The organism is Zooshikella ganghwensis (assembly GCF_018263875.1).
In the GTDB taxonomy this organism is placed as follows: Bacteria; Pseudomonadota; Gammaproteobacteria; order Pseudomonadales; family Zooshikellaceae; genus Zooshikella; species Zooshikella ganghwensis.
In genome coordinates, this window is the sequence record NZ_JAEVHG010000006.1 from 230687 (window position 1) to 283337 (window position 52651).

General features: G+C 40.5%; 46 protein-coding genes (1 of these 46 only partly in view). 21 read left to right on the forward strand and 25 right to left on the reverse strand.

Translation table 11 applies throughout. The features are described 5' to 3' along the window. A protein-coding gene (gene pyk / locus KHS79_RS11400) for a pyruvate kinase (RefSeq protein WP_212719008.1) crosses the window boundary here: on the forward strand, positions 1-154 show its end. 1289 nt of this gene lie to the left of the window's left edge; 154 of the gene's 1443 nt are visible here — the last part of the coding sequence; its start codon lies off the left edge, out of view; it ends in the stop codon at positions 152-154. A 222-nt stretch (positions 155-376) separates the two neighbouring features. On the opposite strand, the gene KHS79_RS11405 is transcribed toward pyk, so the two are convergent. The 4 genes from KHS79_RS11405 to KHS79_RS11420 all read right to left on the reverse strand — a co-directional run bounded on the left by KHS79_RS11405 (position 377) and on the right by KHS79_RS11420 (position 4725). Further along, the gene (locus tag KHS79_RS11405; protein ID WP_212719011.1) at positions 377-1636 is read right to left on the reverse strand and encodes an ABC transporter substrate-binding protein; all 1260 of its coding nucleotides are present in this window, start codon (positions 1634-1636) and stop codon (positions 377-379) included. A gap of 95 nt (positions 1637-1731) precedes the next feature. After that, positions 1732-3177, reverse strand: a complete 1446-nt coding sequence (locus tag KHS79_RS11410) for an ATP-binding protein (RefSeq protein WP_094785924.1) — start codon at positions 3175-3177, stop codon at positions 1732-1734. Beyond that, positions 3164-3904 (reverse strand): response regulator, encoded by a 741-nt coding sequence (locus tag KHS79_RS11415; RefSeq protein ID WP_094785923.1) that lies wholly within the window; start codon positions 3902-3904, stop codon positions 3164-3166. The genes KHS79_RS11410 and KHS79_RS11415 overlap by 14 nt, the downstream gene beginning before the upstream one ends. 197 nt (positions 3905-4101) lie before the next feature. Further along, complete coding sequence (locus tag KHS79_RS11420; protein ID WP_212719014.1) at positions 4102-4725, reverse strand: DUF2799 domain-containing protein; 624 nt, start codon at positions 4723-4725, stop codon at positions 4102-4104. Between the two features lie 354 nt (positions 4726-5079). Between KHS79_RS11420 and KHS79_RS11425 the strand changes: the two genes are divergently transcribed. Then, positions 5080-5721: a hypothetical protein gene (locus tag KHS79_RS11425; protein ID WP_212719018.1), complete on the forward strand. Its 642-nt coding sequence runs from the start codon at positions 5080-5082 to the stop codon at positions 5719-5721. A gap of 182 nt (positions 5722-5903) precedes the next feature. After that, a complete protein-coding gene (locus tag KHS79_RS11430; RefSeq protein ID WP_094785920.1) occupies positions 5904-6218 on the forward strand; it encodes a DUF6482 family protein in 315 nt (104 codons plus the stop codon). A gap of 44 nt (positions 6219-6262) precedes the next feature. On the opposite strand, the gene KHS79_RS11435 is transcribed toward KHS79_RS11430, so the two are convergent. Beyond that, positions 6263-7021 (reverse strand): substrate-binding periplasmic protein, encoded by a 759-nt coding sequence (locus KHS79_RS11435; RefSeq protein WP_212719022.1) that lies wholly within the window; start codon positions 7019-7021, stop codon positions 6263-6265. Between the two features lie 102 nt (positions 7022-7123). Next, on the reverse strand, positions 7124-7912 hold the full coding sequence (locus KHS79_RS11440) for an alpha/beta fold hydrolase (protein WP_212719025.1): 789 nt from the start codon (positions 7910-7912) through the stop codon (positions 7124-7126). An 823-nt stretch (positions 7913-8735) separates the two neighbouring features. Here KHS79_RS11440 and KHS79_RS11445 point away from each other — a divergent pair. Further along, positions 8736-8972 (forward strand): hypothetical protein, encoded by a 237-nt coding sequence (locus KHS79_RS11445; RefSeq protein WP_038290082.1) that lies wholly within the window; start codon positions 8736-8738, stop codon positions 8970-8972. A 379-nt stretch (positions 8973-9351) separates the two neighbouring features. After that, positions 9352-9666: a DUF413 domain-containing protein gene (gene maoP / locus KHS79_RS11450; RefSeq protein WP_094785917.1), complete on the forward strand. Its 315-nt coding sequence runs from the start codon at positions 9352-9354 to the stop codon at positions 9664-9666. A 191-nt stretch (positions 9667-9857) separates the two neighbouring features. Here the strand turns inward: maoP and KHS79_RS11455 are convergent, their stop codons facing one another. The 6 genes from KHS79_RS11455 to rppH form a co-directional block, all read right to left on the reverse strand. Continuing rightward, positions 9858-10670: a type IV pili methyl-accepting chemotaxis transducer N-terminal domain-containing protein gene (locus KHS79_RS11455; protein ID WP_212719028.1), complete on the reverse strand. Its 813-nt coding sequence runs from the start codon at positions 10668-10670 to the stop codon at positions 9858-9860. 650 nt (positions 10671-11320) lie between these two features. After that, positions 11321-12154: a thymidylate synthase gene (locus KHS79_RS11460; RefSeq protein WP_212719031.1), complete on the reverse strand. Its 834-nt coding sequence runs from the start codon at positions 12152-12154 to the stop codon at positions 11321-11323. Between the two features lie 2 nt (positions 12155-12156). Continuing rightward, positions 12157-13011: a prolipoprotein diacylglyceryl transferase gene (gene lgt, locus KHS79_RS11465; protein WP_212719033.1), complete on the reverse strand. Its 855-nt coding sequence runs from the start codon at positions 13009-13011 to the stop codon at positions 12157-12159. Between the two features lie 81 nt (positions 13012-13092). Further along, positions 13093-13893, reverse strand: coding sequence for a sulfite exporter TauE/SafE family protein (locus KHS79_RS11470; RefSeq protein ID WP_212719035.1), 801 nt, complete (start codon positions 13891-13893; stop codon positions 13093-13095). A gap of 77 nt (positions 13894-13970) precedes the next feature. Beyond that, on the reverse strand, positions 13971-16247 hold the full coding sequence (gene ptsP, locus KHS79_RS11475) for a phosphoenolpyruvate--protein phosphotransferase (protein WP_212719037.1): 2277 nt from the start codon (positions 16245-16247) through the stop codon (positions 13971-13973). Positions 16248-16354: 107 nt separating this feature from the next. After that, entirely contained in the window at positions 16355-16888 is a 534-nt protein-coding gene (gene rppH, locus KHS79_RS11480; protein WP_233468379.1) for an RNA pyrophosphohydrolase, read from the reverse strand. Positions 16889-17818: 930 nt separating this feature from the next. Here rppH and napE point away from each other — a divergent pair. The 5 genes from napE (at position 17819) to KHS79_RS11505 (ending at position 21885) form a co-directional block, all read left to right on the forward strand. Further along, complete coding sequence (gene napE, locus KHS79_RS11485; RefSeq protein WP_212719039.1) at positions 17819-17980, forward strand: periplasmic nitrate reductase, NapE protein; 162 nt, start codon at positions 17819-17821, stop codon at positions 17978-17980. 77 nt (positions 17981-18057) lie between these two features. Next, a complete protein-coding gene (locus tag KHS79_RS11490) occupies positions 18058-18354 on the forward strand; it encodes a chaperone NapD (protein ID WP_212719041.1) in 297 nt (98 codons plus the stop codon). Continuing rightward, positions 18326-20821, forward strand: a complete 2496-nt coding sequence (napA, locus tag KHS79_RS11495) for a nitrate reductase catalytic subunit NapA (RefSeq protein WP_212719043.1) — start codon at positions 18326-18328, stop codon at positions 20819-20821. The genes KHS79_RS11490 and napA overlap by 29 nt, the downstream gene beginning before the upstream one ends. A gap of 17 nt (positions 20822-20838) precedes the next feature. Next, entirely contained in the window at positions 20839-21288 is a 450-nt protein-coding gene (locus tag KHS79_RS11500; RefSeq protein ID WP_094785906.1) for a nitrate reductase cytochrome c-type subunit, read from the forward strand. A gap of 9 nt (positions 21289-21297) precedes the next feature. After that, positions 21298-21885 (forward strand): cytochrome c3 family protein, encoded by a 588-nt coding sequence (locus tag KHS79_RS11505; RefSeq protein ID WP_027707123.1) that lies wholly within the window; start codon positions 21298-21300, stop codon positions 21883-21885. 12 nt (positions 21886-21897) lie between these two features. On the opposite strand, the gene mobA is transcribed toward KHS79_RS11505, so the two are convergent. Then, positions 21898-22461 (reverse strand): molybdenum cofactor guanylyltransferase, encoded by a 564-nt coding sequence (gene mobA, locus KHS79_RS11510; protein WP_212719046.1) that lies wholly within the window; start codon positions 22459-22461, stop codon positions 21898-21900. A 78-nt stretch (positions 22462-22539) separates the two neighbouring features. Between mobA and KHS79_RS11515 the strand changes: the two genes are divergently transcribed. Further along, positions 22540-23205, forward strand: coding sequence for a histidinol-phosphatase (locus tag KHS79_RS11515; protein ID WP_212719049.1), 666 nt, complete (start codon positions 22540-22542; stop codon positions 23203-23205). Positions 23206-23276: 71 nt separating this feature from the next. Here the strand turns inward: KHS79_RS11515 and KHS79_RS11520 are convergent, their stop codons facing one another. Next, positions 23277-24467, reverse strand: a complete 1191-nt coding sequence (locus KHS79_RS11520) for a class I SAM-dependent rRNA methyltransferase (protein WP_027707121.1) — start codon at positions 24465-24467, stop codon at positions 23277-23279. A gap of 376 nt (positions 24468-24843) precedes the next feature. Here KHS79_RS11520 and KHS79_RS11525 point away from each other — a divergent pair, with 376 nt between their 5' ends. Then, on the forward strand, positions 24844-25383 hold the full coding sequence (locus KHS79_RS11525; protein ID WP_027707120.1) for a glycine cleavage system protein R: 540 nt from the start codon (positions 24844-24846) through the stop codon (positions 25381-25383). Between the two features lie 232 nt (positions 25384-25615). On the opposite strand, the gene KHS79_RS11530 is transcribed toward KHS79_RS11525, so the two are convergent. Beyond that, complete coding sequence (locus KHS79_RS11530) at positions 25616-26500, reverse strand: TraB/GumN family protein (protein ID WP_212719052.1); 885 nt, start codon at positions 26498-26500, stop codon at positions 25616-25618. Between the two features lie 67 nt (positions 26501-26567). Then, a complete protein-coding gene (locus KHS79_RS11535) occupies positions 26568-27095 on the reverse strand; it encodes a hypothetical protein (protein WP_212719055.1) in 528 nt (175 codons plus the stop codon). 772 nt (positions 27096-27867) lie between these two features. Here KHS79_RS11535 and KHS79_RS11540 point away from each other — a divergent pair. Together KHS79_RS11540 and KHS79_RS11545 are read left to right on the forward strand one after the other, a co-directional pair. Continuing rightward, the gene (locus KHS79_RS11540) at positions 27868-28119 is read left to right on the forward strand and encodes a hypothetical protein (RefSeq protein ID WP_157365380.1); all 252 of its coding nucleotides are present in this window, start codon (positions 27868-27870) and stop codon (positions 28117-28119) included. A gap of 131 nt (positions 28120-28250) precedes the next feature. Then, a complete protein-coding gene (locus KHS79_RS11545) occupies positions 28251-28991 on the forward strand; it encodes a L,D-transpeptidase family protein (protein WP_206196669.1) in 741 nt (246 codons plus the stop codon). 66 nt (positions 28992-29057) lie between these two features. On the opposite strand, the gene KHS79_RS11550 is transcribed toward KHS79_RS11545, so the two are convergent. After that, complete coding sequence (locus tag KHS79_RS11550) at positions 29058-31424, reverse strand: phosphoketolase family protein (RefSeq protein WP_212719058.1); 2367 nt, start codon at positions 31422-31424, stop codon at positions 29058-29060. A gap of 633 nt (positions 31425-32057) precedes the next feature. On the opposite strand from KHS79_RS11550, the gene KHS79_RS11555 reads away from it, so the two are divergent. From KHS79_RS11555 to KHS79_RS11565, 3 genes are all read left to right on the forward strand, one after another. Next, positions 32058-33659, forward strand: a complete 1602-nt coding sequence (locus KHS79_RS11555; protein WP_212719061.1) for a hypothetical protein — start codon at positions 32058-32060, stop codon at positions 33657-33659. A gap of 14 nt (positions 33660-33673) precedes the next feature. Beyond that, positions 33674-38215: an OmpA family protein gene (locus tag KHS79_RS11560; RefSeq protein ID WP_212719064.1), complete on the forward strand. Its 4542-nt coding sequence runs from the start codon at positions 33674-33676 to the stop codon at positions 38213-38215. A 77-nt stretch (positions 38216-38292) separates the two neighbouring features. Then, complete coding sequence (locus tag KHS79_RS11565) at positions 38293-39096, forward strand: sporulation protein (protein WP_212719066.1); 804 nt, start codon at positions 38293-38295, stop codon at positions 39094-39096. Between the two features lie 164 nt (positions 39097-39260). Here KHS79_RS11565 and KHS79_RS11570 read toward each other — a convergent pair whose 3' ends face one another. Continuing rightward, on the reverse strand, positions 39261-40109 hold the full coding sequence (locus KHS79_RS11570; protein WP_212719069.1) for a glycine zipper 2TM domain-containing protein: 849 nt from the start codon (positions 40107-40109) through the stop codon (positions 39261-39263). A gap of 959 nt (positions 40110-41068) precedes the next feature. Between KHS79_RS11570 and KHS79_RS11575 the strand changes: the two genes are divergently transcribed. Then, entirely contained in the window at positions 41069-41656 is a 588-nt protein-coding gene (locus KHS79_RS11575) for a hypothetical protein (protein WP_027707110.1), read from the forward strand. Between the two features lie 113 nt (positions 41657-41769). On the opposite strand, the gene KHS79_RS11580 is transcribed toward KHS79_RS11575, so the two are convergent. Then, on the reverse strand, positions 41770-42987 hold the full coding sequence (locus tag KHS79_RS11580) for an aminotransferase class I/II-fold pyridoxal phosphate-dependent enzyme (protein WP_212719072.1): 1218 nt from the start codon (positions 42985-42987) through the stop codon (positions 41770-41772). 354 nt (positions 42988-43341) lie between these two features. Next, a complete protein-coding gene (locus tag KHS79_RS11585; protein WP_212719075.1) occupies positions 43342-44094 on the reverse strand; it encodes a hypothetical protein in 753 nt (250 codons plus the stop codon). Positions 44095-44383: 289 nt separating this feature from the next. On the opposite strand from KHS79_RS11585, the gene KHS79_RS11590 reads away from it, so the two are divergent. Continuing rightward, positions 44384-44905 carry an invasion associated locus B family protein gene (locus KHS79_RS11590; protein WP_212719078.1) on the forward strand — a complete coding sequence of 174 codons (522 nt, stop codon included), beginning with the start codon at positions 44384-44386 and terminating at the stop codon, positions 44903-44905. Between the two features lie 115 nt (positions 44906-45020). Here the strand turns inward: KHS79_RS11590 and KHS79_RS11595 are convergent, their stop codons facing one another. Continuing rightward, complete coding sequence (locus KHS79_RS11595) at positions 45021-46292, reverse strand: O-acetylhomoserine aminocarboxypropyltransferase/cysteine synthase family protein (RefSeq protein ID WP_212719081.1); 1272 nt, start codon at positions 46290-46292, stop codon at positions 45021-45023. 306 nt (positions 46293-46598) lie between these two features. On the opposite strand from KHS79_RS11595, the gene KHS79_RS11600 reads away from it, so the two are divergent. Together KHS79_RS11600 and KHS79_RS11605 are read left to right on the forward strand one after the other, a co-directional pair. Further along, entirely contained in the window at positions 46599-47117 is a 519-nt protein-coding gene (locus tag KHS79_RS11600) for a hypothetical protein (RefSeq protein WP_212719084.1), read from the forward strand. A gap of 434 nt (positions 47118-47551) precedes the next feature. Beyond that, a complete protein-coding gene (locus tag KHS79_RS11605; RefSeq protein WP_027708545.1) occupies positions 47552-47797 on the forward strand; it encodes a GlsB/YeaQ/YmgE family stress response membrane protein in 246 nt (81 codons plus the stop codon). A 122-nt stretch (positions 47798-47919) separates the two neighbouring features. On the opposite strand, the gene KHS79_RS11610 is transcribed toward KHS79_RS11605, so the two are convergent. From KHS79_RS11610 to KHS79_RS11625, 4 genes are all read right to left on the reverse strand, one after another. Then, entirely contained in the window at positions 47920-48975 is a 1056-nt protein-coding gene (locus KHS79_RS11610) for a transposase (RefSeq protein WP_212719088.1), read from the reverse strand. A 113-nt stretch (positions 48976-49088) separates the two neighbouring features. Next, entirely contained in the window at positions 49089-49277 is a 189-nt protein-coding gene (locus tag KHS79_RS11615) for a Type I secretion system protein TolC (protein WP_212719091.1), read from the reverse strand. Between the two features lie 118 nt (positions 49278-49395). Beyond that, positions 49396-49842 carry a hypothetical protein gene (locus KHS79_RS11620; RefSeq protein ID WP_212719094.1) on the reverse strand — a complete coding sequence of 149 codons (447 nt, stop codon included), beginning with the start codon at positions 49840-49842 and terminating at the stop codon, positions 49396-49398. Positions 49843-49883: 41 nt separating this feature from the next. Then, positions 49884-52651: polymorphic toxin-type HINT domain-containing protein (locus KHS79_RS11625; protein ID WP_212719097.1), on the reverse strand; the 2768-nt coding region annotated here is incomplete at its 5' end.

The window sequence follows — 52651 nt, forward strand, 5'->3', positions numbered from 1 at the left end:
CACTATCCCAGGTAAAGAAGTTAACCGTCATGCCATTCAGGCACTCAAAAATGCAGGTCATGTAAGCACTGGTGATTTAATTATCATCACTAAAGGTGACCGCGCCCACTCTCAAGGTGGAACCAATACACTTAAAGTATTGTGTGTTGACTAATGTTATTCACAACCTTGTGAATGACGGCATGACACTTATATCCGTGAGGATATAAAACGTAATTGTTTTTTTGAAGTATATGCTTGCCATATTACTTCTGGGATGCTGAGCATCCCATTTCTCCCAAGTGCAAGGCTGTTATTCAGTCCTGTGGACTTTACAGGGACCATTGAGTCCCTGTCCTTTTTAAAAAGCTTCAGATTCGAAAAAGCCTGGACAGTTTTAATTCCCCATAGCGGCTTTTACTACCGCTACCAACCGATGCGCCGCTGTTTCAGGTGTCATACTGGGGTCTTTAAAAAAAGCTGTTATCACTTCGTATATAGCACCCCCTGTGTCTGATGTTGTCGCCATATACTGGGTATAACTTGGTAGTAAATTTCCATTTTTAGCCGCAGCAGTCAGTGACTGATGTGAAAGTTGCGCACACTCATCAAACTGATCGAGTGGAACATCATTACGAACAGGAATAGAGCCTTTACGCAAATTAAACGCTTTCTGAAAGTCAGGAGTCATAATGATTTTTGCTAACTCTATTTGCGCCTTTTGCTTTTCTGCATTTTGAACATCAAACATCACAAAGCTATCGATATTATAGATAAAGCTATCTTGTGTACCTGGAGCTGGAATACACGCAAAATCCACCCCTGCTACTTTTCCTGCAGCCAAAAATTCACCTTTTGTCCAATCCCCCATTATTTGCATTGCTGCACGGCCTTCAATCACCATCTCAGTGGCAGCATCCCAATCCCTGCCTTGCGCCTCATCATCATAATAAACACTCAAGCGCTTGAATTGTTTTAAAACTTGAATCATTTTCTGGCTTTCAAGTGTATCAATGTCATTTTCTACAAATGCTTTACGGTAAAACTCATTACCCCCAATACCCAGCGCAACTATTTCAAAAATAATAGCCTGCTGCCACGCCTGATTACTCAACGCAATGGGTGTAACGCCTTTAGCCTGCAGCTTGGTAGCAACCTCATTCAGCATGGTCCAAGAGGTAGGCACAGGAAGATTATATTTTCGGAACACATCCTTATTTAGCCAAATCCAATTGACTTTGTGAATATTAAAAGGGACTGCTACAAACTTGCCATTATGCTGCATTATTTCAGTGACAAACGCAGGCAGACGCGATGACCAACGTTGTTCCTGGCTTACAGAGGATAAATTAGATAAAAAACCCAGTCTGGCCCATTCTTGAATTTCTTTCCCTTTTATTTGTGCTGCAAGTGGTGGGTTAGCCGCTAACACCCGAGACTTTAAAACGGTCATTGCCGTCTCTCCACCACCTCCTCTCACGCTTGAGTCTATCCACTGATAGCCAACACTTGCCATAGCGGCCTTAAGTTCGTTGACAGCACGTACCTCTCCTGCTGAAGTCCACCAGTGCAAAATTTCAACTTCTGTTGTTGCCCAAATTTTTTGAGCAAATAACATTAATAATGAAACTGTGGTGGACTTTAGCCAATAAGTCATAGCTTACATCTCAGTTAATTTTCTTTTATATATTTCTAGGCTATAAAACGTTAATTAAGAGGGGAAGTGAGCATAACCTAAAAAAATATGGACTTTTATTGTCGAGGTAGCGTTAGTTCAGCAATTAACCCACCTTCAGGGTGATTTTTTAAAATAATTTCCCCACCATGCGCACGTGCAATACTGCGAACAATGCCTAGGCCCAACCCTCTAATGCCAGACTTAGAGACATTTCCCTGACTACGATAATAAGGCTCAAACACCTTTTCTAAATCGCCTTGTTGTAATCCTGGCCCGAAGTCACGGATAGTGATGACTAATTTTTGTGGAGAGTCAATAATTGAAACTTCGGCTCGTTTCCCATAGGCGATAGCATTATCCAATAAATTTGTCAGCGCTCGTTTAATCGCTAAAGGTTTACCGATAAACATCTTACAGTTATTACCGATTAAACTAACCTCATGGCCTGCCATCGAAGCATCATCTTTTAAGCGCCTTAACATCGCCATGATGTCAATAGGTACCTGATTTTCATGGATATCAGTGTCTTTCACACACTGTAAAGCCCCCTTTACCATCAGGTCCAAATCAGCTAAATCCTGACAAAATCGTTCGCGCTGCATATCATCCGCTAACATTTCTGCTCGCAAGCGCATTCGCGTTATCGGTGTTTTTAAATCATGAGAAATAGTTGCAAATAATCGAGCTCGATCATCAATATATCGCTGTAAACGATACTGCATTGCATTAAAAGCTTTTGCCGCCTTCACCATTTCCTGACTACCCTCTTCAGGTAAAGGTGGCTGTTCAAGATCTCGACCAAGCTCTTCTGCAGCTTTCGACAGTCTCTCTAAAGGTTTAGCCAGCCAAGTCACGACCCAAAACGACACCAGAAGCAAAACAACAAGCATCAAGCCTAAAAAAATCAAACGCTCTGTGGATAAAAACTCTCGCTCAGAAATAAATGAAGGATGAGGTATTAAAGCAGCCACATATAGCCATTCATTTTCTGCGACCTGAATTTGCGTCACCAGAATAGGCGGCGATAAAGGTTTCATAAGCAAGCTATGGTGTGTCCAACGGGGTGGTAAATCTGTCAGTAAAACATCATTATTAAACACATGAAGGGTATCTGGATCAGAAAATTTAACGATTATGCGCTGATTTTTACCTAGCTCTTTTCTGAGCACTTTATTGAACTCACTAATCACAATATGATGTATCCGTTTTTCTGGATAATCATTAATTAAAATGAGTTCTTTATTAATACTTACAAAAAAACGGCTTCCTCCCATATTACGCAACTGATCAAGAACGATATGCCGGTATTTGACTGGAAGAGAATTAAAAAACTTTACTGTCGACGCCATGCTCAATGCCATATGCTCAGCCATTCGGCTGACCTCCTGCTCTTCAGCAAAGCGAGCCTGAGTCATCCAAATGACGCTACTAATAAGTTGCACTGCCGCAATGGCCAGCACAAGCACACTGGCTAAACGCCCAACTAACGATTTTGGCCAAAAACGTCTAATCCAACTCATCCGCAACACTGACTTCTACTGCAAGCACATAACCTGCCCCACGAACGGTTTTGATTATTTGAGGATTTTTACCATCGTCACCAAGCCGATGTCTAAGCCGACTGACATGAACATCAATTGATCGATCAAAAGGACTAGACTCTCTACCTCGGGTCAGGTCAGAGATTTCATCGCGCTTAAGAATACGTTGAGGGTGCTCTAGAAACAGCATCAACAAAGCAAAGTCTGCCCCTGTCAATGGGTACTGCTGTTCACCTTCTCGCACTAACTGTCTGCTGGTAGTATCCAAAGTCCACCCTGCAAACTTGTAATAACGAGGGTTAGCAGCAGGCTTTACCTCGACAGGCTGTTGGTGGGTCTCAACCCTGCGCAAGATAGCCTTGATTCGCGCTAAGAGTTCTCTTGGGTTAAATGGCTTGGCCATGTAATCATCAGCCCCCATTTCCAAGCCAACAATCCGATCCGCATCATCAGAACTTGCCGTTAACATAATTATCGGCACCAGTGACTCCTTGCGAATCTTCTGACACAGCGTAAAACCATCATCACCAGGTAACATAACATCTAACAGAACAATATCGATGTCTTCAGCGGGAAATTGCTCGAACAGTGATACGCCATCAGCTGCTTCCAACACAGAAAACCCTGAACGCTCAAGGTATTCTCGTAATAACGTTCTAATTTCGGTATCGTCATCAACAACGAGTATTTTTTTGTTTTTATGCATATTTAGCCAAATAAAACATTACAACCGTTACAAAAGTTCACCCACTCAGGCTATATCTATGGGATAAGTCAATGACAAACCGCGTTAAGGTAAACTTAATTTGTTACTCTCTGCAATTAACTATGATACCCCAGTAAAGGTATGAAACAATCCAGACAGATGTTTTAAATACTATAACAAAATAACCACAGGAACACTTATCTCGTGTTTCGAAGGCGAATAACGTCATATTCCTCCCTCGCCCAACGTTCATCACTCTGCAATCGATACAGCTCATTTTGCAGCTGAAACTCTTTGGCTCGTATGTGGTTAATCGAATTCATAAGCGCTGACCGCTTGTCGATATGATCACCCTGCTCAATAAGTTCTCGTTCTTTAGTAGAAAGCTCAGTTCTTAAAGAGCGTAAGTCCTGCTCTAAGGTTGAAATTTTTTGCGTTATTGACTGCCAGTGCTGCCTGGCTTGATATACTTCATGCCCCCGTTGATAGCCTGATAAAAACCGCGCTTCTAATGCACTGGGGCAAACGCCTTGATAATGTTTTCCTTGTTCACCTTCCGCATAACCTCGGGATGCAGTACAGTAACGCTGAAGGCCTCGTTGATAACCTGCTTGGTATGCTTTGAAATCAGGAACAACTGAGTAGTCAGAACAATCTTTACGATATATACCCACTCTTGAACTTAAATGACCTTGAGAGCCATCTTCAAAACCTACCGTATGCCAGTTAGCGAGTCGACACTCGCTTTCTGTCATGACACTACAGCCATTGACGAAGAGTAACAGCAGGACAAACACAAAAGAATCTAAAGTGTTTCGCATAAAAACATTTACTCAGGTCTTGTTTATAAAATTAATACCATACACAAAAGAAAAATAACTTTCTTTTTATATTATCTAAAAACCGAGTGCCATAAGCCTGTAAAACATAGTTTCATAATATACGAATGCCGTTGAAACAAAATTAAAATATGGAGAATTGATACTTACAATGCATATAAATACCCAAAATGTAGGCTACAAAACTGCTTCCAGGCACTTCTGAGCACAAGTGGTGTCTACTTATATCTACAGCAAGTATTTCTTCTTTAACTATAATTGTTTGCAATCTGTTTTTTTAAATGGGTGAACACTGTGTTTCAGCGTTGTAAAAAATGCTTATACATTTTCTGTTGTATGACACTACTTGCTGGTTGTGGAAGCCAACCTTTTCGCGTCGAAAACCTCGCTAAATCGGATACTGACTTTGTCGCAGACACGGTACGCGCTGAAATGCGAAAACACCTAGCAACACTGATGGAAAAGCTTTATAAGCGCAATCCACGTGAGTTGTATAAGTCTGGAGCAACGATTAAACAACGCCAAGCTCTTCTATTTGATCATTATGGGCCTATACGTTTACCTGAGCTAAAACGAAAAGCCAGTACTGATGCTATCCTTCTCGCGTTTGATGATTCTTTTAATGGTGATCGTGTCATGGCGGTGATGGCAGGTTTAACTGACATGATTCGACAAAGCTATGACTATCATGATGAGTTTTTCATTCTCGATGAACTAAACCAACAAAAGCTTTATAACAGTGCACGTAACCTGGAAATTCTGGCTTGGCGTTTACAGTCTCGTAAAACCCCCTCAGGAAAGCCTTACTTGATTACTAACTCATTACAACAGGATGCGGTCAACCTAAGTTTTGAGCGACTTTTTGGTAAAATGATCATGCTGCAAGATATGATGGCTCAGATTGTTTCCAGTAAAAATGATCGCACAATCAACTTTCTGGTTAGGGGAGTGGCAACAACAACTTTTCTTCCTATCTGACAGCTGCAACCATTTACAGCTTTAATACTGGTGCCGTATAGCCCTTAAGCTATCTTCATCCACTGTGACAACTCAACCTAAAACTATTCATACTCAACTAGTACTTTATAGTTGGTTGAGCGCAGGTTTCTTGACTACAGTTAACATGTATTCCCTTAGCAGGCACCCTATGGGGGCACGCCATGAATCTGAAACGTATTCGCAATCACCACCTGCCTATTCACCGATTATTAATCTTGTCTTTTGAAGGTGATATCTACATGGCTGAAGTTCAAATTCATGATCGAAAATTCTTGGTTTTAAATGACAAAGATAATAAACCGCGAGTTTTCCCAAGCCTAGCCAGCGTAAGAGATGCGTTCGATGGTCTAGCTGTATGTGACACAGAACACGTTCACTACTCAGCTTATGATGAAATGATAGGGCTACGCAGCCATGACAGTGAGAGTATGGGGCAAAAAGACTTTTACCCTATAAACAGTCAAAACCTTCACTGAAGCTTAATTGAAAAGTAATTTACTAAGGGCCTGTTAACACACTACTAGGGTTGATAATCCCAGCGCCATAAAATGCCATGCTTCGCTTTAAGGCGTTCATACGTTCCATCAAGAATAAGCGATCTTAGGCTATCATCAAAATCAGTAACCACGGTTTTCACATGCTCATTATTTTTACTGAATCCGACATAGAGATTATTCTCTGATAAAGGATCAGGTAAAAACGACACCAAGCTTTGAAGTTCTGGTGCTTTGTGTGCAATTTCAAAGCGAGCGACAAACTCATCTTCTAAGGTTAAATCTATTCGATGTTTAACCAGCTTGTATAAATTCACTAAGAACGTTCTTTCTGGAGACTTCTTAAGTACTGGACTCATATCAAATTGGGGTTCATAAGCATAATCACGAACAACACCTATCTCATAATGCCTCAAGTCCGCAAAGTCCGTACTCACAATATTGCTGTCCACACGCTTGATAAACTTAATACGGTTTGTCATATATGGCTTAGAAAAGACCATCTTTTCTGCCCGCTCGTCGCTATACCAAACATCAAGTAACGCATCAAATGTACCATCATAAGTACCTTTCAATGCTCTTGACCAAGGGAGTATAACGACATCTACTTCGTAGCCTTTTCTTGACATAGCTACAGAAAACAGCTCGGGGGAAAAGCCTTTATTGAGTAACTCTGTACCTGAGTAAGGAGCCCACTCTGTAGCTGCAACCACCAGCTGTCCACTCCCACTCCATGCTGGGCCCACAAATAACACGACAAATAACGAAACCCACTTACCCACCATGCGCTAACATCACTTAATGCTATTTTCACTCTTTAGCATAGAACACGAGCAATATACTTCGCGAAAGCTTTTTTCAGAAGGCAGGATCAAATGCTTAGCACCTCATTGCGCAATAAGAATTGATCTCAAAAACTGACTCACAATTCGGTTAAAAAGAGCCGGTTTTTCAGCATGCAGCCAGTGACCTGCATTTTGTATTATTTTTACACCTGCTGCCGGGAACAGAGACAAAATAGCATCCTGATGACGCGGCAAAATATAATCAGAGGAACCACCTTTAATAAACAACACGGGCTTATCATAAGATGACTCGCTACTCTGCCCTGCCATGATATGTTCATAGTGCTTAGCAATGGCAGAAAGGTTCATGCGCCACTGAAAGCCAGAAGCCGAGGTTTTCACTAAGTTTTTTAGCAAAAAACTGCGCACGGAAACTTCATTTATATAGGCCGCTAATTCTTTATCCGCTTGTGCTCGAGAGGTAATAGCAGACAATGCTAGCCCTTGAAGCCCAGCAAAAACCTGATGATGATGAGGAGGGTAACGAACTGGTGCAATATCTGCGACGATTAACCCTGAAACACGGTCAGGTGCCCGTAAAGCAACTTCCATAGCAACCTTTCCACCCATTGAGTGCCCCAAAAGCACGGCTTCAGTCAAGTTAAGTGAGTCCATAAAACAAATGACATCATTTGCCATTAACTCATAGCTCATCATTTCATGATGTGGTGAGCGACCATGGTTACGCAAGTCAACGGAATAAACAGAAAAGTCCTCAGCAAGCACTTTAGCAACAGCACCTAAGTTTTCTAGCGATCCAAATAACCCATGCAGTAAAACTACTGGAGGGTTTCCTTGTATCCCTTGCTGACGATAATACAAATCAAACATGCTACCTCAAAAAGTGTGTGGATATTACTGAAGGTATACCTTATATCTGCGAATACGCTTCAGAGGATAACCCCAAAGCGAATGACATATACCCATAACAAAGGGTATACAACCTTAACATGACATAGTGAGTAATGGGCAGCTTATCTTAGTGATGAAGAAACAGGAAAGCTGCTTGCCAACATCACAAAGATAATATGGGAGCTCACTTTCAACATTACAGAAGTATCTTTCAGGAAATAGTGGAAAATCACATTGACTACGCAAAACTAAGCTGTACTAAGATTTTAACGAGCAAAGCCAATGATTAGAGCACAAAGCATAAAGTAAGTTATCCTTTCTGTTCCAGAAGGCAAGTGCGCATTAAACTGCTAAATTATTCACTAAATAAAAAATTATTGTACCACTCTTGCAACAATACAAAGCTGCGAATGTCAGATCATTATCTCTACAATAATTTTAACTTTTCCTTCAATAAGGGTTTTATAAAATTTAACGATTAAACTAGCTATCATGCTCAAACTACTACATCAAGCCGTTTAGATTCTAGCGCTATACATTGGGCAAAATAGGAGCACTTTCAATGATTACTTATACTTTTTGAAGTAAAGCACTAAAGTTAAAATAAACAGTTTTAAGATCCTGTTTTTTAGCTACGCACCTTCAGACACACATTTCCCTGCTATAACAATTTACTTAGAAAACAAAACAATTATCACTATATTTTAAAATATACGGAAATTACGAACTGAAAAGTACTCATTAATTTGAATAATACAGTACCTTTCATATTGATCATACTTTATACAAAGGATCTGCATTAATGAAGTTATTACTCACAACAGCAGTAAGCATTATTATCTCTTTTTGCATGAACAGTGCTGCCTTGGCTGAAGCGCGCTCAAATCAAAATGCCACAGATGCAGAAATCCGCCAAGAAGCAGCAGAAACCTGTAAGGAATGGGCAAAAGAAGATAAGGTTCCCGCAGAAAAGCATGAAAACTACACACAAAAATGTATCGCCTTTTTAATGGGAGAGACTGACGACTTTAACCCCTAATCAACTTATCCTGACTTGTATCGACTAACGATAAGAGAACATCCTGTTACAAAGTTGATTACACTTTTCTCTCCCTAACTATACGTCGCAGAAAAGCTAAGCAGTATAACTCTTAAACAGCTAAATGACATATCGTCTAGCAACCGCGACGTACTAGTTACTAAAATGAGCGTTTCTTATTAGTGTTTACTTAACACTGAAATGAACGGTTATAAGTACCTAAAAACTAGCCTCTACCGGCTACCTAAAATTAGTTTATTTTGTAATTGACATTGGTTGAGTTTTGGCATATTGATTACCTTGAACCAACTCAGAAATACTGGTGGTTTACTCACTGTAGAAATGCTATAGGTTAGTCACATTCGATAGGATATGGCCAATGAGTACTGCTACACTCAGTCAGAGCTTCAACACCGTCAAGCGCTTCTTTGATGATGTTCATTTCCCTTATGGATTTCAACGGTCTGGTTTTTTCTCAATTAGAGAATCCAATACACTGACATCTATAGGCGATGCCTTAAAAGCACTCAGTGAGGGGTCTCGAGAACCTCAGTCAGATGAAGAAACTAACTTTGTAAGGGTCGTTCGCGGAGAAGCAGCACCTTCAACCTTTGTGGAAAAAACATGGATGAAGTACCTTAATAAAATTAACATGGAAGATGCTTATACCGCTGTTTACTTTGATGAGGATTAAATCCTCTTGGTAGATAAACCATTAGTATTAGCTGTCAGATGTTTCATATTATTAGCGATAGTATAGACAGCTCTATTTATTTAATATGACAAGCTAGCAGTTAGCTATTTTTATAAACCCCAATCACTCATTAAATTCAGCAATTGGGGCTGAAAAATATGCCATTACTGCTCTTGTAAAAAACTCAGTAGTTAAACGCTTCTATCAATGAGATCCTGATATAAGCTTACCACTTTATTTAACTCTCTAACTATTGACCCCATTGAGGCTGCAACCAAGTGAGGTACAAACTTTTTTTCGTGGTATTTACTCATACCCGTTTTGGCATATATCCAGTGTGACTTGATTTTTTTAATGGCATTATTTATATCTGCAACATTAGTATTATTCTTACTAAGCAATATCACACCCACATTAAACTCTTTATTAAATTTGGACAGTGCTTCCTCTATTTGCGGTTCTCTAAATCCCCAGGCATAAGCTGTGTAATACAAAACCATCTGTTGCGCTAAAATTCTTTGTTTAGCTGTTGCCATCATCATGTTTTTATAACGTGAGGAAATACCCTGCGCTACAGTTTCAACAAACTGACTACAACTTTTATATAAATCAACATTTCTTGTCAGCAACTGTTCACCTCCATATTTAGTTGCTCTTTTCGTTAATAATGACTTTGTCTTTTTCCAGTCTTGTTCTAGTTTTTCTATAGCACTTTTTAAGGTTTCAGATAATTCTTTACGCTTAAAATCCTTAAGCATGTTATCAAAAGCCTTGATACTTTCTTTCATTTCAACTGATGTTTCAGCGACGTCAACTTCAACACCCAACAGCATATAATCCTTTATTACCTGCTGACTCAGCATGCATTGGTACGTTGCCTGATTAAAAAACAATCCCACTTCCTCACTCGCATCTTGTGCTGTTACATTATGAGGCAAGATAATTAAAAAAATACTGGTAACAGCAAGCAAACTACGCATTAATTTCCAAGATTTCGTTAACATCAGTCTTATGTTCCTTTAGTAAATAGCAACCTATACCTACTAACATCCATGATCATAGGTATACTTTTAAACAACATCATAAACTTTATGCTTGGACAGCAGTTTATCTCAAAAGGGAATTCATAAAATTTCAGGAGTAGCGATAATATACCTACAGTGAAGGATATAAACTAACAACATGAAAAGTTTAATGAAACGCGACTATTAATCCCAAGAATGCTACATTAAGACGGCAGTTGGCATAATTAGTATTGATCTACTATGTGAATAAGTTCAACAAAAAAATGCTTTCTAAAAAAAAGTTGATAACTATACCCACAGCGAGGGATTTTTATACCCCAGGGGCACAAGGGTGCGACCGTCAAGCGATGAAGCCCCTGGGCAAGTTTACTGCTGTGAAACTTGCGGTAGCCACTTTAATTGATATAACAGCGCTGCTGGACGGTTATATTAATAAGTGACTGGGGTGAAGAGCGAAGGCAACAAACCCTAAAATTGATTCGCGAAGGGTATAAGTTACACTGAGTTCACTATGAAAAATAATCGCGGCAAACTGAAAAAGTCAAAGATTAATGTAACCATAAAAAAAGGTGCTTTCTCATTGAGAAAGCACCTTTTTCACAAGACATATAATACTATTAAGCGTTTAGTTACACCGCAATTGGCGCCTTAATATGCGGATGAAATTGATAATTCTCTAACGTAAAGTCATCGAAGGTAAATGCAAATAAGTCTTTAATCTCTGGATTGATTCGCATTGTCGGTAGTGGCAAAGGATTACGTTCCAACTGGGTTTTAGCTTGTTCTAAGTGATTAGCGTATAAGTGTGCATCACCTAGTGTATGGACAAACTCACCCAACTGCAAATCACACACCTGTGCAATCATCATCGTTAAGAGAGCATAAGATGCAATATTAAAAGGTACCCCAAGAAATATATCCGCACTGCGCTGATAAAGCTGACACGACAGCTTTCCATCAGCAACATAAAACTGAAACAAACAATGACAAGGAGGCAATGCTTGCTTGCCAATAACAGCATTTTCTTTTGGCGAGATAGACGTATCAGGTAACACCGTAGGATTCCATGCACTCACGACAAGTCGACGGGAGTTGGGATTCGTTTTTATATCATAGATAAGCTGGCTAAGCTGATCTACTACCTCACCATTAGCGCCTTCCCAGGAGCGCCACTGTTTACCGTAGACGGGACCTAGCTCACCCTCATCAGTTGCCCATTCATTCCAAATGGAAACACCATTTTCCTGTAAATAACCGATATTAGTATCACCTTTTAAAAACCATAACAGCTCATGAATAATTGAGCGTAAATGGCACTTTTTGGTTGTTACCAGAGGAAAGCCTTGTTGCAAGTCAAAACGCATCTGGTAACCAAAGACACTATAAGCGCCTGTACCCGTCCGGTCATTCCTGAAAACACCATGATCATACACATGCTGCATAAGTGCTAAATACTGTTTCATCTTTATTTCACCTGTTCACTCGCTACGGGTGCATGATGTTGCATATATGTTCGATCATCGGTATTCATACCATCTACCAATGCACGACAGCGATAAGCATAAACCATAAAGGCAATACCCAAAATAATCATTGGCAATGTGAGCAACTGCCCCATAGTCAGCCAATCAAATGCGATAAAGCCTAAATGACTATCGGGCTCACGGAAAAACTCCACCGTAAAACGAGCAAGACCATAACCTAATAAGAAGAGGCCAGACACAGCCATTCGAGGCCTTGGTTTAGCGGAATACCACCATAATGCAATAAACAGCAGAATGCCTTCTAAGGCACCTTCATATAACATGGAAGGATGACGAGCTAGTTCACCGCCTTGTGGGAAAACCATTGCCCAGGGGACATCCGTCACTCGTCCATAAAGTTCACCATTAATAAAGTTACCCACTCTTCCTGCAGCTAGACCCAAAGGTACCATAGGTGCAATAAAGTCTGTCATCTGGAAAAATGATTTATTGATTTTTTTCCCATAGAAATACATCGCAATGAGTACACCGAGTAACCCGCCATGAAATGACATGCCGCCATCCCATACTTTAAATAGCTGTAATGGGTTCTCCAACCAAGCATCAAAGTGATAAAACAGCATAGAGCCAATTCGACCACCCAAAATGACCCCAAGCGCAATATAAAACAGTAAATCTGAAACATGTTCTACTTGCCAAAGTCCATTTGAACGTTTGGCTCGATACGACATCAATACCCAGCCCGCCGCAAAACCAACCAAATACATCAAACCATACCAGTACACTTTTAATGGGCCTAACTGGAGTGCAATAGGGTCTATATCATGTACATACACAGTGTAATCCTTCTCCTCGTCATGAAGAATAGTGAGTCATCCAGGCATTATAACGTGCTTAGCAGCCTGCAGCGATGGCTATTATGTGAACAGTAAAAAATCTATACCCACTAAAAACAATACAGCCGCAAATGCCAACTGCAGTTTATCTTCTGGTAATTGATGTGCAAACTTAGCACCGATTTTTGCAAACCAAATACTTGTTGCATTGATGCCTAATAGAGCAGGCCAATAGACATAACCTGTTGACCAGTCAGGGAGTCCTTCGTGCCCCCACCCATGCCAACCATAACTTAACGCTCCAACGGTCGCCAGAGGGAAGCTGCACGTTGCAGCAATGGCAACAGCATGCTGCATAGATACATTATGCCAACGAAGTGCAGGAACAGTCAGAGTACCCCCGCCAATTCCAAAGACCGCAGAAATTGAGCCGATTACTCCACCATAAGTAATCTGTCGTGATAAATCCGGCAACTGACCTGCAATATTGTCAGAGACTTTTTTTTTGCTTAACACCATTTGAGCAGCCATAACCATGGCAAAAGCACCAAAGCCCTTTATTAGCCATACTCCGCCAATAAATGTAGCAAGCCATCCTCCCAAAGCACTTCCGACAATGACCCCAAATACTAATCCCATAAACTTTCGCCAAGGCAGTAAACTATGGCTTAAATGGGCAATCATGGAGCTTGATGCAGTAACAGCTATAGAAGCTAACGATGTACCAATGGCTAGGTGAGTTACTACAGCTGGTGAAATTTGCTGAAAAGTAAAACTGTATAAAAGCACTGGTACAATAATTAAACCACCGCCAATACCAAACAATCCTGCAAGTAATCCTGCTAGAGCACCTAACGTAAGATAAAAGCCTAGTAGTAACATGTTTTTTTAGAGATAAGATGAAAGGAATGAAGCATTGGCACTCATATATTTCACTGTATTTTGCCAAGCTGTACTGTTTACTGAGCTTTACTGGGCGTAATTATTTTTCCTAAGCCTTTTTTACGTAAAGCCAGCTCTATGGTACTGCTAATCAAGTGAGGGTTATCCATTTTCAATACAGACTGTAAAAGCTCTTTTGCCCAGCTTACAGAGATTTGCCTCAACAACCACTTAACTTTGGGTAAATTAGTTGCATTCATTGACAACACGTCGAACCCCATAGCAACTAAGAGCAATGACGCAACAGGGTCTCCCGCCATTTCACCACAAATACTCACGGGCTTGCCAACACGATGCGTATCTCTTACCACTGCTTGTAATGCTGTCAAAACTGCTGGGTGAAAAGAATGATAAAGCTCTGCAACACGAGGGTTATTGCGATCAACCGCTAATAAGTACTGAGTGAGGTCATTACTACCAATAGAGACAAAATCAACTCGCCTTGCTAACTCCGACACCTGGTATACCGCAGCAGGCACTTCGATCATCACACCAATTGGCGGTAGTGCAACATTACAGCCCTCAGTCACAACTTCCCCGTAAGCCCGGTGAATCAGGTGTAACGCATCATCAACTTCAGACACACTGGATATCATTGGCAACATAATGCGTAAATTATTTAACCCCGCACTTGCCTTAAGCATTGCCCGGATCTGCACCAAGAAAATTTCAGGGTGATCCAGTGTGACTCTGATTCCACGCCACCCTAAGAAAGGGTTATCCTCTTTGATCGGGAAGTAAGACAGTGATTTATCACCCCCAATATCTAACGTACGCATAGTGACGGGGTTAGGCGCAAAGGCTTCAAGTTGACTACGATAAATCTCCTGTTGTTCGTTCTCACTAGGAAAGCGCTCACGGATCATAAACGGCACTTCTGTCCGATACAGTCCAACGCCCTCTGCACCTCTATCTAGTGAGCGCATCACATCTGTAATAAGTCCTGTATTAACCCACAAAGGTATACGACAGTTATCTAGTGATACACAAGGCAAATTTTTCAGTGACTCTAAGCCCGCAATAAACAGCTTTTCTTCGTCAACAACTTCTTGGTAATAAGCTCGTAACTCATCAGAAGGACTTAGATAAACCCGCCCAACGTTGCCATCGACAATAAGTTGTTTGCCATTTAGCTGGGTATAGGGCAAATCCAGTGCACCCATAACGGTTGGTATACCCATGGCCCGAGCCAAAATAGCCACATGAGAGTTACCAGATCCTTGTACCGACACAAGTCCAACAAGTTTTTCCTTAGCAACCTCACCCAACATAACGGGTGTTAACTCTTCGCTGACTAAAATAGTCTGGTCTGGGTACTGAATATTGACCGTCTGCTGCTCTTGAAGGTAAGCAAGTACACGACGGCCAAGATCCTTAACATCAACGGCACGCTCCCTTAAATAAGGATCTTCCATCATTTCAAAATTGCGTACATGTTCATCAATTACACGTCGCAAAGCGCCTTGTGCCCACTGACCTTGACGAATGAGGTCACTGACCTCAGCGCCCAGCGCATTATCGTCAAGCATACGTAAATAAACATCAAATAGAGCCTGCTCCTCAGGACGAATATGATCAGCAAGCTTTGAAGATGTTCGACGTAAGTCGTCTCTTACTGATTCAAGGGCATGCTGAAAATGCGCTAGTTCAGCATCGATATCCTCACAGGTTTGATCAGGCACACCATTTAAAAAAGCCGGAGGTAACACAGCAACAGCAACACCAATTGCTACGCCAGGAGCCCCAGCAACACCATTAAACCGTGCGGCCTGTTTTACTTCGCCCAACTGAGAGTAATTATCTTGCTTAATGGCACCTGTCGCTTCCGCATGCGCAATAACACCCGCCAACTGTGCAGACATGGTGACTAAAAAAGACTCTTCACTTTCTTCAAAACACCTGCGCTCTCGCTGCTGAACAACAAGTACGCCTAAAATTTTTCGGTGGTGAATAATAGGAACGCCTAAAAAGGCATGGAAGGGTGCTTCTCCCGTTTCTTCCAGATAACGGTATTTAGGGTGTGAAGGTGCATCATCAAGGTTAATAGGCTCTTCGCGCAAACCCACTTGACCCACAAGTCCTTCAGAACGTCCAAGTCGAATGCCTATCGCTGACTTCTTTAGTCCCTCGGTTGCTCGTAAAGTATATTCACTGGTCTCTTGATCAAACAAATAAACCGAGCAAACTTCCGTATTCATTGCTTTACGGACTTCAGCAACAATAATGGCCAACGCAGACTGTAAGTCATGCGCTGCATTTACATCCTGAACAATCCTCCGCAATGTGTTGAGCATCGTGTGTCAAATCCAGTCATCATCATTTGCGCCATAAACCCAGATGGCACCTATGATCTATATTATATTTACCAAAGCTAAACCTCGTAAAAGGTGGCCCGTATCATTCACTCCTGGTTAACTCGACAAAGGCGTGATGACAGCTCTTTCATCGCGCGCCGATACACTTCACGCTTAAATGTGATCACCTGCCCTAGAGGATACCAGTAACTCACCCAGCGCCAAGCGTCGAACTCAGGGCTTTCTCCTCGTGTAACCGAGACTTTGCTGTCATCAACAAGCAACCGGAGTAAGTACCACTTTTGCTTCTGGCCTACACAAATGGGTATTGTATTATAACGCACCAGACGTTTGGGTAACCGATAACGTAGCCAACCTCGCGTGCAGCCAATAATTTCTACATCCTCTGGTCGCAAGCCAATTTCTTCATGTAGCTCTCGATACATTGCCTGCTCAGGTGCTTCTTCAGGGTTAATCCCACCTTGAGGAAACTGCCAAGCGTCCTGCCCTCTTCGTCGGGCCCATAATACTTGGGCATCATTATTAATGAGGATAATCCCCACATTTGGCCTGAAACCATCAGGATCTATACCGCCTACGCCACATTGATTTTCGGGACGGCTCTCTACCATAGCCTGCATCGCAATATCGTGTTTTTATCATCTGAGTCATTGTTCCATAAACCACTACCCTAGAGCAATTCTAATAAAGGCTTCTGCACCTTTAGTATTCTAGGCTCAAGCATATAAAGCTTACTCACTAAGCATAACAAAAAGTTGCCTCACATATTTAAACAACACTAATGCATTACAAAACACAACAAACTAACGTACATATAAAACAACTGTTTAGCGCAAGAATAGTTATCCAGCATTACTGTTACATTTTCTTAAGCAATTGTTACAGACCATACTGGGACAAGTTGATAATCAACGTAATTTTAAAAACGCCTCTAACGTCAAGCTACCTCTTAAATAGCAATAACTTCACGCATCATTTTTATGCGTGTTACCCATAGCACACATAGCCTAATGGAACATCAACACTGTACTATCTATTAAAGTCGTTACTAAATTACTAGTAAGTTTCACAGCCGTAAACTTGCTCAGTAGCTTTATCGCTTGATAGTCCAGCGAACACATTTAAAACAGTTGTGATTGCTATCGCTAGCCTTAACAGATCAAACTAGCCCCACTAAAAAATCTTGATTTTGGGCTATAACCTTGGCGATTAACAATAAATCTATTAATTAAACAAAAAGAATCAGAAAAGTTAGTCATCCTCAATGATTTCTATTCCTGTTTCTATTCTTATGGTTTTGGGTTACAAAAATAACTGACAAGTAAATACCCATTAAGAGGTATCATTTATGTTTGTAAACCTGTAATGTCATTAATTTTTTAAAGCACAACGATCTATTTAAAAAATTTCTATAAATCTAAAGGCAGCTTCATATTTTCACATATACTCTTAACTGTATCGTATCTGTACTACCAGTATCAGGCCATTATTTCATCGCACCCAAGGCTTACCACATTAAAATAAAGTTTTTTTAATCATTGGAGCGACTTATGTCTGACAGTACAAACAAGCAAAAGCATGAAGAGCTCCTACTTTTTTTATTTTTAACCGTTGTTCTTGCACCATTATTATCTATCATTTTTGTCGGCGGTTTTGGTTTTATTGTATGGATAGGCCAGATATTAACAGGGCCACCAGGTCCCCCAGGATAGAATTCATTTTATAATGATCAGTCAATAAATAATAAAAAAACTATACCCGTCAAAATTTAAAACAATGGAATCTCTTAATGCCTTCTTGCAACGCTGATTCATTGCCTCACATTAGCAGCATCATTATTTATTGCCTTCCCGACAAGAATAAGCAAGTTATTCCTGCACTTCAATCACAAGCAGGCACCGAAGTCTATAGCACTGATGGAAAAGGTAAAATTATTGCGTTATTAGAGTCTCCTGATTACTCAAGTTTAATGAGCAGTCTAAAAACATTCTCTCATTTACCTTTTGTTATTTCCTGCCAATTAGTTTTTCATTACGCAGCTGACAATGAGGTTGCCCATGAGTTTTTCGAGAAGAGCCTTCATTAAAGCACAAGCAGCCTTTGCCGCCGCCACTGCTGCTGGGCTACCTATTAGTGCAGAGACCAGTAATATTATCACCTCTGCAGAAAAAACCGCTTTAAATTGGAATAAAGCACCATGTCGCTTTTGCGGTACAGGGTGCAGTGTCCATGTTGCAACAAAAGAAGGGCGTGTAGTCGCTACACACGGCGATATCAAAAGCGAAGTCAACCGTGGCTTAAATTGTGTTAAAGGCTATTTTCTCTCTAAAATTTTATACGGCGAAGATCGTCTCACACAGCCGCTGCTGCGCATGAATAATGGAAAATACGATAAAAATGGTGAATTCACTCCCGTAACCTGGGAACAAGCATTTACCGTCATGGCAGACAAATTCAAACAGTCACTCAAGAAAAAAGGACCTACATCTGTGGGTATGTTTGGTTCCGGCCAATGGACAGTCTGGGAAGGATATGCCGCAGTCAAGCTCATGAAAGCAGGCTTTCTGTCTAATAATATTGAACCCAATGCCCGTCATTGCATGGCAAGTGCTGTAGCAGGATTTATGCGCACCTTTGGGATAGATGAGCCTATGGGGTGTTATGATGATATTGAGCATGCCGATGCATTTGTCCTTTGGGGATCCAACATGGCCGAAATGCACCCCATCCTTTGGACCCGACTCACTGATCGACGCCTGAGCTATCCCCATGTAAAAGTTTCTGTATTATCAACCTATGAACACCGCTGTTATGAACTGGCGGATATTCCTATAATTTTTTCGCCACAAACAGATTTAGCCATTCTTAATTTTATTGCTCATTACATTATCAGTAACGATAAAATAAACCATACCTTTGTGAATAAGCATGTTAATTTTCGCTTAGGTAATCAGGATATTGGCTACGGACTTCGGCCTGAACATCCCTTAGAAAAAAGTGCAAAATTTGCGAATGACCCTGGTGGTTCAAAACCCATTACCATTGATGAATTTGCAAAATTTGTCAGTAAATATACAGCAGATTATGTTTCCAAGTTATCAGGGGTATCTGTTGAAAAACTAAATCAACTCGCCGAACTATATGCTGATCCTAAAATTAAAGTCACATCATTTTGGACAATGGGTTTTAATCAGCACACACGAGGCGTCTGGTGTAATAATCTTATTTACAATATTCACTTATTAACGGGCAAAATTGCTTCACCCGGTAACAGCCCCTTTTCCTTAACAGGACAACCTTCAGCCTGTGGTACTGCACGTGAGGTGGGTACTTTCTGTCATCGTCTACCCGCAGACATGGTAGTAAAAAATCCAGAGCATCGAGCAATGGCAGAAAAAATATGGCGACTTCCCAGCAATATTATTCCTGAAAAACCAGGGTTTCATGCTGTTCAACATAACAGAATGCTGAAAGATAGTGTTATTAATGCTTATTGGATACAGGTCAATAACAATCTTCAAGCAGCAGCGAACCTTAATCAAGAAGGGTATCCTGGTTATCGTAACCCTGACAACTTTATTGTTGTCTCTGATGCTTATCCTACGGTAACCGCTCAAGCTGCTGATTTAATTTTACCCACAGCCATGTGGATCGAGAAAGAAGGCGCCTATGGCAATGCTGAACGACGTACACAGTTTTGGCATCAGCTCACTAAAGCACCAGGAGAAGCCAAGTCCGATTTATGGCAAGTTGTTGAGTTCTCGAAGTACTTCACGACAGATGAAGTTTGGCCTGCGGATATCCTAGAAAAAAATCCTGACTACAAAAATAAAACGCTTTTTGACGTATTATTCAAAAATGGTCAGGTGGATAAATATTCTTTAAAAGAAATAACCGATGGTTATGATAATGACGAGTCTCAAGCGTTTGGTTTTTATCTGCAAAAAGGGCTTTTTGAAGAGTACGCAACCTTCGGTAGAGGTCATGGTCATGATTTAGCAAGTTTCGAAACTTATCACGAGACTCGTGGCTTAAGGTGGCCCGTCGTTGATGGAAAGGAAACAAAATGGCGTTATCGAGAGGGTTTTGACCCTTATGTAAAATCTGGACAAGATGTACATTTTTACGGAAAACCTGATGGTAGAGCCATCATTTTTGCTCTGCCCTATGAGCCACCCGCTGAGTCTCCTGATAAAGAATATGACTTATGGCTTTGCACCGGAAGAGTTCTGGAGCACTGGCATTCAGGCTCCATGACTCAACGTGTCCCTGAACTCTATTTATCATATCCAGATGCTGTCATATACATGCATCCTGAAGATGCACGATCACGCAGTTTAAGGCGGGGAGATGCTGTCAAAGTCATTTCACGCCGTGGAGCCATCCAAACACGGGTAGAAACACGAGGACGAAATAAACCACCCAAAGGCTTGGTTTTTGTACCTTGGTTTGATGCCAGTCAGCTAATTAATAAAGTCACGTTGGATGCCACTGATCCTATTTCCAAACAAACGGATTTCAAAAAGTGTGCCGTTAAAGTTGTCAAAGTATAGGCTAAGGGCGATTAATCATGAATAAAAAAAGACTACTTTTTCCAGCACTCCTATTAATTGCAATCGCAGTATTCGCGGAGGAAAGCATTACTACACTTCGTCCTAATCAGGCTATCACTGAAGAAGCTGAACCACCCTCTATGGCCAATGTCGTCAACACAGATATTCGCCAAGAACGTAATTACCCCATGCAGCCCCCTGTTATTCCGCATAAAATTCGCAATTATCAGGTGGATTTAAATACCAATAAATGTATGTCATGCCATAGTAGAGAACGAACACAAGCATCACAAGCACCCATGGTGAGCGTTACCCACTTTATGGACCGAGACGGTAATTTCAGGGCTGAAATATCACCAAGACGCTATTTTTGTTTGCAATGTCATGTCACACAAACTGACTCAACCCCTATGGGAAAAAATCAGTTTAAAGATATGTATGAAGTAATTGAAACAAATAAAAATTAGGGCATCACTGTGTGGAATAAAATTAAACATTATTGGCAGCTCTTATGGCACCCCAGCATTCATTTTAGCCTGGGTTTTCTCACGATAGGTGGATTCATTGCAGGCATTATTTTTTGGGGAGGCTTTAATACTGCTATGGAATTTACTAATACAGAGACTTTTTGTATTGGCTGCCATGAAATGCGTGACAATGTTTATAACGAATTACAAAATACTATCCACTTTAGCAATCGTTCAGGGGTTCGCGCCAAATGTTCAGACTGTCATGTACCACATGACTGGACAGATAAAATTGCACGAAAAATGCAGGCTTCAAAAGAGGTGTGGGGTAAATTATTTGGTACCATTAATACCCGAGAAAAGTTTTTAAATAAACGAAGAGAACTTGCAGAACATGAATGGGCCAGGTTAAAAGCAAATGATTCGTTAGAGTGTAGAAACTGCCATAACTTTGATTATATGGACTTTACCGCTCAAAGTCAGCGGGCAGCACAGCAACATTCAACTGCACTCGCCAGTGGTGAAAAAACCTGTATCGATTGCCATAAGGGCATCGCTCATGAATTACCCGATATGTCTGGCGTAGAAGGTTGGTAAACAGGGTTTTATTCACCTCAAATGCTGACAAACCGAATCAAATTCTTCAGGCGTATTACAGTTAAAAAAATAGTACTCGTCCAGCTTTGGTAACTGAATACAGTTTAATTCTGCTAACATTGATTTAATTGAAGCAGCGTTTTTACCTTCTACAACACCATTTAAATAGCTTACAACATGTTCAGTGACAGGTAATAATAAAGGTAAAGGCTGACCTGAAAATACAACAGGCAAATTATTCGGGTTATTTTCATCCAACAATGCATTTAAAACTTTAGGTTTAAGCAACGGCATATCAACAGGAATAACTAATAAACGCATTTCTGGATAATGCTGAGTCACAGCAAAAATTCCGCCTAGAGGTCCGCGCTCCGGGTAGAGGTCCGGTACACCTTGCAACCCACTGATCACTACCTCTGCGACAGACACAGACGCCATTAACTTCTGGGCATGAGCTAATAAACTCAACCCATTTGGCAATACAAGTTTTGCTTTGTCCCGTTTCATTCGAGAAGATAAGCCTCCCGCTAAAATAACACCAAGCGTCTCAGGATTACCTTCTGTCATATCAAACATTGACTGACTCCCTCACATTTCTTTAGCAAATGACTATAATGGCCTGCTAAGTTTTTTTCCATAAAGTAGGTGAATATTGTGGCACTAGCACTTTTTGATCTTGATCATACCTTAATCAATGGCGATAGCGACCTTGCCTGGGGCGAGTTTATGGTAGAACAGGGCATTGCAGATGCCAGCTTTTTAGCCGCCCATGAAGCCTACTTTGATCAGTATGTACAAGGAACGCTTAACATTGATGAGTTTTTAAATTTTGCGCTTGAACCATTAGGCAAACATTCTCGCCAAGCATTAGACCACTGGCACCAACTCTTTATGCAACAAAAAATTGAGCCTATGTTCCAAGCCAAAGCTCAAGAGCTACTCAACTACCATCGCCAGCAAGGTGATACTTTAGTGGTTATTACGGCGACCAATGCATTTGTCACCACACCTATTGCACAGCGGCTCAGCGTTGATCACTTAATAGCAACCACACCAGAAGAAATCGACAATGAATACACAGGGAAACCATTTGGTACACCGTGTTTTCAAGCTGGAAAAGTTAAGCGCTTAAATGCTTGGCTGGAACAAACTAGCCATAATCTGGCGGGCAGTTTTTTCTACAGTGACTCTCACAATGATTTACCCCTGCTCGAAACAGTAGAGCACCCTGTTGCCGTTGACCCTGATCCACAACTAACCCAAATAGCTGAACAGCGGGGCTGGCCTATTATTTCATTGCGTAGTCAGCACGAGGACTAATCATCTCTCCAAAAACCTATAAGCCCACTGGCTAGCATACCCTTTTGCCAGTGGGCTTAATCCAAAGCTGCTTAGTATACAATACGTGCAATAAAGGCTTTGAGGTAGTCAGTTTCAGGAATAGCAGGCAATATCGGATGGTCAGGTCCCTGATGGCCTTGCTCTAAAATCTGTAAATGACGATCTAAATGGCGGCTACTTTGACGTAGTGTATCCAACAAAGTTTCCCGCTTAAGGTGCATTGAGCATGATGCCGACACCAAAATCCCATCCCGAGTTAGCAAGCGCATGGCAAGCTCATTAATTCTCCGGTAGGCCTGCTCACCTGCCGCTTGATCTTTGCGACGTTTTATAAATGCGGGTGGATCAATAATAATTACATCAAACTTTTCTTCTTCATCTCGTAAGTCCCTTAAGGCATTAAATGCATCCGCCTTAATAGTATTTACGCGAGTATTTACATTATTCAATGCGGCATTTTCTCTCACAAAATGTAATGCATGCTCTGATGCATCAATACACAGGGTTTCACTTGCGCCTGCAACCGCAGACTGAATCCCCCAGCCGCCAACATAACTGAATACATCAAGTACCCGCTTATCTTTGACATAATTAAGCAAACGTTGACGATTCATCCGGTGATCATAAAACCAGCCGGTTTTCTGACCATCAATCACTGGCGCCATAAAATAAGCATTATTTTCTATCAGTTTAACCTGATTAGGCACATCACCTGCACCAATCTCAGTGTACTCATCTAAACCTTCAATCTGACGTACTTGAGAATCATTTTTGAACAAAATACCTTTAGGGTTTATGACCTGTTGCAACGCAGCGATAATATCTTCTTTAATAGCTTCCATCCCTGCGGTTGCAATTTGAACAACAGCCACATCATCGAAGCGGTCAATAACCAGCCCTGGAAGATTATCACTGTCACCAAAGGCCAGCCGATAATAAGGCTTGTCAAACATTCGATCTCGTAAGGACATCGCAACATTCAACCGGTGAACTAACAGTGACTTATCGAGCTTATATTGCACATCTCGACTAATAAGTCTCCCACAAATCAATGTGTTTGGATTGATATAAGCAATTCCTAAGGGTTTTCCTGCTGCATTTTCCACCACGACCTGTTCGCCTGGCTGAAACTGCCCTAAGGGAGTTATTTTTGTATCCACTTCATTGCTGAATATCCATATATGACCGGCGCGTAACCGTCGATCAGCTTTTGCCTTTAAACGAACCAAACCTAGGGACATACAGTTGATCTCTTTTATGTATTAATGCAGTTGGCAACTCTGGTGATAACGTACACCTATTACGTAAACAGCTAACAATCACTATCACCTACCATCTTACGCTTCACAATACACTTCTCGTTACAGAAGCGGCTGTCATCAAACGTCAATGTCAACGACATAAGTGTTATAAAAACACAAACCTAGCGCAAGAATTTTTGTCATTTGCTGAATAATAACCAAAGATAATAACAAAACTGTTGCTGTAATTGAAAAGCTAAGATAAGTTGAGATTAATTAATACTCAAATATATACCCACAGTGAAGGGCATACCCATAACCTAGGGTAGAATAAGGTATAAGTAGATTAGTAACTCATGTTATAGGGAGAAGCACCATGGCTGAAGTGGTTATTACACTGCTTGCCCCTGATCGACCAGGTATTATTGAAACCATTTCTCAAGTAATAGCAGCCCATGAAGGCAACTGGTTAGACAGCAAACTATCACTCTTTAATGGCCAGTTTGCTGGTATTGCACATATTTATGTCCCCAATAAATACCTTTCTTCGCTGACTGAACAGTTCAATCAATTGTCTGCTCAAAAGATTGCTATTCACCAGGCAATAATTGATCAAACGAGTAACTCCACATTAGAAGCTGAGGTAGAGCAAGAAAAAGTATACACACTGCATTTGTTGGGTAATGACCGACCTGGTATTGTTCGAGATATCACCAAAATCCTGCTTGGCTTTAAAATTAATATTACCAACTTAGAGACCGAGCATACTTCAGCACCTATGTCTAATGATGCAATATTTAAAGCATCTGCAATTTTACGTATACCTTTAGATGCTAATATTGATCTTATAAAGTCCGGCTTAGAAAAACTTGCGAATGAACTTATTGTTGATATAACGCTGGACAATGAAAATTAGCCATAAATTTTATGATGGTAAGTCAATACTTTAAGCAGGGTAGTGGCATTATACCCTTCACGAATGGATTTCTAGGTTTTATTATCTTCATTCCAATCACCTATTAATATAGGCTCATGGGCTTCGTCACTCGATGGCCGCACCTGAAAACCATTCGTATTGAGTATAGATTTATCTTTAAAACCATTTTTCTATGTAATAGCTCTATCCTTTTAAAAAGGCTTTAAGCGTATTAATGTCGCTCTACTTGCATCCCCAATGCAGCCAACTCTGCTAAGACACTTTGGTTTCCTACCAAATGCCCACTGCCAATCACAATAAAATAACGTTTTGGTTCTTTTAAAAGTAGACTTATTTTTTTTGCCATTTTTTTATTACGCTGCCAAATAAAACGGTCAAAATAAGGCTTTGCTTTAGGCTCAGTTAATAACGGCTTCTTAATTAATAATAGCTCAAGTTGCTGCTCATCCCCTTTTTTCCAACTCTTCACTAATGCTGCTAATTCACTATCCATTGTATTGATACTACGTAACGTCTCACTCACTAAGGCATCTGCATCATCAAGCTCTAAAAAAAGACGTAATTGTTCTACAAGCGATTCTAAACCAATAATTTCCTTTTTCCCTTGAGCACGTTGCATAAAATGCCTATCCAGTCCATCTTTGGCGTTATACCCTAGCTTTTGTATATACCGTGTCATTATTTGCATCATTAACCAACCAGGCTTGGTCCGTTCAACGGATTTAAATGGTACATTCTCTTGCTGAAAGTACTGTTTTAATTCTTTATAGACCTCATCATTAAGATGATCTTTTAAAGTCTCACCTTTTGGTAGTTGTGTTTCCTTCGCCAATATCTTAGCTATTTTTTTACCATCCAATGCTTCAGCATCAAGCTCTCCAATTAATACATCGGACTTTTCAAAAGCGTCAATGATCTCTTTACGTAATGGATAGAATGATTGATCAGCAAAGTGAATGGTACCTAACACGTATGCAGTCCCTGCTGAACTTGTGACATGCCAAAATAATCCCTTATCCTCAGCAGACCAGAGAAAGCCTGAAGTGACTAATAATAATGCAGATAACCCTAACCTCAGAGAGCAACAAAATTTCATACAACACCTAAACACTACACATCATGACTACTAATATAACCCATCACCCCTTACAAATGTGAACCACTCACTTTGGCAAATACTCAGGCTTAACTTCAACCAATGAAGCTAGCACCTGATCTATTGTCCAGTTATTTGTGACCCAAATAACTAAAGCACTGCTAACAATAGCTTTCTGCCATGCCGGCAGTTTTATTAACTCCTGCTGCTGATAATGCTCAATAATTAAAATAACGGGAAGAAAACCCGCATATTTCTGCTCACACTTGCGATTAGTGCCTTCTAACTGTGCAATTGAGCATCCAAAATACAACACGAATTGCCAGGGTCCAACGGTTTTAAGGTTTGGAGCACCAACGCCTCCCACTGCAGACCATACATTCTCAGCCTCAGCTTGCGTTAAAATAGCATGAGAAGGCATGGGCCGACTTTGCCATACTGACATACCATACCAATACAACAAGTACGGTAAGACCAGGATAACTATTAAGAAAAGTAACACCAAGCGCTTGAGTAACTTCACTTTACCTCTACCCTTCGCGATTGAAACTTCAGGGTTATTTAAAGTAATTGGATTAGAGCGATATATGCTCATATTAAACAACGAGTAACCAGAATCTCAGCCACTTAATATGCACCCTCAGTAAAGGGTATCAGTGGTTGCTTTTCTGTATAGACTCCCCCCTAAAACAATCGTTAGGATCAAATTTTTCACCCTGCCATACTGCAAAGTCCTACAGCAATCATATACAAAACTTTACAAAACCAAAGCGATATTTCGTAGTTTACATTTTAAGTTTTAGTGAAATAATCAATGCATTACAAGCCTGCCTCTTGGCCGTCTAGCGCCAAACCGGCTAATCAAATTATTTGATTAGCCGTACTTCTTTTTATTTACCCTACTTTTTAATTTGGAACAGGCCAATAATATATTCCCACAGCGAAGGGTATAACCAGTCATATTTATTATTAAGCAAGCATTCACGTTTTTATGGATAGTTAAGGATACAGCTCACAACATAATAAAAAAAATCACATCCAGTCTTAGTAAGTACTTTAAAAAACAGTAAGTTAAGAACACGCCGGCATAGGGAACTTTTAATTTGATTATTTGCCTTACTTCCTAAGCCCGAAACGAGCACCAAGGTAAAATCTGGTAATCCAAAGACATATAAACAACTTGACTTATACTTATGATAAATGCCTTTTTCTATGATCACCTGAGGAACTGAGTAATTCCCCTTGATTAATTGTTTTTCTGAACGCGATAACGCTTATTAAAACAGACTGAGTAATGACTACTTACTCGAAAAGTCATTTGGAAGAAGTATATGTATATTGATAAACACCAAAAGTCAGTACACTACATGAATAGCAGATATCCTATTCTCAACTATCCTACTAACGCTAATGATGATGTTTTACTTATGCATGAAATCACTGACAGTGAACGTTCTCTGTTAGATGCAATGAATCAAGCTGTCAATTTATTACCTAAGAACGCTTCCCTGCAACAGTGCCATGATGCCGTTACCAGAGTGGGTTATTGTCATGGTCTTTCACGCTCACAAGCCATTGCGTTTTGGACGAGAACCCAATTTTTTATTTTTGAACCGTGATATATATCACAAAAATACATTACACTTATTACGAGAACTGGTTAAAAATTCTGCTACGGCAAAAGTGAAGTGACTTACTCACTCTTTTGATCATTTGCCAGTTAAAAATTCTCTCTTTGAAGGTAAGTGTAATGATAAAAGGCATGTTGGCGATTTTTTTAGCTTTAGCCATGTTGCTACCCATGGGTTATCGTTACGGAAGGAGCCTTTGGTATCCCTTTTATGTCAAAATGGTTGGGCAACGCACTGTTGAAGATGTCATTTATAGATATGGATACAAAGCGGAGTCACGTCTCAAACCATACTTTACTTCAGCTGGCCTTAATTTCCCCCCTCAAGAAGTCAGTCTGCTCACCATCAAAGACCAACTGCAAATGGAGCTCTGGGCCAAACAAGATAATAACTGGCATTATGTCAGGACCTATCCGTTGTTAGCCAACAGTGGCACTAAAGGTCCAAAGCTTAGGCAGGGAGATAAACAAATTCCAGAGGGCTTGTATAAAATAACGTTTTTAAATCCAAATAGCCGTTATCACTTATCCATGAAGCTCAATTACCCCAATGCATTTGATCAACAAAAAGCTGTAACGGATGGCCGAACCCGACTCGGCGGTGATATTTTTATCCATGGCAAAGACGTATCTATTGGTTGTTTAGCTGTAGGAGACCAAGCCATAGAAGAACTATTCACCTTGGTACATCGCATAGGAAAGCGGCAGGTCAGTGTGGTTATTGCACCATCTGATCCTCGATTACAAGCACTCAAACCACCACTTACCTCTCCCAGATGGACCAATCACCTTTATCAACAAATCGCCCACGCATTCACACCATACAGCCACCCAGTGGTTTCCGCCAATCACTACCCTTGATATCGACACACAATAAAAAAACCGCCATTAGGCGGTTTTTTGTTTTCTACTAAAGCTCAAAAATGATTAACGCTGCCATTGCCAGTCATTAATTTCTTCAGGATCAACACCGTGCTTCAGAATATACTCTTTGTGCTCCACTAACCTTCTTAGCATTTCCGTAGTCACTGTGGCGTGCTCATCTTCACTAATCACCCCTTGCTGGAAAGCTTTATAGGCTAGATCGATAACCATATGATAACGAGATGTGCCATTTCTCACGCCCATATCAAATGGTGTAGTTGTTGAGCCATTCTCTTCATAACCTTTAATTCTAAAGCGTTTTACACCTGCATAGTTAAAGACCAGTTTCTTAATAGTGTTGGGATAACCGTGGAAGTTAAATACGACACCCTTATCCTTAGTAAAAAACTCATCTAGTAAATAAGGTTTATCAGCATATTTTAACGAACCCAAGCCACCTGAAGTCAGCTCAGTAACGCTGACAAAGCGTACTTTAACTTGTGGTAATCTCTCTCTGATTAACACCAGTGCCGCCAAACACTCTTGCGTTACATAATCACCACAACCTGCAAGTACTACATCAGGATCTTCATCAGAAGCAAAATCCCAGGTCATAATGCCATCTTGGGCTTGCTGACGCGCCTCTTCAAGTGTTAACCAAACAGGCAACTCTTTTTTACCGGCAACGACAACATTCAATTTATCACGATCAACAAACGCCTTCTCTGTATAAACCAGAGTGGAGTTTGCATCAGCAGGCAAATAGGCTGAAACAATCTTAGGATGCTTCTCCAGCATAGAAGCTAACAGTGAAGGGTTTTGATGCGAGTAACCATTATGATCCTGTCTTTCCAATAAAGAAGACAGTACAACATTACAAGAGGGGACAGGCTTACGGAAATGCACGTCTTGTGATGCATGAATATATTTGCAGTACTGATCTGCCATTGAAGCAATCACTTGTGCAAAAGACTCATACGTTGGGAACATACCAAAACGGCCTGTTACGGTATAACCATGTAACATACCAAATAGCAGGTTTTCAGAAAGCAGTTCGATAATGCGACCTTCACGCGCAATATCTTGATCCCAGGACTTGATTGGCCACTGCCAACTGCGATTAGTAACTTCAAATACCGCTTGAAGCTGGTTTGAATATGTCTCATCCGGACTAAAGACACGCAGATTAGACTGAGCTTCATTCAAACGAATGGCTTCACGTAACCACTCGCCCATTTTTAACATTGAATAACCACGCTCGCCACGCGGTACATCATTACCATAAGCCAATGCAGTTAAGTCAGGTAATACTAAATCCTCAACAACTTCACCACCATAAGACAGTTTCTGTCTGCCCATGGTCTGTTCAGGCACAGGAATTAAGCCTCGAATATCCTCATCAAATTCAATACTTTGATCATCGCAAATACGATACAGCTCATGGAAACCATAACTAGCAAGCCACTCGTTTAGCAGCTGTAAATGCTCTGGATTATCAGCACACTGATTCACAATCACTTGGTGAGAATCACAGTTACCTTCCAATTTTTTACCATCAGCTTCTTTGGTACCCGTCCAGCCTTTTGCTGTTTTCATCGCAATTAATGGCCAACGAGGACACTCAACATCTTCGCCATTACGTGCACGTTGCTGAATATCAGTGATGATGGCATACGCTTCGTCCATTGCTTTTGCCATTTGCTCATAGATGTCTTCTTCTCGCTCATCATCCACAACCAGGACGTGGTAGCCTAGCCCGGTGAATTCCTGAGTGATTTCTTCATTGGACATACGGCCTAAACGTGTAGGTCCAGAGATTTTATAACCGTTAATATGCAACACTGGCAGTACCGCACCACTCTCTTTGGGTGAAACCAAGCGATTAGCATACCAAGAAGCCGCCAGAGGTCCTGTTTCAGACTCACCATCACCCACTAAACACACAGCAATAAGCTCAGGGTTATCAAGTACCGCACCCCATGCCACAGCAAGCGCATAACCTAACTCACCGCCTTCCAGAATTTGTCCTGGAGCTTCTGGATTAGCATGTGAGGGATAACCATAAGCTTGGGAGAACTTACGACAGATATCCTTCATACCCTCTTCGCTGTAGGGGATAACATCAGGATAATAGTGAGATAACGAGCCTTCGATGAACAGGTTTGCTTGTACCGCTGGAAAACCATGACCAGGACCAATCAAACACATAAAGTCACGCTGGTGCTTAACAATAAGGCGATTAACGTTCGCATATAAAAAGTTAATACCCGGACAGGTTCCCCAGTGGCCTAGTAACCGTGGTTTGATATCCGTGTGTTGCAGGGGACGTTCTAAGAGCAGGTTATCTTTCAGGTAAATCTGGGAGACAGAAAGATAGTTAGCGGCACGCACAAACTTCTTGAGCGCTTTTACTTCATGTTGCAAAGACATAACTAACCTCAGGCTATAACTACTACTTAAAGACTGATGGACTTTCCAAAAGACAAGCAATGCACTGCTATACCCTACATTGTGGGTATAAATATCTGTATCCAAACCTTGCTCTGCTGCTTATCAAAGCCTTATGGATACAACATTGTTTGCCATGCTTGGGTAACCACACATGCAAAACATGGGTATCCCCTAGCAAGAAAAAAATTTACGGACTGATTTAAAAAAAGGGCGGAGTATTACACGTTGATAAAATAAGTGAATGACCCACGTCAGTGTTTTAGAGCAACACCACAAAATCATACTGACAACACTTACGTTGATACGAAAAGAAATGAATATGTCGGCACGTGTAACCATTGCGTAGCACGTAATATAAGTCTATTTTTCAATAGTGCTATAGACTGTATCTTTGTGAGTAGCTTCCTAAAAAACCATTTAAAGAAATTCACAAAAAATACTATTCACTTACAAAACAGTTACAAAACTAACGTATAAAAACAATTACTCAATTATTTTTTTCTATTCCGAGTAATGTATCAGGTATATATAACGCAGTTTGCTATAATTTAAAGATCAATATACCCAGCACTATGGGTATATCTCATACGCCAATTAATCTACCTCTATCACATGAAAGCTGAGTTCGAATTCGAAAATACCCCCTATGAAATTGTTGTAAAAGGTATTCCTATCACGCCTGGTTTTCAACCACGCTATTTTTCAAATGAACGGGACATAGGCTTATTTGTTGAACGCTTATTTGCTCAGCACCCACAAATCGCAGAACATTTACAACGCTTCCCTCCCTTAAAACACTGTCAAGATCATGAGCAACTAGCAAAAAACCTCACACAATTATTAATTCGAGGTGATCTTTGTATTGCCCGAAAAAGCTCACTTTCTGTAGTTGCCACCTTTCGCTCTGATGAAACACCAGATCCCTCATTATTAACGGGTGGCAGCGAATTTATTGCCGCATCAGATGAAGGTGAAGCAAATCAAAGTCGATATAAACTTGTTATTGAGGTTGCAGGAGTTAAACACTCGAATGTTCAACGTATACACTTATTTGCTAACCAACAACGTGATTTACCTTCTATTGAGCTCCCTCCCAAAGAAAGCACGTTAGACAGTGATAAATACCGCAGTTTGATTATTTTTAACCATATTCCAAACTATCCCCGCCGTTTTGGCCTGAAAATACCCATGTATAAAGAGCCACCTTTATACTTACCTTTAGCTGAAAATGTACTACCAATACAAAGTAATGTAGAACAAGATGAGTGGGACAACATTATTATACCCGTTAAGCCTTTAGGGTTAATCAGTGCAGCTCAGAGCCGGTCACATGCAGATTTGTTACCTGAAGGTTGGTTATATGTTTTTTGGCAAGGAAAGTTATGGCGGGAATTACAAAGTGTTAAAGGAGGAATGCTAAAAGATGTACGTGTTCACTTTTACCGACAACAATACTTTGCAAAATTTATCAAAACGGTAAACCCAGATCAACGCGAAGCTAGAGGGCGGTGGTTAGACACACTGTGGATACCTTACCGTATAAAAGGAGAGTGCCAAACAGATGAGTCTGGCATTGTATTATGCTTTAGTCACCGACAGTGGCCTTGGGAAAAAATTCTGTCTTATGAAAATAACCCTGAAAAACTCTCAGCTGAAGGAGCCTCTTTGAGTGAACTTAAACATTATTCCCAAGTCACCCACTTTGATGCGGTAAAGGGAGTCATAGGTCCCATTTCACAAGCTTTACTCGATCAGGAAAAAACACCTTTAGAAGTTAAACAAGGACTCAATGAAAAATTAATTCCACGCTTCGGCAAGCATCGTCTTATTTTAGATCAGTTTCGGGATAATAAAATTCCTGTTGCCTATATCAATGTTGTTGAACAAAGGTTGGTCCTTCATTTACAAGTTACGGGACTAACGAATAAATATTTTTCAGATCGCTATCAATTGCGCAGTAAAGACCCTCACTGGCAACATACAACGGCCCCAAAACTTGCCAGTTGCCCTAAAGTTCATCACCATCCAGAATGGATTGAACTGGTCTTTGATGATTTACCCATAAAAGGCCTGTTTGATTTAGTTCTAATACCAGAGGACACTCAACAAGTGCCCGCTTACATTTTCAGGAATAAACGTTTACAAGACTTACTTGTGTTGAACTTACAGCAAACATCTCCTTTATTAGCCGATACCCGCAACGAACCAATTTAGAGTAAACGTATACTATGGAAGCCATCTACCCACTGGGTACTTGCCATGCATTAAAAGTACAATACTTATGCTCAGCAGAGTATCTAAATGATGAATTAATTGAAGGTTCAATCAAGCCTTTAGCCAATACGCTTATTCTCTCTCAAGAACATCATGGAATTACCGACGAACCTTATCTAACGTTATGGACAACTAACGAACAGGGACAACTATTTCATCTTAACAACGATGGTAGCCTGGGACACCCCATCTATCATTTATCCCAACACAGTCCAATTAAGTTATTGATTATTCCTCCTTTCCTTTATGGACAATGGTTTTCGTTATTCAATACATCTCTGCCCTCTGTTTTAATTCAACAGCTCCCCGAAAAATGGCTGGATACTGGGGTCACCGTTAACCTTCACCCATTAAAATTTAACCAGTCACAAACCCATCAAGAGCCATCCAGTGCAAATCACTTAAACTGGAAAAAGCAGTTAGCTACACCTGAAATTGACACATTAATGATTAATCGAAATAAATTACTGGTTTTATCATTTGCACCCGAGTCCTTTACTACGGAAGACAGTGTATATATACAAGTGCGTCATCAGGGTGTTGATGATACCCTTCCCTTTCTTCAAAATATCCCGGTTTGTAAAACTGAAAGTGGTTTTGCGGCCATTATTGTAGAGGATAAACAATCATTTATTTTCAATAATGCTTTACTGGTCTTTAGTGTTTACACTAAATCTCCCCAGAAAATCCTCTATTCTTTTACTGCACAAGCTGCATTTTTATTAACAACACCCACTGCAGATATTTGCCTACTCAACGCAACGCCACTATCATTATCCGATCAATTAATTCAACACTTTCCTTATTGGCCACAGCAAACTAATACGATTGGCCTATATAACTATCACCAAAATAACCACCACCAACATAGCCATCACCAACGTATTTATCATTTTCAGACAGCAGCAGTTAATGGTTCACTACCTTGTCAAACCCTCTCCCAATTAATTCCTAATATCACAGAGTTACTAAAACATATCGCTAACCATAAAACTAACATTAATCTGCAGCATACGATTCAGTATTTTGAAGTAGAAACATTGCTATCACAAATACTTAAACGTGAATCAGCAATAACGCATAACGCTTCACAACACAGTGCAGAGGAAAGTTTATTTTCAACATCCCCCCAACAACTATTCGCTGAAAAAAAATTACATACGTTGGTAAAACTGCCTCCCCAGATTAAACTCAATGAAATTTCTGCTCAATGCATGAAAGAATTGATTAATCATGCTACTCCAGGCATCCCTATACGCTATTTTAATAATTATCCGGAAAACGAAATTAAACAGCGCCAGCTGCATAGTTTTGGTATACCCACTAACGCACATAGTTTAACTGAACTACTTGAATTTACACTCAACTATTACACTGAGCTTCACAGCCGCCGACATCAACAAGCCTTACAACAATTTATTACGCTTGCCAAAAAATATCAGCAATATGGAATTAGTACTTTCACCAATGGTGTGATGTGCAGCTTACGTTTTTCTTTTTATTATCAGCAACCTCAATCAACCTCGTTACCGGTTGCTCAACTTCAGTCTGTTGCACGTTTATGGCAGCAATATTCTCAAGCAAATATCACCTTGCACGGCTTTACTGACACAATTGGCACTTGTGAAAAAAATGACCTGCTTGCCTGGCAAAGAGTACAGGTGGCCGCTTCGCTATTAGTTGAGCAAGGCGTCCCTAAGGATAAAATTCACTGTATTGCTGGAGGAGACCTGAGTCCAGTATCTGGCGCAGCGGGTGAAGAAATTACCGCTAGCCGCCGCTTGGATATTTTTGTTTCTCTGCCAATTCCACTATTTGCACTTACGCTCAATGAAGAAATATTGACCCAGCTACAACACACAGTAACCGAAGAACTTTTACAACGACTTGGATTTACCGCCACGGCTGCACAGTTTTTAAATATACTCGCTCGGCTACGCCAAGGCACAACCAGTGTTACCACAACCCAACATCTAACAAATCAGGTATGGTTTTCCTGCAAGCCAACAGCAAAAACACAAGACAATAACAATCGCTTACCGTTATATCACCATATTGACTGCATTCTAAAAACACAATTTGAAACAGCGCTGACGCAACAAAACAATTTTTTTGCCCTTTGGGAACGTAGCCAAGTTAACCGAAAACAGTTACAACCTCTGCCTTGGCTTAATCAGAATCAGCTTCCATCTCAAGCCTCAACAGTATGGCTCGAAAATCAAATCAGACTGAGATATGAAGTGTTTTGTAGCCTGCAACAGTTACTAATCTTCGCTGCCTGGTATGCCAAACACGAAAAATGCTCCATAGAAAAAAGCGTTAATAGACTTAAACTCTCAGAGTTTATACATCAGTTTCTTACTAAAACATGGTATTGGCCAACCCATTCCGCCATTGATTACAACCTTGCTCAATACTGGCTAGATGAAGTAACACTCATAAATAGTCAAGCTGACGAGGCTAGCAATAACCCAATCGAAAAAGGCCATCTCAACTACAGAGCAAACCCTCGCGCACAATTTTCATTACCACCAGATGAGCAGTGGCTTGCCACCAATTTGAGGCGCTTGAACCCAACCAGCCTGATTAACTTTTCTGCCAAGGTCTTAGCTGAACATGCTCCTACGTTTCCCACAATTGAGCATCAGCCTTTTGATCGAAAAATATTTAAATATACAGCCATTTACGCTCGTGAAGCTGGCAGTACACAAGATCAGCCATGGCTGCAACTCAGCGAATTTTTAACCCAACAGCAGCGAGAAACCCTAACACCTTTTGATCAGCTTCGGGTACTTGTCGTTATAAAAGATCAAGACACGCTTTCTCAGGAAAACCCACAATGGCAAGAGCAACCTATTACTCACCCCTTACCACTTAAACTGCAGGCAATTGCTGCATACCCCACACACATGCAGCAGGGTTCTCCTTTATTTGAGATGACTTACCAGTTAAATACAACCAACCTATTGCCAGAAGAACATCACTTTCAGGGTAATTTTGGTGCCATATTTTTTCCCCGTTACGCGATCAGTAATAAAATTATTTTAGGTCAGCCACCCTTGCCCTTCATGTCATCTCATATCAGTAACCAGCCTACCGAAGAAGCGAGTCAAACTGAGCATAATGCTATTCCGCAACCGGATACAAATAAGACACTTGCTCGGTTTCAAGCCTATACCTGGTTAACAGGATTAACAATTGAGATACCAATAGCAACGCACCAAACCCGTCGCCTTATTCGTATTCATGGTGAAGATGAGCTACTTGCTCAACATACAACACCCGTCTTAGGTGCAAGTGGTTTGTGGCCTATGTCAATTGAACTATCACGCTTAACACCCTGCCATGATGCTGCAGGTACGCTGATTAAACAGGAATACCAAGAACATACCCTGTTGCCCCATACTAAAGAAGCTCGTTGCCCAGTTATATCCTCATCTGATAGTCCTATTGCGGGAATAGCCCAGGCATCGACTTTATTTAGAGTACAACAACAGGGTCGTTTTACCGCCTCACCATTTTATGCGGCAAAATTTAAAGACAGTCCGTTATTTGCCAACCATGATGTGAGTATTGATGAAGAATTACTGTATGGGTTCGAATGGACACAAGCTTTTGAAATAGCCACCTTAGTCGCCTGTAGTGAGTTAAATGTAGCCAACAGTTCAGTCTCTGACTGGCGCCAATTACCCTTCAATCTCATGATTACAGAAAAAGTAGTTCAGCCACTCTCTTCTGGAGCCGAATGGCCTGTTGCAGGAAGTATTTACTACTTAGGAACCATTCAAATCAATAATGACCAGCCTCAATTTTTGCCATCATTAAGTGAGGCCTTTGCAGAACGGCTTACCCTAAGCTCCTTACTACAAACATTAGCCAGTTATGACAGTCTCGCTATCAAGCAGTTACGCGAGGTACTTGGTGAGCAGCTCTGGCAAGCTGCACAGCAACACCCAATTCATATCTTTGGTGGAATCGCTGCTCTTCATTATTTTAACCCAGCAGGTCAACGCATTAGTGGCATGCGACCATTAGCCTCATCTGCTTCAGCTGGAGACTATGTTCAGCAACGTATAACCCATGAAGATAAAATCAATATTCATAGTGATCATCCTACTGACTTTTATTATCAAATGGGCGATCTTTGTTTTCCCCAGAACAAAATAAACAGCTACTCTGAACGTCGTTTATCCCTTCGTTTACCTGCTCCTGATAGCTATTTTTCAGCACACATGCCCTGGTCTCAGTTTCCAAATACAGCAGAAGTAAGCATGGCTCGTCAGCATTTACTGCATAATATACAGCGCAGTAACCAACGACAGTTGCAGCTAGATGACCAAGAACTGCCCGTTATACCCAATCAACCATATCCCGTTACAAACCTGATGCGCTGGCTATACTACTGTGAGCTTGATAAAAAATTAAATACCCAATATACGCGTTTACTATTAAAACATTGGTTTGCAACTGATCTGAATCAACTGGAATTATCGTAAATGACAGAAGTACCTGTATCGTAAGATATAATACTCATGCATATCTTTTTACATACCCCCTTTATAGGAGTAAACATATGTCCCCTAGTCATCAAATGGTTATTGCTGATACGTTCCATGTTGAGTTAAAAATTAACCAGCCAACTTATCATCAAGGCGAGGTGATTACGGGTTCGCTTAACTTCACATACGACGAACAGTCTCCTGCTGATGACTTGACAATACCTGGAAATTTCGAGCTATCCCTTAGCAATATAGAAGTGTCCTTACAAGAACATATTACTGAACATTCAAGTAAAGCCACTTCGCCACAGCTAAGCCAAACTGCTGAAAAAACCTTACTCTGTGACTCTCTAAAATTAAATACTGGAGAAAATCACTCACTTGATTTTCAGTTTACCCTACCGCATAACTGCCGAATTACAGATCAAAAACACCAGTGGTCTGTTCGCTGTGCTTTCACCTTGAACCAACAAGTACGTACGATTGAACAACCCATTTCCATTGAACCAGCAGAATCTCTTTTAAAGATTGCTAATGCCTGTGTTTCACAAGGAGACTTTACCGAATTTAACTACCATTGGAATCAGCGACAAGGCTATATCAGTATACAACTCAAACCCTCTCCAGAGCTTTATAAAGAGATTGATCACATGAAGCTAAGACTTTCATTAGCTGAGTCAGGAGAGGTTAAAGGTTCATTGTGGGTTAACTTGCAAGAGAAACGTTGGCAGGACTACTTCAATGCCCTTTTTGATAAGGATATAAAGCGTTGTCAGATTGCCTTTGGCCCAAGTCAGCTTAATAGTGCTCCACAGCTTTATGCCAAAGTTAAAGAGAAGCTTACGTACCTATTAAACCAAGTAAAGTCACAAAAATAAGTCATATAGGCATATTATACTCTTCGCGAATGATTTTTAGGCTTTGTTACCACTTTATTTTGACACCTAAAAATGATTCATTATGGGTATAAAAAGCACATAAATTAAAAAACGGACATTTAAATGTCCGTTTTTTAATTTTAAGAGCTGTGCGTTAAGTGCTATTAAATAATTTCCCACGCCCCATCAGCACCTTTACAGGTATCAAAGCTTTCGTTACCTGATTTTCCTTTGTTATTAACCTTTACATCAAGACTACGGCACTGTGTATTGACCGCCATCGAATCCTCAACAACATCCACCCCTTTCAGCTCAATATCATCAATATTAATACTTTTTGGTTGCTGACTTGAGGCTTCACTGGTTTTAGCAGTTTTGAGTACAGTTTGTTTTTCTTGAGCAGCAACAGGCTTTAATAATGATCCATGAACATAGCCAATGGTAACGCCTTTCTTCGCAATCATAACCCAGTTACTCGATGTTTTACCCACAGCCGTCACTTGCTCGCCAGAAGCCAAGCTAGTAACCCGGTAACCCTGTTTTTCTGGGGCATTACGTACATTGGCTCGTTGTTTGGCCTGAAAAGGCTTACCTATAACAGTTAAATTAATCACTTTCACAACACGTTTATCACGATAGTAATTCACGCTCCGTGTTTCTTGACGTGTATTCCTTGTTGAAATCGTCGCTTCAGCACCTGTGCGCTGGCTTCGCCACTGAATATCTTCACCATCTTTTGCTGTATTCAATACCGAAATTGACTTTTGTTCTAAAGCAATACGGTCTTGGTCATCCAAGTAAGCGCCCAGCTGATTGCCAATATAACCACCCAATACCGCGCCCGCAGCAATGGCAACTTTCTTACCGTTCCCTTTACCTAAAGCAGACCCGACAACAGCACCCAGTACTGCACCTACAGCGGTACCAATCTGTTGTTTATTACCTTGGGTTGAGCAACCACTCGATACAACCATGGCTACACAAAGAAAACTGCTGATCAAGAATTTTTTCATTGCCACTTCTGTCCTAGAAATACGATGATAGGCATAGTTCCTTGAGGTGGATTGTTATGCCAAGTAAATCATTTGTATAAAACCCTTTATGGGTTACTTATACCCTTCGTTATAGGTATAGATATCTTTCAAGAAAATGGATTTTACTGGGAAATGAGCAAAAACAACTCATATGAACTGTTAATGATTGTTCCTTTTGTTAAGAATGTGAAATACATTAAACAGTATTAATGACGCAGACCATAAAAACAAATTCAAGCCTATAGTTTAGCTAAGGCAATTACCCTAATAGCTAAAACCATTAAATTAAAATAGTGTTAACAGGCCCTTAATAAAGTGGTGCAACCCGCTGAATGTTATTTTCAACCTTAAGTTTAAGGCAAAAAGTACCGCCGTTCATTCAGCCTTGTTTTTTTGGCATAAGTCTCACTATTTTTTCTACTATTCAACAAACGAATCCAAGTTTTTAATGTAAGATAGTTAAAAGAGTTTATTTGAAGCTTATTCTAGCTGTTAACAATCTCTAGTTAAGACCTTTAATTGAGACTTATTTAAAGCACATAACCTGATGAAGTTAACGCTATTCTTAATGTTATACCCAATACGAATGGTTTTTAGGTGCGGCCATCGAGTGACGAAGCCCCATGAGCCTATATTAATAGGCGATTGGGGTGAGGAGTGAAGATAACAAAACCTAGAAATCATTCGTGAAGGGTATATATCCTTCACAAAAGGTGTATATCCACATAGAAGAGTATCCATAAGAAGAAATGACAATTGCTTTACAATAAACAGCTGATCGTTGGTTCATTTTGTAAGTGATACAGCACTTTGTGTGCATTATTTTAACGATTAAGCAATAACCTCAAATATGACACATAAAGTAGATATAAAATGAATATGAAAAGTACACAGCAATTGGAACTGCAACTCACTTTGTATGAGTAGTGTATAGCCTTATGTATTTATATTTCTCCCTATTACTTGCAGTATTACTTCTACTCGTTCCAGTTTTTATCTGGCATGCACTGCATAAAGAAAAACTAAGCCCAGCCAATAAACAAAGTTACGAGAATTACCCTTTCGAAGTGCTTCAGTCCGTATTGAATCAGCATGATCCAAAGTGGTCATCATCTCACCTTGAAAAGCGGGCAGAAGAGTGTTTAATGGCACTGAGTCGTTTTCAGTCCCCCCTTAGCTTACATAGCTTTATTAGCCAACGCTTGCTCAGCAAAATCAAACAGTCACAAAAGCCAGCCTTTATACATCATCTGATAAGAGCGGGTGAGTTTACTATCAAACGCATTGAAGTGATTCAGCTGAATGAATTTACTGAACCAAGCCGTGATTATTATGCATGTAAAATTCTCACCAGCCATAACCATAAGCTGCTCTGCTCATATCGCTGGTGTGACAAGGAATGGATGATGGATGGCCTGGCACCTTTCGATCCAAGATTAATTGGTACATCACAAAGCCAAACCTACAATCTGGCGTGCTACTACACGTTTGAGCACGACGCCAATACCAAGCTATCTAAATCCTAACGCCTGTTAGGGCCTGTTAACACATGGTATGTCCTGCAGCATTTCATCAGACTAAACCTGACAGAAATACTACAGAACACAAGAGAAAGATCTGTTATCAGAATATTGAAAACCTAGAAGCACTGTTCAGCAAATGCTTTCACATGCCGTTCTGCTAATACCCGATCAGCAGGGATACCCGTTACATTTTGTCGACAGCGGTTACTCGCAAACACTGGATAAATGTGCTGCTCATAAATATGAACTGCAGCATCATCTTTGGCCTGTGGGTTTCTAAACAACCCGGCATAGTCCGATGAGTATAAATACTCTATAGCAGTCCCCTTAACCAGCTCTTGCCAAACAGCTTCAGCTTCTGCTACCCGCGCTAAAGCCTGCTCATGCTCAGCATGCAAACGTGCACCATCATTAATCATTGCCTTAGCAAACGCACGCGTAATGGGATGTTCAAAAGAAGAGCCTCGAGCACGAATAATCGTATTTAACGTTAATACTGAACTTTTCTGTTCCTGCTCATCAGGGCAAAAGAGTAAAACTAGCCCGCAGGGTCTAAGTGCAAATGTAATAAATGCTTTGGTTGGACTGATTGCCAAGCAGAAAGGCACACCCTGTTCTACAAATGGCCTGATCTGTAAATCATAACTTTGTGCCATTACAGACTGATAGCCTTTATCCGCTAGCTCTCGTGCAAATTCAAACCCTGAGTATGCACGATCCAATACCACAAACTGTCCTTTATCCGCTGCAACCTTCGCCCGTTGCTTGATAACTTCAGCTGAACGTACCATGCCTGTCGTATTCATTGGGCCGGCCTGATAAATAGGCAAGGTGTTTTCCTGATCTATAATGCCATCTTGCGCAAACTCAGCAAACTGTACGCGAGCAACCTTAGCAATGGCTTTATAAGCAGGCCAACCTAGCGCTTCAACGCCTAGCGTATTCAACGCAGGGTTTTGCATTAAGCCTAATTCAACCGCTGTTTTTACCGCACCAGTACCAGCATCCGATACTAAACCAAGCTTGAACTTTGACCAGTATTCCTTAGGAACTTGCTGCCAACTTAAAACAGCTTCTTTTAAACTTTCCAGCTGGGCATTGGAGTTCTTGTAGTCTCCAATAGTACTTTCCTGAACTTCTTTTGTGGCATACTCGAGTAACGTGGATGATGAAGCCATGGCTCGCCCCTCACCATCTAGCACAATGCCTATGCCGTAGTTATGACCTTGCTGATCCTTTTCACAAAGAATCTTTGCAATCTGATTAGCATCTCGCCCTTCTTCTTGTAAACGTTGTGCATGTTCAAATACTGATTGTCCAAATTCCAGAGCCATGGTGTGATTTCTCCAAGCCAACACAATAAACAAAGAAGCGTGTTTACGTTTTCTCGGCAGTTATCCTGCCGTAATTTGCCACTACGTACAATAAAAAATACTGGCCATGTTAATATAGCTCGGAACTCCCCCAGTAACTGCTCACTGATGCCTAACCCTTATATAGATCACTTACTAAAAAGCACCACAATGTAAGCATACACTGACTTAACTTGAACCATAGCAAGGCCATTAGGAAAGCGTTCTCTCAATTTCAATTCAATTAAGTTTTCAACATACATATAAAAAAAATGGCTGGAGGAAAACCTGCAACCATGTTTAATATATTAATACACAACAAGAAATAGATTAATTTTATTTAAAACGCCCTGTTCCTACTCCCCACACCCATATCAAAGCACTAAATAATAATCCCCAAAGCCCCATGCTATACATGGTACGCCAACTCGTTTGCATTGAGTCTAGTATTTTGAAGTCATTTATATAAATAGTTTCACAAGCGCCATTGCCTGTATCATCCCGAGTAATGCTTGTACCACGTGACCCCAGATGATTTCTATACTCAGATAACCAACCTTTTAAATAAATCTGATCACCCACTTTAACATCTGCAATTTTTTCCCGAATAAATTCATCAACTGCAACCAAGTGATTATTAGATAACTGATTATCTTTAAATAATCTGGCTTGTAGTGAGTTCTTAGTTAAATAGTTACAAGTAAACTCTCCATTCCAAAAATCAAACTCATTTAAATCGACCTGTTTAGCATTAACACCCCAAACTACACATAAGTCCGCTACATTTATATGATCTTCAGAACGTTTATGTAATCCATACTTACCGTCATGATGATTTAATGAGACAACTAAACCACTTAGTTCATACTCATAAAGAGGGTTAACCTCATACACTACACCATTACGCATAAGTTTAAATGACTCTTTATTAACTTTATTCTGTAAAGGTTCTTTTGCGACCTGAGGATCAATAATCCTCTCATTGGCAGCAGGAAAGTCATTTCTAAACCAAAAACCTACTGCGCCCATAATTACACTTATATAAAATGTCCATTTAACTAAAGAATATAATGTCGTTTTTTGTTTCACAGGCAACTCCCTATCAACGGCTCATTCATTTGCCCTGCGAATTACCGGTATTCTGCAGCATCTTAGAACGCGACATATTATGTCAAAAAGGTATCCGCCTGTTCAAGATTCAGCCGACGAACTGCAGTCACACCGATTGACATCTGAAAATAGTGAATATCGGGGTTAGCAAATACTAACTTTCGTAGAAAATGATTGGATTTAACTGCAAACATTTTAATGTAGACATGAGTAAAACTTATTAATAACCTTACAGATCAGCTCCACGAACAAAAAACATGGAACAAATATGCTAAAAAAATCACTACTTTTTATTTTCATATTCATAGCATCCTATCAGGCTAATGCTTTTCCTGGAGAAACTCGACGTTATTTTAAAGACTGGCTAGTGAACTGTTTAAATGACTCTGACAACACCTGTCGTTCAGTAACACATGTTAGAGATAAAAAATTATTTCCTTATGGCGATGGCACTATTTTTCAATTTATTGTTCAACAACAATCAATTGAACAAGGCATAAACACAGAAATTGTCTTTTATCACGTATTAGACGATGCTTATCCAGCCGAAAAAGCAACATTTACCATCGATGATAATCAACCTTTCCAAGTTAAACTACTTCCAAATGAAAGCTTAAACGAACGAAAGCTCTCGCTGACAGATACAAAGTCAATGTTAAACTTTTTAAAAAAAGGACGCTGGCTTACCATTAACTACACCAGTCAATCAGGTAAACCAGTGAATATTAAAATATCACTAAAAGGAATTACTGCGGCATTACTTTTTGCAGAAGAATATATCAATAAGTAGTGCTATATTTTTTTGGCATGCAATATATTATTTTGAAAAAGAGCATGCCAAAAAATACAATCAAATAGTGGAGGCCCCTTTCAACTCTATATATTGGATCTCCCTCAACGCCAAACTAAACTTTATCCAAAGCTTGGCTAACATCTGCAATAATATCATCAATATGTTCAATACCTACTGATATCCTTATTAAATCTTCACTCACGCCAGCTTCAGCAAGCTCATCTTTATTTAACTGACGATGGGTTGTAGATGCAGGGTGACAAGCTAGTGATTTTGCATCACCAATATTCACTAAGCGTAATATCATGTTGAGTGAATCAATAAATTTACTGCCAGCCTCAATACCTCCTGTAATACCAAAGCTCAAAATACCTGATGCTTTACCGCCAGTGATTTTTTGGCAGGTTTCATAATATGGGCTGTCTTGCAAAGCAGCGTACTTAACCCAGCTGACCTTTTTATGGCTTTGAAGAAATCGGGCAAGCTTTTCTGCATTTTCACAATGACGCTCCATACGAAGCCCTAACGTTTCTAATCCCTGCATGATCTGAAAAGCATTCATCGGAGAAATGGCCGCCCCCATATTTCTTAATGGCACAACTCGACAACGACCAATATAAGCTGCAGCTCCCAAAGCTTCCGTATAGACCACACCGTGATAGGAAGGATCAGGCTCATTTAAGACTGGAAAGCGTGCTTTATTTGCCACCCAATCAAAATTACCTGAATCAACAATAACACCACCAATAGAAGTACCATGACCACCAATGTACTTTGTCAATGAGTGCACTACGATATCAGCACCCAACTCGAAAGGGCGACATAAATAGGGCGTCGCCACAGTATTATCAACAATGAGTGGCACCCCATGCTTGTGGGCAATGTCTGCCAGTCGCATAATATCCACAACATTACCTGCAGGATTACCTATAGACTCGCAAAACACCGCTTTGGTGTTTACATCAATTGCCTTTTCAAACCCATCAAAATCATCATGAGAAACCATCCGAACATCAATGCCCTGTTTTGGTAATGTATGCGCAAATAGGTTATATGTGCCGCCATACAACTGACTGCTACTCACAATGTTGTCACCATTTTCACATATACACTGAATTGCGTATGTAATCGCAGCCATGCCAGAAGCCAAAGCCAATGCGGCAATACCTCCTTCCATCGCAGCAATACGTTGCTCAAGCACATCTGTAGTCGGATTCATAATTCGCGTATAAATATTACCTTGTACTTTCAGATCAAATAGGTCGGCACCGTGCTGAGTATCATCAAAGGTATACGAGGTCGTTTGATAAATTGGGACCGCTGCTGCTTTAGTAGTTTCCTCAGACTTGTACCCATGATGTAAAGCTATTGATTCTAGTTTCATTTACTCACTCTTCTTTTTTTGTAGTATGCTGAAGCTTACTATTACACAGTCCACCAAGCGAATACAGTTTATACAACAAGTAACGTAGATGGTGTCTGACTTATTCGTCACCACTAAAGAATGGATGTTTCTTTCCCTTGTAAATCACTAACTTTTTATCCATTTCCAGATAAGTAAATAATAACGCCTTTACCTCTGGGTAACCGATGTCTTTTTCAGTTGAAAGAGACACTAATTACTTGTACGCTGACGCCCTGTAATTTATCTGTTCATATCATCATTGAAAACAAAAGGAAATGTTTAAAAATGAAAGCACTTACAGTTAGCTTTGTAATATCTGGACTATTGCTTGGTGGTGGTATTGCTAATGTAGTGAATGCTGGAGTAAAAACGTCAGTAGTAGTAGAGTACAGTATTGGACCAAGCTATCCAAATTTTCAGGGTTCATCAGCTACTCTTATTCAAAGAAAAAACCATGAAGGCAAAACGGTTGAATTGAGAGCAATTGTTAATTCAGGCAACAAAGCCTTTCTCAAATATTTTTCACCCAAAAAACTGGATGAGATTCAAAATGCAATTAATAAGGTAAAAACAGAACAAGGCTGGAAAAATTACGCTTACTACTATTTATGTGATGCACCTGCTATCGATATTAGTATACCCAAAAAAGACTTATCAATTATTTCAATTTGTGGACCAAAACCAGAGGATGGAACCGCTCTCCCTGAACCATCTCAAGACGTTTTAACCCTTAAAAATACTTTAAGCCAAATTTATTATACAACCATTAATTCCTACGATGCAGTAGCTGAAATTAAACCTTAACTCACAGTGAACTTATCAGATTAAATTTTTCAAAGATAATCTATATATACTTGCACGTGTATGTACCTGATTATGGATATGAAAAGCTGCCTGATCAGGAACAAACTGTCTGCCGCAGGACGCGGCGGACAATCACTATCGACTATTTGATTACAACCAAATAGTGAATATTCTATTTTTTAGTCTAAATAAAACAAAAGTACTATCAACAAAAAGGTCTACTCCCTTATCTTAGCTAAAAAACTTGATAGCACAGTTACTACTTACTAACAATTATGACAGCTAACCATCGTTATTCTTGAGTTTTGTGACAACAAATACTTAAAATACGTGATTTACTTTTTATATTTGATCAAAAATAAATTTATTTCTATTATTTTTTGTATAGTAAAGACTCCTTACAACTAACTATGAATTTATAAGGAAAATTACCTATGGGAATAATTGCTTGGATCATCCTTGGTTTACTTGCAGGCATTTTAGCTAAATGGATAATGCCTGGACGTGATGGTGGTGGTTTTATTATAACCACTCTTTTAGGTATAGCAGGTGCTTTTGTTGGTGGCTATGTGGGTAGCTTATTTGGTTTTGGCAGTGTTAATGCTTTCACTTTAGAAAGTATATTAATTGCCACTGGAGGTGCTTTTATTATTTTACTCTTTTATCGCTTTATCAAATAAACACAATTTAAAAAAGAATCTGTCATTTTAGAAAATGGCAGTTTTTCCTTTCAAAAACTGGTATAAAAACATCTTTTAAATTCATAGTCAGCCTCCGCATAAATAAGGCTTCAACTACAACATTATGAATATATAATCTGTCTAGAAAATATCTGTTTAGCAAGTCTAACGCCTTTAATAAACTTACGTTGCCATTGTTTTGCTATTTTCTGAAAATTATTTTCCGTCCCCATCACATCAATAAACCGTTTTTCTTTTTTACTCACATAAGTCAACAACTCATCCGCATTGATATTCAAGCGCTCTAAAATAGGAGGCATATTACTGGGAATAGCACCTCGTTTATCATCTCGAATAGCTCGACCGAGCCAATCAACAAGCTGCAAATAATCTTTTGATGAAAAAGATATGGTACTGGGTTTTCCCTGTTTTTCATTACCCGAAAAGCGTAATAACGGCACAGTAGGCAACGTTTGTTTAGGTAACTTAGTAGTTCGAACAAACGACTTATTTTGTTTTTTATTTTTTCGTTGGCGTTTTGCCCATGCAATCATTCGCGCTTGAATTGAGGTAAAATCTGAGGCTTCAGGGGTTTCAGCCATTCCTGCACGGACCGGGTTTAAATCAACATAACTCATACACGTCAATAATGCGGCTTCATCCAGTAACGCTTGGCTTTTAAAACGGCCTTCCCAAAATCGCCCTTTACAGCCATCTTCATCGTTAGCCCATCGAGCAATCGGCTCATTTAAACAGCGCATAAACCACGATAAATCCGCTAAGCGCAACCGCCACTGCTGAACAATATCATTAACGACTTTAAGCTCCGCCTTATCCAGCACAGCTCCCGCTAAATAACGCTGAACCATTGGAGGTCCTTGGTACAACTTCCGCCAACGACGAATCACTTCATCATCCGTCCATTGTGCCGCCTTTTCTTCATTAATGCGAACCACTAAATGATAGTGATTTGACATCACCGCATAAGCACAAATATCAATGGCAAACACTTTAACCAACTCAGCGAGCCGCTCAACCAACCAGGCTTTTCGGTGATCAAAGTTTTGCCCCGTTACTCGGTCATCACCGCACAAAAAAGCACGACGTACACATCGACATATACAATGATAATACGGTGTATCCGCCACACTGACTAACTCACTTCGTGGCCGTGTCATCCTTAAACCTCCACTCAAAACTGACTACTTTATAACCAGAAGTATAGCCCCACACTCCTGGCTATTTTTTGATCACAGTCAAATCTTGGCTGTCCTTTTTTTTGCTTTTTGGTTCAAATATCAATGGCAAACACTTTAACCAACTCAGCGAGACGCTCAACCAGCCAGGCTTTTCGGTGATCAAAGTTTTGCCCCGTTACTCGGTCATCGCCGCACAAAAAAGCACGACGCACACACCGACATATACAGTGATAAAACGGTGTATCCGCCACACAGACTAACTCACTTCGTGGCCGTGTCATCCTTAAACCTCCACACAAACTGACTACTTTACAACCAGAAGTATAGACCTACACCTCTGGCTATTTTTTGATCAAAGTTAAATCTTGGCTGTCCTCTTTTTTTTATGTTATCTATTGCCTACTTTTGACGTATAATACTTCGAAAAATAGAATCCATATCGTCAACTTCAAACCCATCAAACACTTCTTTCAATACCTCAAGAACTTCATCCTCAGTCTGGTCATCCCAAACTATATCCATTACTCGAGAAACAGTTTCTTTGAGTAAATCATTCCAAGTTGAAAAACGCGCTTTGATATCTCCATCCCAAACAAAACTAAAATAATCATTTCTCATAAAATCATAAGCAAAAATCACATCTCCATTTGCTGAAGACCATAGAGGTAAAATTTTACCAAAGCCATATTCTTCTTGTTCTTCACCAGAGAGGTCAAAGACCATTGGTGTCGAAAAGTAATCGATCAATGAATCCGGTACCTTATCGTCCATGATATCTAACACTACATTAGGTAAACTTAGATTCTTTGCAATATTCAGTGCATTTTCTCTAGTTAAAGCATCCATAGTTCTACCTCATTAACAATCTAAGGCAACTTACTCGCAAATCAATCAGGAATAGCAATAATTGGGTTTGCATAACTATCAATCTCTCTAATGTGTTCAGGGCTTGCTGGACTCTTAGTTATATGGCCTGAAGTTGTTGCTCTATGTATCTCCATATGATGAGAACGATTTCTCGTCATAATCAAATTTCGAGGATCAACAAGATCCTGAGGATAAAGAATCTTATTGTAGTTCCAATGGTGTACAGGTCCATCACCAACGTCCAACATCAAGCCTTGTCTATGCTTAGCTCGCAACAAGGAGGTATATTTTGCACTTACAGCACCAAATGCATCTTCCAATAACCCTTTGTCTATATTGTAAATTTCAACACCTGACTCAAGCTGTCTCAAGAAGTCCTGGTACGCATTTCCTTTTGGATGTGAGCTAAATGCTTTTGACTTTAACGCTTGATTCCATAAGTCTAATGTATCTTGCCTGCTCGCTAAGCTAAATGAGTTAAAGTTAGCAGGAGACACTCCGCTAGCTGCAGGTCTAACGCTTAACGAGGTTGTATTATTTAAAACAGCATCATCAGCTGCACGCCAACCAGTTGGTGTTGGAACATCTAGCTCCAAATGGTTTAAAGCACCTAACCCATCTTGTGCATCAAGGAAATCATGAACATCCATATGTCCATTACGGAGACTTAACTCAAAGCAGTCATCGTTATGGACCCATACTCCTAGCTTACCTATGTGGTATGTATGATAGCCAAGTACTTCAATGTTATAAACAGATCGTAAACCTTCATCTTTAGTCACAGATACGACAGTTAACGTATCACCCTCAGCATCCTGCAACTTATCTCCAGGTTGCAATGAAGCCGCTTTTCGCCAGCCTACAGTTTGAACCCAAAATGGGTGTCCTTCTGTAGCCTGATACGTTTCCTGACTACCTTCTTGATCACTAATAACAACTGAGTACGTCTCTTGTTGTGGAGTGACCTTAGTATTAATGACCGTTTTATACGTTACCTGTCCTGAACGCTCACTTCGTGCTAAAACACGCTCTCCTCCCTTAAATGACTCAATGGAAATTAATCCACGATCGGTATGAACAAGTGTGCCCTCAGCAAAACAGGGAACAAGCCTCCCACCTTGAGCCAAAAACTCAGCCAGTTCAGTTGCTGGATCTAAAGAATTGCTACGAGAATTTCGTTGTGAAAAAGTTGAACTTAATGTGCTCTTAAGTCCACCAAATGCCTGGTGCGATAATTTAACACCCTTAATTCCAAGGAAGCCTGATAACACACTAACACCACCTAAAGCACCACCAACATAGTCTCCGTTACTAAAACTAGTAGTCATGTCGTAGCTGGCTATCCCCACACCTCCAACAAGGTTATACTCAAAAGCAGCTCTGAAGCCCTCACTAAAACTATTTGCCTTAGCAACGTTACTGAACCCTGTTAATGTATAGACATCATCACTAAATAAGTTATAGGGCAAAGCAACAAATGCCAGTTCAAGTAAATCTACAGTTTGGGCAACTGGCTGCCATACTGCATTTACCGTCCCATAAAAAGCTGCTTCAGCTACCTGCCCTGTAATAGCAAGCCCTTTATCAAAATTTGATGGTTCGTTTTCTATATCATAATTAAAGGACGAAAGGTCTTGGCCACCTCCTAACTGGTAAAACTGTGCATTTGCAGACTCGTAATCAAATATCTCCATAAAAACGTCTGCTTCTGGTGGCACAGGATATGTACGCCACCCCTCTCCAGAAGTTTGCCACTCTCCAGACACAACAGTTTCAGTACTTTCTGGTGTGCTTACAAAATCTAGCCCCAACTCCTCTGCTTCTTGATCCAACAACTGTTGTGTATAAAACCTTTCCATCCGCCGTAACTTATCAGACTGCTCCAAGCTCCCTTGCCCACGCTCATTAACCACAGCTCCACTCGACTTACTCTGAGTACTATGTGCATGCTGCTGAGCACTGGCTTTTTGTGGTGCTTGTTTATCTTGAGGATCAGCCCAACTATCAAAAGTGCTGGTTAATGAAGCACCAATAGCCTGCCCAACGGCTTGGCGTGCAACATTTTTAAAGTTGAACTTATTACCAAAGATTTTGGTTTCAACCGCAGAAGAAACGACTGACTCAGTTAAGGTTGCCGCAAATGTCCCCCAGTTATCAGCGCCTACTTTAGAACCAATTGAAGAACTAACCGCGCCACCTAACTCAGCGCCAATCGCCGAAGCCGCTATCGACTTCCAACTGAACTTATGCTCACGGTCCATTGCACTGGATACCAGCTGACGAGCGGTTGCTTTAGCCGCAGCCATATAACCTTTCGAAGCATTAACAGCACTACCCACTTTTTGCATAGTGGATATCGCCTCGCCCGTCTTCTTTGCACTTGCGACAGCTTTAGCTGAGTTACCAGCCCACTTCTCCACACCCACACTCGCAGCAGCCATTAGCCCATCACGAGCAACATCTTTCCACTTAAAATGGAAACCATTCTGCTGCCCCATGGCAATAGCACCCGCTTGGGTAATCGCCTGAGACGTAATCCCTGCGCCTATTACACCAACACCAGCGCCCACTGCACTACCAACTGCGCCTCCACCCACAGCTGCTGATACAGCACCACTGATTGCTGTAAATGCTGCAGCTGCTGCCCAAGCCGCTACTACAGCCACAACCACCATCACCACCATGGCCGCGCCACCACAGCCCCCACCCGCTGGTTTAATCGGCGGCGGTGGCATATCCGGTAACGTCGGACTCACATCACCAATCGCCACCCCAGCGTTATAGGGGC

Bases quoted from the DNA above. Each gene is read 5' to 3' on its own strand.
- KHS79_RS11405 (WP_212719011.1), bottom strand. From the start codon at position 1,636: ATGACTTATTGGCTAAAGTCCACCACAGTTTCATTATTAATGTTATTT.
- KHS79_RS11410 (WP_094785924.1), bottom strand. From the start codon at position 3,177: ATGAGTTGGATTAGACGTTTTTGGCCAAAATCGTTAGTTGGGCGTTTA.
- KHS79_RS11415 (WP_094785923.1), bottom strand. From the start codon at position 3,904: ATGCATAAAAACAAAAAAATACTCGTTGTTGATGACGATACCGAAATT.
- KHS79_RS11420 (WP_212719014.1), bottom strand. From the start codon at position 4,725: ATGCGAAACACTTTAGATTCTTTTGTGTTTGTCCTGCTGTTACTCTTC.
- KHS79_RS11425 (WP_212719018.1), top strand. From the start codon at position 5,080: ATGACACTACTTGCTGGTTGTGGAAGCCAACCTTTTCGCGTCGAAAAC.
- KHS79_RS11430 (WP_094785920.1), top strand. From the start codon at position 5,904: ATGAATCTGAAACGTATTCGCAATCACCACCTGCCTATTCACCGATTA.
- KHS79_RS11435 (WP_212719022.1), bottom strand. From the start codon at position 7,021: ATGGTGGGTAAGTGGGTTTCGTTATTTGTCGTGTTATTTGTGGGCCCA.
- KHS79_RS11440 (WP_212719025.1), bottom strand. From the start codon at position 7,912: ATGTTTGATTTGTATTATCGTCAGCAAGGGATACAAGGAAACCCTCCA.
- KHS79_RS11445 (WP_038290082.1), top strand. From the start codon at position 8,736: ATGAAGTTATTACTCACAACAGCAGTAAGCATTATTATCTCTTTTTGC.
- maoP (WP_094785917.1), top strand. From the start codon at position 9,352: ATGAGTACTGCTACACTCAGTCAGAGCTTCAACACCGTCAAGCGCTTC.
- KHS79_RS11455 (WP_212719028.1), bottom strand. From the start codon at position 10,670: ATGTTAACGAAATCTTGGAAATTAATGCGTAGTTTGCTTGCTGTTACC.
- KHS79_RS11460 (WP_212719031.1), bottom strand. From the start codon at position 12,154: ATGAAACAGTATTTAGCACTTATGCAGCATGTGTATGATCATGGTGTT.
- KHS79_RS11470 (WP_212719035.1), bottom strand. From the start codon at position 13,893: ATGTTACTACTAGGCTTTTATCTTACGTTAGGTGCTCTAGCAGGATTA.
- ptsP (WP_212719037.1), bottom strand. From the start codon at position 16,247: ATGCTCAACACATTGCGGAGGATTGTTCAGGATGTAAATGCAGCGCAT.
- rppH (WP_233468379.1), bottom strand. From the start codon at position 16,888: ATGCAGGCTATGGTAGAGAGCCGTCCCGAAAATCAATGTGGCGTAGGC.
- napE (WP_212719039.1), top strand. From the start codon at position 17,819: ATGTCTGACAGTACAAACAAGCAAAAGCATGAAGAGCTCCTACTTTTT.
- KHS79_RS11490 (WP_212719041.1), top strand. From the start codon at position 18,058: ATGCCTTCTTGCAACGCTGATTCATTGCCTCACATTAGCAGCATCATT.
- napA (WP_212719043.1), top strand. From the start codon at position 18,326: ATGAGTTTTTCGAGAAGAGCCTTCATTAAAGCACAAGCAGCCTTTGCC.
- KHS79_RS11500 (WP_094785906.1), top strand. From the start codon at position 20,839: ATGAATAAAAAAAGACTACTTTTTCCAGCACTCCTATTAATTGCAATC.
- mobA (WP_212719046.1), bottom strand. From the start codon at position 22,461: ATGTTTGATATGACAGAAGGTAATCCTGAGACGCTTGGTGTTATTTTA.
- KHS79_RS11520 (WP_027707121.1), bottom strand. From the start codon at position 24,467: ATGTCCCTAGGTTTGGTTCGTTTAAAGGCAAAAGCTGATCGACGGTTA.
- KHS79_RS11525 (WP_027707120.1), top strand. From the start codon at position 24,844: ATGGCTGAAGTGGTTATTACACTGCTTGCCCCTGATCGACCAGGTATT.
- KHS79_RS11530 (WP_212719052.1), bottom strand. From the start codon at position 26,500: ATGAAATTTTGTTGCTCTCTGAGGTTAGGGTTATCTGCATTATTATTA.
- KHS79_RS11535 (WP_212719055.1), bottom strand. From the start codon at position 27,095: ATGAGCATATATCGCTCTAATCCAATTACTTTAAATAACCCTGAAGTT.
- KHS79_RS11540 (WP_157365380.1), top strand. From the start codon at position 27,868: ATGAATAGCAGATATCCTATTCTCAACTATCCTACTAACGCTAATGAT.
- KHS79_RS11545 (WP_206196669.1), top strand. From the start codon at position 28,251: ATGATAAAAGGCATGTTGGCGATTTTTTTAGCTTTAGCCATGTTGCTA.
- KHS79_RS11550 (WP_212719058.1), bottom strand. From the start codon at position 31,424: ATGTCTTTGCAACATGAAGTAAAAGCGCTCAAGAAGTTTGTGCGTGCC.
- KHS79_RS11555 (WP_212719061.1), top strand. From the start codon at position 32,058: ATGAAAGCTGAGTTCGAATTCGAAAATACCCCCTATGAAATTGTTGTA.
- KHS79_RS11560 (WP_212719064.1), top strand. From the start codon at position 33,674: ATGGAAGCCATCTACCCACTGGGTACTTGCCATGCATTAAAAGTACAA.
- KHS79_RS11565 (WP_212719066.1), top strand. From the start codon at position 38,293: ATGTCCCCTAGTCATCAAATGGTTATTGCTGATACGTTCCATGTTGAG.
- KHS79_RS11570 (WP_212719069.1), bottom strand. From the start codon at position 40,109: ATGAAAAAATTCTTGATCAGCAGTTTTCTTTGTGTAGCCATGGTTGTA.
- KHS79_RS11575 (WP_027707110.1), top strand. From the start codon at position 41,069: ATGTATTTATATTTCTCCCTATTACTTGCAGTATTACTTCTACTCGTT.
- KHS79_RS11580 (WP_212719072.1), bottom strand. From the start codon at position 42,987: ATGGCTCTGGAATTTGGACAATCAGTATTTGAACATGCACAACGTTTA.
- KHS79_RS11590 (WP_212719078.1), top strand. From the start codon at position 44,384: ATGCTAAAAAAATCACTACTTTTTATTTTCATATTCATAGCATCCTAT.
- KHS79_RS11595 (WP_212719081.1), bottom strand. From the start codon at position 46,292: ATGAAACTAGAATCAATAGCTTTACATCATGGGTACAAGTCTGAGGAA.
- KHS79_RS11600 (WP_212719084.1), top strand. From the start codon at position 46,599: ATGAAAGCACTTACAGTTAGCTTTGTAATATCTGGACTATTGCTTGGT.
- KHS79_RS11605 (WP_027708545.1), top strand. From the start codon at position 47,552: ATGGGAATAATTGCTTGGATCATCCTTGGTTTACTTGCAGGCATTTTA.
- KHS79_RS11610 (WP_212719088.1), bottom strand. From the start codon at position 48,975: ATGACACGGCCACGAAGTGAGTTAGTCAGTGTGGCGGATACACCGTAT.
- KHS79_RS11615 (WP_212719091.1), bottom strand. From the start codon at position 49,277: ATGACACGGCCACGAAGTGAGTTAGTCTGTGTGGCGGATACACCGTTT.
- KHS79_RS11620 (WP_212719094.1), bottom strand. From the start codon at position 49,842: ATGGATGCTTTAACTAGAGAAAATGCACTGAATATTGCAAAGAATCTA.